Source organism: Ensifer sp. LC11 (assembly GCF_001695835.1).
GTDB lineage: Bacteria > Pseudomonadota > Alphaproteobacteria > Rhizobiales > Rhizobiaceae > Ensifer.
Genome location: NZ_MBSO01000029.1, coordinates 1 through 56,933 on the forward strand (window position 1 = coordinate 1; position 56,933 = coordinate 56,933).

Here is a 56,933-nt window from a genome sequence, read left to right on the forward strand (position 1 = left end):
AGATCATTCGAAAGGGCTCGTGTCATCAGAAGCTGGCCTCCGCCCAGCCAGCATCTTGAATCACAAAACCGACCGGCCGGGAATCCCCCCAGATTCAGACAAGCAATGAAACGCTCTAGGTGTTCAGCACCACCGGCAGGCCCTCCAGCAGCACGTTGATTGCCGCATCGACGACGGGTGTGCGGCGATCTCTTGCGTAGAGACCGTACTGGACCGGAAGCGGCTTCGGTACGCCAGCCGAAGCCTTCAGCACGCACATGGTGCCGGATCGCACGGATTCCGGCGGCAGCAATCCGATACCCAGGCCGTTTTCGATCGCCGCCTGCAGGGCGGTAACGCTCTGGCTGGAGAAGGTGATCCTGTGCTCGCGCCCGGCCGTGGCCAGTGTCTCGATCATGCGCCGCCGCCAGAGGCAGGGGGCAGCGAAGGCAACCAGATCGAGAGGCCCGTCCGCGTCCGGAACATAGTCCAGCCCGCAAACCCATTGCAGTTCGACATTCCAGGTGGTCACGGCATCGGCAACGACGGCGGATGTCGGGACGATCATGATGTCGAGTTCGTCTTCCTGCCAGAGCCGGCCGAGAGCAAGGCTCTGTTCGACCACGACGTCGAGGCGGATTTCGGAATAGCCGCGATGCAGTCGCCCGAGCGCTGTCGGCAGCGCCGTCGTTGCCACTTCCTCGGCGAGACCGACCCGTACGCCACCGCTTAGGTCCGCTTGCCGCAGGCGCGCAGCTGCCTCGTCGCCGAGTGCGAGCATGCGGGTCGCGTATCCGAGAAACACCTCTCCCTCGGGCGTCGGGACAACGCCGCGGCCGGTGCGCTGGAACAGTTGGCGGCCGAGCAGGTTTTCAAGCCGGCGCATCTGCATGCTCAGCGCCGATTGGGTGCGCCCGGTCTGGACGGCGACACGATTGAGGCTGCCCTGGCGGCAGACGGCGACATAGGTGCGCAGCAGGTCGATGCCGATCTGATCAGATATCATAATCTTTGAAGTCTGTTGTCATCGATATCAGTCTACAACGGTAACCTCGGCATGGCTATCTATCAGATGTGACAAGAAAGGAGCGCCAGGCGCCATCTGCGTGAGAAGCAAGTCAGCATCGTCCATGGACGAGCCGATGCCCACCATTGGGCTTCGTTGCCAGCCATCCCAATCCAAGGAACAGACCCATGAAAGCAATCCGCGTGCATCAGCACGGCGGGCCGGATGTGCTCGCCTATGAAAATGTCGAACTCGACGCGCCCGGACCCGGTGAGGTTCGTGTGCGCAACCGGGCGATCGGCGTCAACTTCGTCGACGTCTACCTGCGCTCCGGCTCGTACCCGCCACCGCAATTGCCGTTCATTCCCGGCAAGGAGGGGGCGGGTGAGGTGATCTCCGTCGGGGCCGGTGTCCAGGGCTTCAGCCCCGGCGACCGGGTGGCCTATGCCGAGGCGCTCGGGGCTTATGCCGAAGAACACAACGTGCCGGCCCATTTCCTCGTGCATCTACCCGACGATCTCGATTTCGAGACCGGCGCCGCGATGATGCTGAAGGGCCTGACGGCGCAATACCTCCTGCGCCGCACTTTCCGCGTCGAGGCGGGACATCGGATCCTCGTCCATGCGGCGGCCGGCGGCGTCGGCCTCATCCTGACGCAATGGGCAAAGCACCTCGGCGCAACCGTGATCGGCACGGTCGGTTCGTCCGGAAAAGCCGAGCTCGCGCTCGCCAATGGCGCAGACCATGTCATCGACTGCGGCAAGGAGAACTTTGCCGCCCGGGTGCGGGAGATCACCGGGGGCGAGGGTGTGGACGTCGTTTATGACGGCATCGGCAAGGCGACCTTCGACGGCTCGCTCGACAGCCTGCGCCCCTTCGGCCATTTCGTCAGCTTCGGCGCTGCCTCTGGCCCGATCGCGCCATTCGACATCACGACGCTGGCGCGTAAGGGCTCGCTCTACGCCACCTGGCCGCTGTTGCCGACGCATCTGGCGCGGCGCGAAGACGTGGTCGCCCTGAGCAAGGATCTTTTCGACGTCGTCGCAAGCGGCGCGGTCAAGATCCCGGTTCACGCGCGTCTGCCGCTTGCGCAGGCGGCCGAGGCGCATCGTCGGCTCGAAGGTCGCCAGACGACGGGCGCGATGGTGCTGTTGCCATAGCGCTTCCGGAGCGCTCCCGCTCTCATGTGGAAGCAGTCAGCGCCTGTTGCCCATGTCCTTGTTGCTCATGCCATTGTCGGTGGCGTCCAGCCTGTTTTCGGCCCGCGTCACCGCCAGGCTGTCGGTCGGGCTTCCTGAGGGCTCGCCGTCGCCGAAAACATCCATGGTGCAGGTGTGCAGGATGGTGGTGGGCTCGCCGGTATGGTTCCACATCGTATGAACGCGGAGCGATGGGAAGTGGGCGGAGTCGCCAGCCTCGAGAACCATCGGCTCGCCGTCCACCTCCAGTGTCAACGCGCCCTTGAGGATGAAGAAGATCTCCTCGCCCTCATGCGACATCGGCTCGCTGCGATGGCCCGGCGGCTCGTGGATAATCGTGCTTCTGAGCACGTTTCCGGGAAAGGAGGCGGACAGCCGTTCATAGGAGACGGCGTTGCCGCCCTGCTGGCCGAGACCGTAGATCGGGCGATGTTCGCGACGGGTAAAGGGGGTCGCCACCTTCGGGGGATTGAGGAAACTGCCGGCCTCCACCTTCAGGGTCCGACAGACTGCGATCAGCGAGGTCAGGGAAGGGACCGTGATGCCGCGCTCGATCTGTGAAATGAAGCCAACGGAAAAGCCCGCCTCATCGGCGACCTCCTGCAGCGTCATCTTCAGCGCCTTGCGCCGTTGGCGCAGGCGATCGCCCAGCGGCGGCGCTTCCGCTCCGCGGGCAATCACGTTGCTGGCATTTTCCGTCATCCGTTGTCATTCCCTCTCGTCTCTCCTCAAGCTAGGGGGCAGCCTAATTTGCTGTCAACGGATTTTAGCTGACCTAAAAAATCGTCCGCATCACCGGATAGCAATGCGGGCGAAGTTGACGTGGCAGCGCGCTCAAGGCCGCAGCAGCGGTGCTGCCGCAAGGGCGTCACCGGCTGCTGCCCGGCTGTTCGACGGTTGCCGCAACGATCCGCCGCACGAGCGGCAGGACCAGAAGCAGGCTCGGAAAGGCGACGATCCAGGAGAACACCCAGGCCTTGAGCCAAAGTGAAAAGATCCCGGGCTGGAGGCCGGTGCCGCTGGCCGTCGAGACGAAAGACACGATGGCGGACATCAGCACGGACAGGACCAGTGGCATGACGATTGCCTGGTATCGCTGGGGAAGCTTCTTTGGCATGCGGTCAACTCCGGAATTTGTGGGGATGGGTGTGCTGGTCAGTGGAACGTTTTCGTGCGGTCCTGGTCGCTCGGCAGCGCCAATTCGCGGATGAAGCTAAGGAGGCTGCGGGGTTCGCGCTGGAGAGCTGCTCGAAGCGTGAGGCTGTTGCCGCCGAGGCCCACATCGGCGTAGTGGGCGTGGACTTTTGCCAGCAGTTCGAGCTGGTGGTCGGTGTATTTGGCGCGGATGGGTTTTGCCCATTCGTGAAAATCGATGGTTCCCGCGGCGATCGGCCGGCTTAGGGCCTCGCTCATCATTCCGGCAATCTCTTCACGATTGTGTCGCCCTTCGGAGCAGAGCTCGAGCGTCGCATAGGCAAGGCGATCCTCGGTGAGCGCGATCGCCGCCACCTCGGCGACATCTCTATAGTCGACGCGAGCGATGCGCGCCGTCTTCGGAAAAGGCTCGGCGAAGGTTCCAGTGGCAAGAACGCCCGGCCAGGCGGCGTGAAGGTTCTGCATGAAGTTTGCCGGATGCAGGATGGTGTACTCGATGGGCGAAGAGTAGAGCGCGTCCTCGACCGGGATCTTCGCTGCATGATTTTTCAGGCGCGTGTTGGTCGGCTGGATGACGGAGGAGAATACGAATTTTCTGACGCCAGCGCGCACGGCCGCTTCGACCATCGACATACCCATAGCGGCCTCGTCGGGTGCGAAGGCCGGCCCAATGTGAAAGACGCCGTCGGTCCCTTCAAGTGCGCGGTCGAGGCTTGCGCGTCTGCGCAGGTCACCGATCGCGAGCTCGGACGCGCCGAGGGATTTGGCAAGCGCGCCATGCGCCTCGTCGCGGATCAGGGCGCGGACCCTTGCGCCACGCCGCACCAGTTCCGGAACGCAGAGGCCGGCAAAACGCCCGGTGGCGCCGACGACAAGGATCGTGTTCGAGCGCTGGTTCATGTGCTTCTGCCTTTCGTGCAATCGAACGATGACTTCAAGCTAACGATCCGAAACAATGCGGACAATCGCCGCGAATTATGATTTATTATCCTGCAAAGCGGGATTGTCGCATGAGCCGCATCGAAGACCTCGAAACCTTTTTGGCGATCGTCGAACAAGGCAGCCTGACGGGCGCAGCCAAGCGGCTGGGACGGCCGCTACAGACCGTCAGCCGATCGCTCGCTACGCTTGAAACCGACATCGGTGTCGAACTGGTGCATCGGACGACCCGACGCTCCGTCCCGAGCGAAGCGGGCGGGAGCTTCTACCAGCGGATCAAGCCGGCAGTGGAGGAAATAAAGGAGGCGCGCGAGGAAGCGGCGCAGCGCCGGTCCGAGCCGTCCGGCGTGCTGCGCCTCGGGGCGCCCAATCTGTTTGCGCCGCGGTTCCTTATGCCTGTCGTCGCCGAGTACATGAGGAGGTACCCACAGGTCGAAGTGGATCTCGATCTCTCGGATGCCTTCGTTGACCTCACCGCCAGCGGGCTCGACATGGTGATCCGGATCGGCGATCTCGCGGATTCCGGGCTGACCGGCAAGCGTCTTGGCGCGCTTCGCCGCGTCGTCTTCGGCGCGCCGTCCTATTTTGCGCGCTGCGGTCGGCCTTCGCACCCGCTGGAGCTGGCGGAGCATAGCTGTGTTACCAGAACGGTGGATGAGCGGCCGGGCGGCTGGATGTTCACGATCGACGGCCGGGCTCGCGCGGTCAAAGTGCGTGGGGCGTTCCGGACCAATTCGATGAACGCGATCTACGCTGCGGTGGAGCAGGGGCTCGGTCTCGGCTACTCGCCGCTCTGGCAGATCAAACACCTGATCGACGCTGGCAGGGTCGAGACTATCCTCGAGCCGTTCGAACCGGCCCCGGTGCCGATCCATGCGCTGTGGCTCGAAGGGCGGTCCCCCAATGCAAAGATCCGCTGTTTCCTCGATCTGCTTGGCGAGCGTTTGAAGCTCGACCGCCTTTGACGAGCGATGGGGATTGCGGGCGGCTGGCCGCCCCGCAATCCCTTTGGCCTGGGAGGCATCTACTTCGCGAACTTCTTGGCTCCGGCGACGCAGAGCACGATCGCGCCCGTGGTCGCGAGCATGCTCCAGCTTACCGGTTCGCCGAGCAGCGTTGCCGCAAGTGCCAGTCCGAAGAAGGGCTGCAGCAATTGCAATTGTCCGACACCGGCGACGCCGCCGAGCGCGAGGCCGCGGTACCAGAAGACGAAGCCGATCAGCATGCTGAAGATCGAGACATAGGCAAGGCCGGTCCAGGCGGCGTGATCGATGGTCGCGAAGGACGGGGGCATGGTGAAAAGCGTAAGCGCCAGCATCACGGGCAGCGACAGAACCAGGGCCCAGCAGATCACCTGCCAGCCGCCAAGCTTGCGCGAAAGGCTGGCGCCTTCGGCGTAGCCGAGGCCACAGACGATGATGGCGCCGAGCATCAAAAGGTCCCCGACGGGAGAGGCAGCAAAGCCCTGCACCAGCGCGAAGCCGACGACGGCGGCACTTCCAAGGCAGGAGAAAAGCCAGAAGGCCGGACGCGGGCGCTCGCCGGCGCGCAGCACGCCGAAGATGGCAGTCGCCAGCGGCAGCAGGCCGACAAAGACGATGAGATGCGCCGAGGTGACATGCTGCAAGGCCAGAGCGGTGAGCAGCGGAAAGCCGAGCACGACACCGAAGGCGACGATTGCCAGAGAAACGAGGTCGGACCGCGCCGGGCGGCGTTGGCGGAAGATCAAAAGCAGGCAGAGACCGAGCAGGCCGGCGATCGCTGCGCGCGCCACCGTCAGAAACACCGGATCGAAATCCATCACCGCAACGCGTGTCGCAGGCAGTGACCCGCTGAAGATCAGCACCCCGAGAAAACCGCTCACCCAACCGTCTGCCGTCTTGTCCATGATAGGCTCCTTTTTCGCCTGTATCGGCCAGGTGATCTGTTCTTGCCAGAGACAATGCGGTACAGTTCTTCAAAACTGTAATGGATGTTTTGGCGGTACAGATGACGATGCAGGAGCTCGAAATAGGCAGTGAAACGCTGCTCGAAGGCGTGATGGCCACCATCCGGCAGCGGATTGCCGGGCGGATCCTCACGCCCGGCGCGAAGTTGCCCTCGATCCGCGCTTTCGCCAAGACCATGCGCGTCTCGAAATCCACCGTCGTTGAGGCCTACGAGCGGCTTGTGGCCGAAGGCGTCATCCGCTCGCGGCCGGGCGCCGGTTTTTTCGTCTCGGCACCGTTGGCGCCCTTGTCGCTGGCCGAGATCGGGCCGCGGCTTGACCGGGCTGTTGATCCGCTCTGGGTGTCGCGCCAGGCGCTGGAAACCGGCGAAGGCGTGTTGAAGCCGGGCTGCGGCTGGTTGCCGCCGGGCTGGATGCCGGAGGCCGCAATTCGCCGCGCGCTCAAGTCTTCGGCGCGGCTGGAAGCAAGCGGGTTGACGGACTACGGAACGCCGCTTGGGCATCGGCTCCTGCGCCAGCTTTTGGCGCGACGTCTCGGCGAGCATGGCGTCGAGGCGTCACCCGAACAGATCATTTTGACGGAGTCTGGAACGCAGGCGATCGATCTCATCTGTCGTTTCCTGCTGGAACCCGGCGACACGGTCGTGGTCGACGATCCCTGCTACTTTAATTTCCATGCGCTGTTGCGCGCGCACCGGGTGCAGGTGGTAAGCGTCCCCTACACCCCTTCGGGGCCGGATCTCGAGCGATTTGCCGAGGCGCTGGCCGAGCATCGTCCGCGGCTCTACATCACCAATTCCGCCGTCCACAACCCGACGAGTGCCACGCTCTCTCCCGTCGTCGCCCATCGCCTGCTGAAGCTCGCAGAACAGGCCGGCTTGACGATCGTCGAGGATGATATCTTCGCCGATTTCGAGCATGCGCCGGCTCCACGGCTGGCCGCTTTCGACGGGCTTGATCGTGTCGTTCAGATCGGCAGCTTCTCGAAGACACTTTCTGCCTCGATGCGCTGCGGTTTCATCGCCGCGCCGCGCGATTGGATCGAGGGGCTCATCGACTTGAAGATCGCCACGACCTTCGGCGGGCCAAGCCTTTCGGCAGAGCTGGTTTTTGCCATGCTCAAGGACGGCAGCTATCGCAAGCATATGGAGGCGCTGCGCCAGCGTCTGGCACGGGCGATGAGCGAAACGGCGGCGCGGCTGGGCGACATGGGCATCAAACCATGGATCGAGCCGCAGGCGGGCATGTTCCTCTGGTGCCGTCTGCCTGATGGTATCGACGCGGCCGAAGTGGCGCAGAAGGCGCTGCAGCAGGAGATCGTTTTGGCGCCCGGCAACGTCTTCAGTCATGCGGGCACCTCCAACAATTTCATGCGCTTCAATGTTTCGCAATGCGATGACGAGCGGCTTTTCAAGATTTTGCCCACGATCATGCGCCAATGCGGTGTTGCCCGGGCGGGCTGAGCAGAGCGGCGTGCTGATGGCAGTTGCACGTTTTGGAGGCAGTCAACGGCGATCGCTGGGGAAAAGCCGTTGAAATCGGCTTTGCTACTTCCTTTGCCGCGGAGTCAGGCACATTTTGCCTATTTTTTGCGCAATACGCTTGTTCCTTGCGCTGCCGTGCCGGGTCGCCGGTGTCCATACCTGCCGGCAAACGCAATTTTTCTCTGGATTCCAGGGGTGGATCCGAGTTGGCACGATTAATGCTTCTTAACAGGCATCGGTCGTCGGGCAACTGATCTGGATTGCCCAGCCGCTTCGGAACCAAGCCATTCCTGGCGTCATGTGAGAGAACGAAATGACAAAGTTTAAGCTCGAATACATCTGGCTCGACGGTTATAAGCCCACCCCGAACCTGCGCGGCAAGACCCTGATCAAGGAATTCGACGCTTTCCCGACGCTTGAACAGCTGCCGTTCTGGGGCTTTGACGGTTCCTCGACGATGCAGGCCGAAGGCAGCAGCTCGGACTGCGTGCTGAAGCCGGTTGCCGTCTATCCGGATCCCGAGCGCAAGAACGGCGTTCTGGTTCTCTGCGAAGTCATGATGCCCGATGCCAAGACGCCGCATCCGTCCAACACCCGCGCGTCGATCCTCGACGACGACGGCGCCTGGTTCGGCTTCGAGCAGGAATACTTCTTCTATCAGAACGGCCGCCCGCTCGGCTTCCCGGATGCCGGCTACCCTGCGCCGCAGGGCCCCTATTACTGCGGCGTCGGCTTCAGCAACGTCGGCGACGTTGCCCGCAAGATCGTCGAAGAGCACCTCGACATCTGCCTGGCTGCCGGCATCAACCATGAAGGCATCAATGCCGAAGTCGCCAAGGGTCAGTGGGAATTCCAGGTGTTCGGCAAGGGCTCGCGCAAGGCGGCCGACGAAATCTGGCTCGCCCGCTACCTGCTGCAGCGTCTGACCGAAAAGTACGGCATTGATGTCGAATACCACTGCAAGCCGCTCGGCGACACCGACTGGAACGGCTCGGGCATGCATGCCAACTTCTCGACCGCCTATATGCGCGAAGTCGGCGGCAAGGAGTACTTCGAAAGCCTGATGGAGGCCTTTGCCGAAGCCCGCGCCGATCACATCGCCGTCTACGGTCCTGACAACCACATGCGCCTGACCGGCAAGCACGAAACCGCCTCGATCCACCAGTTCAGCTACGGCGTGGCTGACCGCGGTGCTTCGATCCGCGTTCCGCACAGCTTCGTCAACAACGACTACAAGGGTTACCTGGAAGACCGCCGCCCGAACTCCATGGGCGACCCCTACCAGATCGCTTCGCAGATCCTGAAGACGATCTCCACCGTCCCGACCGACGTCGAAAAGCGCGAAGCCGCCTGATTTTTCAGGCCCGGTGTTCACGAGGGCGCCGGGCCGAAATCGACGGGGTTGCGCTTTTCGCGACCAAACAAAAACGCCCCGCGATCCGCGGGGCGTTTTTGTTTGGTCCTATCGGCAACGGTTCAGGCCGCGCGCACGAAGTGATCGGGCTCCACTTCGCGGATCGTCTCCTGGGTCGCCGCCGAGCGTCGACGGGTTTCGTTCGCTTCCGAGGCGCTGACTTGCGCATTCGGGTCGTCGAAGCGGATGTCCGGATCCGGCACGGCCGAAAGCAGCAGCTTCGTATAGGGATGCGCCGGATTGTCGATGACCTTGCCGGTATTGCCCCATTCGACGATCTGGCCGGCATACATCACCGCGATATCTTCGGCGACGTAGCGGGCGGTCGCGATGTCGTGGGTGATGTAGAGCAGGCCGAGGTTCATCTCGCGCTTCATTTCGCTCAAGAGATTGAGCACACCGAGCCGGACCGAGACGTCGAGCATCGAGGTCGGCTCGTCGGCGACGATGACCTCGGGCTTTGCCGCCAGTGCCCGGGCGATGTTGACGCGCTGGCGCTGGCCGCCGGAGAGCTCGTGCGGGTATTTCGGCGCGACGATTTCAGGATCGAGCTTCACCTGCCGGAGCAGCGCCTTGATCTCCTCGTTGATGGACGCCCCCTTGATGTCAGGGCGATGCAGCATCAGCGGGCGCTTCAGATGGTAGGCAATCGTGTGGGCCGGATTGAGCGAGGCGAAAGGATCCTGGAAGATCATCTGCACCGAGCGGCGATAGTCGGTGATCTCCTTCGCTCCTGCCGCATCGACGGGCTTGCCCTTGAAGAGCAGCCGCCCTTCGCTCGGCTCATATTCACGCATGGCGATGCGAGCACAGGTGGTCTTGCCGCTGCCGGATTCACCGACGACGGCGAGCGCCCGCCCGGCGTGGAGCGAAAAGGTGATCGACCGCGCGGCGCGCACGGCGCCCGGACCATGGCCGAAGGTCTTGCTGACCTTTTCCAAGGTCAGGATGGGGGCCAGCGTCCGAATGGGTGCGGATGTGCCGGTCATCGAAGAACGCCTCCGTGCAGCGAGGGGAAGGAGGCCCAGAGCTTCTTGGTATAGTCGTGCTCCGGTGTCCGGTAGATGGCATCGGCCGTGCCCTGCTCGACCAGCTTGCCGCCGAGCATGATGCCGATGCGGTCGCAGAACTGCACCATCAGCCCGAGGTCGTGGGTGATGAAGAGCACGGCAAAGCCGAGCTTGCGGCGGAGCTCGTTGATCCGCTGCAGGATCTCGCGCTGCACGACGACATCAAGCGCCGTCGTCGGTTCGTCCATGACGATCAACCGCGGATTGAGCGCCAGGCAGATGGCAATGACGATGCGCTGGCGCATGCCGCCGGAAAACTGATGCGGGTAGTCGCGCATCCGGTCCGGCGAGATGTCGACGAGCCTGAGCATCTCGGCGGTGCGATCGCGCGCGGCGGCCCGGCTTATGCGCTTATGCGTCTTCAGCACGTCGTAGAACTGCTGCTCGATGCGCAAGACGGGGTTCAGCGAGTTCATCGCGCTCTGGAACACCATCGCCACTTCGCGCCAGCGGAAGTCGGCAAGGTCCTTCTGGTCGAGATCGAGCACGTTTCTGCTGTCAAGCAGGATGGCGCTTTGCTTGCGGATCAGCGCCGGCGGCTTGTGCAGCCGGCTGATGGCAAAGGCGATGGTGCTCTTGCCGCAGCCGGATTCGCCGGCAAGGCCGAAGACTTCGCCGGGAGCGACGTCGAAGCTGACGTCGTCAACGGCGCGGAAATCGTTGGTCTCGCCGATGTAGTCAATGGTGAGGTTCTTGACGGAAAGCAGAGGCGTGGTCACAGGCGGCCCTCCCCGGAGCGGATAAGGGCCTGCCAGCGGCCGAGCCGGTTGCCGGTGCGCAGCCGCGGATTGGCGATCTCGTCGACGGCGAAGTTGAGGAGCGACAGGCCGATGCCGAGGAAGGCGAGTGCGAAGCAGGGCGTCAGGATATCCCACCAGGCGCCGACCGAAAGCGCCGAGGCCTTCTGCGCGGCATAGAGCATGGTGCCCCAGGAAACGACCTTGGGATCGCCCAAACCCAGGAACTCCAACGTCGCCTGGGTGATGATCGCAAAGATCACGCTGCCGATGAAGTTGATGCCGACGATCGAGATCAGGTTGGGGAAGATCTCGAAGGTCATGATCCGCCAGCGCGGCTCACCCATCATCTCGGCGGATTTGACGTAGTCTTTCTGCTTGACCGACAGCGTCTCGGCGCGGGTGACGCGTGCGCCCCAGGCCCAGGATGTGCCGCCGAGGATGAGCGCGATGACCCAGGGGCTCGCCTGGCCGATAAAGGCGGCAAGCACGAGGAGCAGCGGCAGGTTCGGCACGACGAGCACCATGTTGGTGAAGAAGCTGATGACTTCGTCCACCTTGCCGCCGCGATAGCCGGCGATGATGCCGAGTGCCGTGCCGACGGCGGTGATCAAAAGACCGGCGCCGAAGCCGACGGCGAGTGACGTGCGGGCGCCATAGACGAGGCGCGCGAAGACGTCCTGGCCGATGCGGGTGGTGCCGAGCCAATGCTGAAGCGATGGCGCCTGGTGCGGCCGGCCGACGCGGGCGCTCGGATCATAGGAGGTCAGCAAGGGTGCGGCGATCGCGATGAGCAGGATGAAGGCGACGATCAGAGCGCCGACCATGGCCTTGCGATTGTGGATGAGCGGGAAGGAGGAGGTCTTCATATCAGGCCCTCTTCAGTCGCGGGTCGAGCAGCACGTAACTGACGTCGACGACAAAGTTGGCGACGAGCATGGTGGCGGTCATGATCAGAAGCTGTCCCTGGATGACGGGATAATCGCGGGCGAGGATCGCCTGGTAGAGAATGTTGCCAAGGCCCGGATAGTTGAACACGACCTCGGTCACCAGCGAGCCGCCGAGCACGGTGCCGATGGCGATTGCGAGGCTTGAAACGGTCGGCAGCAGCGCGTTGCGAGCGGCATACCAGAGCATCACGCGGGTGTCGGAAAGCCCCTTGGCGCGAGCCATGACGATGTAGTCCTCGCCGAGCAGGTTGATCATGTTGTTGCGCATGGTCACGGCGAATCCGCCGGTCAGAACGGCACAGAGCGTGATCATCGGCAGGATGCCGTGATAAAGGACGCTGCCGAGATATTCGAGCGTGAAGGCCGGATCGAGGGCCGGGTCGGCGGCATAGCCGGTCGGAAACCAGCCGAGCGTGAAGCCGAAGGTGAAGACCACGATCAGCGAGGTGACGACAGCCGGAACCGAGGTCGCGAAGATCGCGCCGACGGAGACGATGACGTCGAACAGGCTGCCGCGCCGCCAGGCCGCGAGAATGCCGAGGAAGGTGCCGAGCGCGAAGCTCACCAGCGTCGCGGTGCCCATCAGGCCGACGGTCCAGACCAGCGCATTGCCGAGCACCGTGGTCACCGGCAGCGGGAAATACTTGATCGAGCGGCCGAGATCGCCGCTGAAGATGCTGCCGAGATAGGTGAGATACTGCTGCCAGAGCGGCCCGTCGACGAAGCCGAAAGTCAGCTTCAAGGCCTGCAGGCTTTCGGGCGGCAACTCGGCGCCGGCGCTCGAAAACATGATCTGCACCGGATCGCCCGGCATCAGCCGCGGCAGAAAGAAGTTGATCGTCGCGGCTGCAACGAAGGCCGCCAGATAAAAGCACAGGCGGCGTAGCAGAAAGGCCATCGGGAACTCCATCGACTGCGGCCGCCGCGGGAGGCGTCAGGCGGCAGGGCTGTCTTCTTGTCGGGCCGCGCGGCTGGCAAGAGCCGGGACGGTCGCGTGGCAGGCGAAGGCCGCCTGCCAGTGATCGGGAATTACGGCGCCCTCACGGAACGTCGTCCGAAAGAGCGCCGTATCTGCGATCGGGTTACTTCACCGGTTCAAGCGCCAAAAGGTGCAGGAGACGCGCCGGGTTGTTGCGGGTGATCGACGGGTTGACGAAGGGGTTTTCCGCCGTTGCCCAGCCCTTGAAGCGCTTGGTGTTGTACTGGTACCAGTTCGGGTTGTTGAACACCGGCATCAGGGGCATGTTCTCGGCGACGATGCGCTGGGCCTTGTTCATCGCTTCCTTCTGCTTGGCGGGGTCGGCGGTCTGGGTGAACTTCGTCAGCTGAGCCTCGACGTCCGGATTGAACCAGCGTTGCGAGGTGAAGCGGGTCTTACCCTTGTCGCTCGAGCTGAAGGCGCGCTTGTGGGGATAGTAGGGCGAGGCGGACGCCGGCAGGCTGTTGATCGCCGCGTCGAAGGTGCCGTTGATCAGGTTGCCGGTCCAGACGGCTTCCTCCGGCGTCTCGATCTTGGCGTCGAGGCCGACAGCCTGCAGGCCTTCGACGGCGATGGTCACGGTGTCGATCCAGTCGGTCCAGGAACTCGGCACGATGATCGAAAACGCGATCTTGGTGCCATCCGGATTGTCTCGGAAGCCGTCGCCGTCCTTGTCGGCATAACCGGCCTCGTCGAGCAGCGCCTTGGCGGCATCGGCATCATACTTGCCGTATTTGCCGAAATCGGCCGCGACCGACGGATCGGCCCAACTCTTGTAGAGCTCGCCCATGCCGGCCGGGTCTTCGTTGAGCGTCGGATAGCCGTAGCCGGCGACGTCGACCATGGTGCCGCGGTCGAGCGCCATCGAGGCGGCGCGGCGGAACTTCACGTCGTTGAAGGCCTTGCGGTTGTTTTCGTTGGCGGTTTCCTGGTTGAACAGGAAGGCGACCATGCTGCTTGGCGAATACCAGAAGTGAAAATGCTCCGGGTCCTTGGCGACATAGACGTTCTCGATATCCGGGATGAAGGATACGCCCCAGTCGAGCGTGCCCGACGCGGTCGCCGTCAGGATCTGGTTGTTGTCGGCAAGCTGCGGGAAGCGCACGCAGTCGATCTTCAAGGTCGCGGCATCCCAGTAATGCGGGTTGCGGCACTGGTCGTAGGTCTGGCCGGTGAAGCGCGGGATTTCCGTCAGCGGGCCGCTACCGACAGGCGTTTCGTTGGCGAAGGTCACCGGCTCGGCGATGTCCTTCCAGACGTGCTCGGGAACGATCGGCAGCTGCGCCAGCTGTTCGGCGGCAAGAGAGCTCGGGTTGGCGAGCGTGAAGCGCACGGTCTCTCCATCGACGGCTTCGACACCGGTGATGAAGGTCCAGATGCTGACGAAGTCGAGCGCCGGGTACTTCTTCAGATAGTCATAAGTGAACTTGACGTCGGCAGCCGTTAGCGGCTTGCCGTCCGACCATTTCAGGTTCGGGCGGAGCTTGAACTCGATCGACTTCAGGTCGTCGGAAAGCTTGAAGCTTTCGGCGAGACGAAAGACCGGTTTGTTGCCGTCAAAGCGGTTGAAGACGACGAGCGGCTCGTAGATGAAGTCGAGTGTGCTCTGGCGCGCCGAGGTCTGGTTGAACGGGTTGAAGTTGCGCACCCAGGTCGTCGCCGGCTCGATATTGGCCGTCAGCACGGTCTGGGCCGCCGCCGGGCCCGCGATGAGGGCGAGCGCGGTCGCTGCGCCGAGAAGCGATTTTTTCACGGTAGTTCCCCTTTTTAGATCTTAAGGATTTCTTGTTTCGATCAGGCTACGAGGACGCTTTGGAACATGTCCTCGACTTCCGCATGCACCGCGCGCACATCGACCTTCAGCGTGCCGAGGCGGGCCTTGCCGGCATCGATGCGCTTCTGGGCGGCTGCGGTCAGCGGGCTTGCAACCTTGGCCGCCGCTTCGCTTTCGGCGAGCGTGCCGTGGCTGTGCAGCGCAATGTCGAAACCGGCGTCGAGCACTTGGCGGACGCGTTCCGGCAAGGTGCCGCGCAGCGATTCCATGAAGATGCAGTCGGAGACGAGCACGCCGTCATAACCCATGTTGTTTCGGATGACGTCGTGCATGACCGGCGAGATCGACGCCGGCAGTTCCTTGTCGAAGGCGGAATAGACGACATGGGCGACCATGGCCCAGGGCGTGTCGCGCAGCGCGACGAAGGGCTTGAAGTCGGTGGATGTCAGCAATTCGCGCGAGGCGTCGACGACCGGGCGCTCCTTGTGCGAATCGAGCGTGGCGCGGCCGTGGCCGGGGATGTGTTTCATCACAGGCATGTTGCCGGTCTCAAGCAGGCCATCGACCACTTCGCGGCCAAGGGCTGCGATGAAGTCCGGATCGGCGCCAAAGGAACGGGCACCAATGACCGAGCTGGTAGCTGCGAACACGAGGTCGAGCACCGGCGAGCAGCCGCTCGTCAGACCAAGCTCGCTCATCATCGTGCCCATGGCCTGGCTCGACAGGCGCAGCGCCTTCTTGCCGAGGGCAAAATCGTGGCGGGCGAGTTCGGCGAATTCGCCGAAAGATCGGAAGAGCGGCCAGGGGCCGGCGTCCAGATGCTGGACGCGGCCGCCCTCCTGGTCGGTGAAGACGGGCGCGTCGTCGCGGCCGACGGCCTCGCGGAAGCGCTCGATCAGCGCCTTGGCCTGGTTGGGGTCACGCAGATTGCGACGGCCGACGAAAAGGCCGAGCGGGTTGGTCTCGCGGAAGAGCGCGAATTCGTCAGCGGAAAGCGTCGGGTTCGGAAGGCCGACAAAGAGGGCAAGCGGGGTCGAGGACATCGGGGGGCTCCGGGTCGTCTGAGGGTTACTTGGATGGGCGGCGCAACATGCCCTGATAGATCCCCTTGTCGGGCGCGGGGATGGGCACGGCGCCGATGGTCTTGGCGTAGAAATCGACAGGGCCGGCATCGCCGACGAAGGCGTAAGCATGCCCAAGGGTCTTCATGGTATCGAGACAGCTGGAAAGCAGGGCAACGCCGATGCCCTTGCCACGGCAAGCGCTGTCGACGCCCGTCGGGCCGAAGAAGCCCGGCGCGGTCGTGTCGTAGCAGGCAAAACCGACGAGCTTGCCATCATCGATGGCGACCAGGCAGGCAATCGGCCGGCGAGCGAAGGCGACGGTTACCTCGCTCGCCCAGTTTTCGCTGAAATTCTCTCGCACCCAGTCGACGATCAGGCGCATTTCCGGCGGCAAGGCGGGACGGATCGTCACCTTGCAGCTCTCGGTTCTCCGCTTGAGTTCGACGAGTGTCGACGAATACAAGCTCACCAGCATGTCAGGCATGTGCTCCTCCACATATTCCTTTATTAAGGAATTGCTGCCTTTGTAATGCAATAGATGGAGCTATCCCTATCGGCTTGTCAATCGGCAATCATCAGATTTGGGGGTGCTGTCCGCTTTTCCTGGGGGAGGGCATCCACTGATGAAACGTTCCAGCAACCGCTGCGCTGCGTTTTAACTCCGCGCTCATGTTTGAGAGAGCGGCTGCAATCGCGGTTGGGCCAGGGATCGCCTTGAAGGCGCGAAAAACTGCGCTCTGCGACAAATTGCGCGTTTGTACAGCTTTGTTCTTGAGTTGTTCGAAATATATCTTGTTTTACAATAACACTAAGTATTGATGTTCGCGCTCTCAAAAAGTGTGTGCTGAAGCAATGCTCGACCTTGTCGGGCATAACTCAAGTATTTCTTGAGGAAAAGTGTATCGTTTTGTTTGCGGCTCCGACACTCGGTTCCGTTGCCGATCTGCCTGCGACGCTATTCCGCCGGGCGCGTCAGGATGAACAGCGCGGGGAGCGCCATCGCCGCTGCAACAATTGCGGCGAGGGGCAGGCTCGGGTTGCCGAAGAAGCAGAAGAGACCGAAGCTTGTGGCCATCAGGCTCACCGCACCCGTCTTGGCTCCCCTGGAAATCGCACCCTTTTCACGCCAGAGCCTGAGCGACCCGCCAAATATGCGATGATTGAGCAGCCATTGCTCGAGCCGGGGCGACGCGCGGGCAAAAAGCCCAGCTGCCAAAAGCAGAAAGGGTGTCGTCGGCATGATGGGAAGGAAGGCGCCGACAATGCCGAGACCGACCATCAGCCAACCGAGACCGAGATAAAGGAGGCGAAGTGCGGGGTTCATATGGAACTTCCCTAGAGTATCATGCTTCGGACGTCTCGACGGCCGGCGCCGGGCTGGCGTCGCCGGGTGGCCAACGGCGAAGCGCTTCGGCGCCCTGTTCCGTCAGGGCGTAGACGCCCCGGTCTACGCGCTCGAACCAGCCATAAACATTACTCAGCAGGATTTTGGCGGCGTCCGGCGCAACGGCGCGAAGGTCGCGTGGACGCCGTTCGCCGTCCTGCAGGGCCGCCGCACAGGCAAGTGCCTGTTGCCGATAGGCGGTCATGATCGGCGAACGCGTAGCGCCGCCCGCCGTCGGGTCCCCCTTGCGGCGTCGGTGCTCGCGGATCAGCCGCGATCGCTTTTTGTTGTTTTTGCGTGGCATCACCGCAGACGCGGCGAGAATGACATCGACCGCGCTGTTGTCGGCAACCGAAAGCATGCCAAACCCAAGCCTGCGGCAAAGATCGCGGAACCGGCGGTCGCTTTCCCGGCCCTTGCCCTTGGCCGAGACGCGGGCGGCAATCCAGACTTCGTCACCGGCCGTGGCGCGGTCGACGGCCTGCAGGATGAGTTCGAGATTGAAGCTCAGCTTCAGCTCGCAGATGACGACCAGCGGCGGCTCGTCGTCGCTGAGCGCAACGAGGTCGCAACCGCCGATCTCGCCCTTGACGCTGTAGCCACGGGTTTCGAGAAAGGTCTTGATCGGTTGGTAGAGGGTCGTCTCCAAACCCGGAAATCCTCTTCTGGTCGAAATCATGGAGGTGCCGGAAGCATTGCCTCAAGTCGGCATCAGGGCGTTGCGCCGAGCGTGAACTAGCAGATAGCCGCAATTCTCCAGTCTGTCATTACGCCTGATGGCCGCGGGTGCGCTTTGCTTCGTCCTAACCTTGTGTTGTGCTATCATGGCGAGGTGAACACCTTTTTGAGGGTGTTGCGCATGCGAGGTTTTGACGACGGATGTTGCGAATCCTCACTCTGTTGCTCGTTCTGATCTCACCATTTTCGTTTCCAGCTGCGTTGCGAGCCGAAAGCGATCGGGTCGCCTTGGTTCTGCACGTCAACGGCGCCATCGGCCCGGCGACGGCCGAATATGTGGTGCGCGGCCTGGAGCGGGCGGCCGAGCGGCGGCTTCCCCTGGTTGTGCTGCAAATCGATACGCCCGGAGGTCTCGACAGCTCGATGCGCGACATCATCCGCGCGATCCTGGCCTCACCGGCGCCGGTGGCGAGCTTCGTCGCGCCGGGCGGTGCGCGTGCTGCAAGCGCCGGCACCTACATCCTCTACGCCAGCCACGTCGCCGCCATGGCGCCAGGAACGAATCTCGGGGCTGCGACGCCGATTGCCATCGGCGGCGACATGTTCGGCCAGGGCAAGGACGGAGACAGCGGCAAGGACGGCGATCAGTCCGGCGGCAAGCAAGGGGGGCCGCAAAGCGCCGCCGAAGCGAAGCTCGTCAACGACGCTGTCGCCTATATTCGCGGTCTGGCCGAACTGCGCGGTCGCAATGCCGACTGGGCGGAGCGGGCAGTGCGCGAGGCCGCAAGCCTCTCGGCCGAGGCAGCCGTGCGGGAAAAGGTCGTCGACCTCGCGGCCACGAGCGTGGACGACCTTCTGAAGCAGGCAAACGGCCGAACGGTGCGCGTGGGACAGCAGGACGTGGTGCTCGACACCTCCGGTCTTGCGATCGAGGACTTCGTGCCGGACTGGCGCACGCGGCTGCTTTCGGTCATCACCGATCCCAACATCGCGGTTATCCTCCTGATGATCGGCATCTATGGTTTGTTTTTCGAATTTCTGTCACCGGGATCGGTCGCGCCGGGCACGATCGGCGGCATCAGCCTGTTGCTCGGCCTCTACGCGCTTGCGCTGCTGCCGGTCAGTTTCGCGGGCATCGGGCTTATTCTGCTTGGGATCGGCCTGATGGTAGCCGAGGCACATTCGCCAACTTTCGGTATCCTCGGTGCCGGAGGCAGCATAGCGATCGTGCTCGGTGCCGCCATCCTGTTCGACACCGATACGCCGGGCCTGCAGGTCTCTTGGTCTGTGCTTGCCGTGCTTGCCGCCGCAAGTCTGGGCTTCAGTCTGCTTGTTGCGCGGCTCGCGTTCCGTACTCGCCGCCACGCGGTCGTCACGGGAGCCGAGCAGATGATCGGCATTGGCGGCAAGGTCGAAAGCTGGGCGGGTGCGGGCGGCTACGTCGTCACCCATGGCGAGCGCTGGCAGGCCGTGAGCAATCAAACGCTATCCAGGGGCGAGGACGTGACGGTCGTCGGGCGCAACGGTTTGACGCTCGAGGTGGCCCGCAGTGAGCAGAAAAGCCAGGGCGCTCCCGCCTCGACGGGAGCACAGGCCGAAACGGAGGAATGATCATGGACATGTTCGGGAGCCTTTTCGGGAGCCTTGCTCCCTTCGCCGCCCTACTGGTGCTCATCATTCTCGTCATCGCCTATGCGATCCGGATCCTGCGTGAATACGAGCGCGGCGTGATCTTCACGCTCGGCCGCTTCACCGGCGTCAAGGGGCCGGGCCTGATCCTGCTGGTTCCCTATGTCCAGCAGATGGTGCGGGTCGATCTTCGGACCCGGGTCCTGGACGTGCCGAGCCAGGATGTCATTTCCCATGATAACGTTTCGGTGCGGGTCAGCGCCGTCATCTATTTCCGGGTCATCGATGCGGAGAGGTCGACGATCCAGGTCGAGGATTTCATGATGGCGACGAGCCAGCTGGCGCAGACCACCCTGCGCTCGGTGCTCGGCAAACACGATCTCGACGAGATGCTGGCAGAGCGCGACCGTTTGAACGAGGACATCCAGAAGATCCTCGACAGCCAGACCGACGCCTGGGGTATCAAGGTGGCGACCGTCGAGATCAAGCATGTCGATATCAACGAGAGCATGATCCGCGCGATCGCCCGCCAGGCGGAAGCCGAGCGGGAGCGGCGCGCCAAGGTGATCAATGCCGAGGGCGAGCAGCAGGCGGCTACCAAGCTGCTTGAGGCTGCCGAGATCCTCTCCCGCCAGCCTCAGGCGATGCAGCTGCGTTACTTGAGCACATTGAATGTCATAGCCGGCGAGAAGAACTCGACGATCGTCTTCCCGTTCCCGATGGAGATCGGCGGGCTGTTCGGGCTCAAGACCGACAAGCCCACCGGCCAGACGTGAGCGCTGAGAGGGCGGTCAGGCTGCCGCCCGTTCCAGATTGGCGACCTTGAGCAGATCGTCGACCGCGCCGGGCGCAGCCGCCAGGACCGGTGCCCAATGCGTCAGCGCCTCACCGCGCGCCGGGAAGGGCAAGGTCCAGCCGCCAGCCTCGGACACAAGGCAATAGCCGCCCAGGCAATCCCAGGCATGCATGTAGGGTTCGTAGTACCCGACGAGCCGGCCGGCCGCGACATAGGCGATCATCAGCGCGCCGGAACCGTTGCGCATGAAGTTGCCGCCGTCCGCAAGCAGGCGCTCAACGATGGCGCCCATCTCTCCGGGTTTTACCTGGTCATTGGCGCCAAGTCCGGTGACGGCGTTGCGGATCGTGCGGGTGCCATCGAGACGAAGCGTCTTGCCGTTCAGCGTTGCGCCACGGCCTGTCGCGGCTGCGTAAAGCTCCTGATGGCAGGGCGACTGGATGACGCCGATGACCGGCCTTTCGTCATGCACGACGGCGATGGAAACACACCAGTTCGGCATGCCGTTGACAAACGGCGTGGTGCCGTCAATCGGGTCGAGCACCCAGGTGAAGCCGGAGGAACCCTCCAGAAGCCCATGCTCTTCGCCGAGCACGCCGTCATCGGGAAAGGCAGCCGCGATCCTCTCGCGGATCAGGGTTTCGACGTTGCGGTCGGCGATCGAGACGACGTCGTGAGCGTCGCGCTTGGTCTCGATGACGAGCGTTTCCCGCTTCAGGAAGTAGTCATAGGCGAGCTGTCCGGCCTCCTCGGCCATGGACTTGGCAAGGGCGAACCGGGCATCGAGGCCGGTTATCTCGGAAGTCATGCGGCTGTCCTTCTCGTATCCAGTTTGAATATTCAGGCGTCAATCAAAGCAAGGCCGCGGCTGCGGAAACCGATGGCGACCTCGGTTGCAGGAGATAGCATTTCCTCAACCGCCTGATCGACAACAAACAGCAGGCCTGTCGATGTTTCGACCTCGTATTCGACGTGGCCACCGAGATAGGCCGCGCTGCTGATCGTGCCCGAGAGGGCAGCGCCCTTGGCCGGCGTCAAGGTGACCGCATTGGGGCGGACCGCGAGTTTCGACGGACCGGGGCGGGCGTTTCGCGACGGCAGGCGATGTTCGAGGCCGCCGATGCGGATCGTCGCCAGACCGGCATCCGCCGCGGTGACCTCGCAGGGCAGCACATTGGCTTCGCCCATGAAGTCGGCGATGAAGGTCGAGGCAGGCGCCTCGTAGAGGTCTCGCGGCGCGCCTTCCTGTGCGATCACCCCATCCTTCATGACGATGATGCGGTCGGAAACGGCAAGCGCCTCGTCCTGGTCGTGGGTGACATAGACGGCGGTAAAGCCGAGCCGTTGCTGCAATTCGCGGATTTCCGTGCGGACCTTGCGGCGCAGCCGCGCGTCGAGGTTGGAAAGCGGCTCGTCGAGCAGCAGAACCTGCGGTTCGAGAACGAGGGCGCGGGCGACGGCCACGCGCTGCTGCTGCCCGCCGGAGAGCTCTGCCGGCAACCTTTGGCCGAGGCCTCCCAGACCGACAAGCTGCAGGCCTTCCTCTGCACGCTCACGCGCTTCCTTCTTCTTGATGCCCGACGATTCGAGGCCATAGGCGACGTTGTCGAGCGCCGACATGTGCGGAAACAGCGCATAGGACTGAAAGACCATCGACACGTCGCGCTCATTGGCCGGCAGCATGGTGACGTCCTTGCCGCCGATCAGGATCTTGCCGGCGGACGGATGTTCGAGCCCGGCAAGCATGCGCAACGTCGTGGTCTTGCCGCAGCCGGAGGGGCCAAGCAGGGTGACGAGCGTGCCGGGCTCGATGGTAAGCGACAGATCGTGAATGGCGGTGAAGGCGCCGAACTGCTTGCGCACGTTCTGGAAAACGACCGAGCCGGTGCGCGGGGAGTTCATCTGGGTGCTCATGCGGTTTTCTCCTGGGAAATGGTGGTGGCGGCCGGGCGGGCCGGAGCGGCACTGAGGACGCGGTTCTCGCGCCTCAGCTTGCGTTCGCCGACGAGGAGTTGCAGACCGATGATGACGGTGATCATCACCAGGATAAGGGCCGAGGAATAGGCGATAGCCACCCCGAACTCGCCGTTCTCAACAAGGCCGACGATGTAGGCGGTCGCCATGTTGTATTCGGCGCTGACGAGGAAGACGACGGCGCTGATTGAGGTGATTGCCCGGACGAAAGAATAGACGAGGGCCGCGACGATAGCGGGCCGGAGCAGCGGCAGGATGACCTTGCGCAATGTCCGGAAACTCGTTGCCCGAAGCGTCAGCGACGCCTCGTCGAGACTCTTGTCGAGCTGGCTCATTGCCGCAATGCCGCCGCGCACGCCGACCGGCATGTTGCGGAAGACGAAGCAGGCAATCAGGATCAGCGCCGTGCCGGTCATTTCGAGCGGCGGCAGGTTGAAGGCGATGATGTAGCTGATGCCGATGACGGTGCCGGGAATGGCGAAGCTCAGCATCAACGCGAACTCGAAGACATCGCGACCGGCAAAGCGCTGGCGCACGATGAGATAGGCCGTCAGCAGTCCGACAACAGCGGTGAGCGGAGCTGCGAGCAGCGAAATCTCCATGGTCGTCCAGAAGGAGTTCCAGGCAACGCCGGTCCAGGCGATCGCGCCGTCCACGACGGAGATCGAGAACGCCTTGGCGTAGTGGTCGAGGGTCAGCGAATGGTCGAGGCCCCAGGTCTTCACGAAGCCACCGAAGAGGATCATGCCGTAGACGACGACGGTGAAGATCATCCAGGGAATGACGACGGCATGAACGCCGATCGACACCGAGCGTGGCAGAGCGCTGTGTGCGCCGGAGTCGCCCTTGCCGGTGACCGTCGAATAGTTCTTTCCCGCGAGCCAGTAGCGCTGGGCGAGGAAGGCCGAGAGCGTGAAGCAGAGCAGGATGATCGCGAGCACGGCTGCGCGTGACGGATCGTTCTGCGCACCGACGACGGCGAAAAAGATCTCGGTCGAAAGCACGCCGTGGCTGCCGCCAAGCACAAGCGGGTTGCCGAAATCGGCCATGCTTTCGATGAAGCCGATCAGGAAAGCGTTGGCAAGGCCCGGCTTCATCAGCGGTAGCGAGACGGTCCAGAAGGTGCGCCAGCGATCGGCCCTGAGTGTTTGAGATGCCTCTTCCATCGACGGGCTGACGCCTTCGACGACGCCGATCAGCACGAGGAAGGAGATCGGCGTGAAGGAGAGGACCTGGGCGATCCAGATGCCGGTGAGGCCATAGAGCCAGCGACCGGGTTCGATGCCGAAGACATCGGAAAGAAATTCGGTGACGACGCCGGCGCGGCCGAAGAGCAGGGTCAGCGCCAGGCCGATGACGAAGGGCGGCGTGATGATCGGCAGCACCGTCAGGAGCCGCATGCCCTTCTTGAAGGGAAAGCGCGTGCGGGTGGCCATAAGTGCGAAGGCAAGGCCGAGAAGCGTCGAACCCGAAGCGGTCATCAGCGCCAGCCAGAGGGTTCGCCAGGCGACGCCACAGCGGCCCTCGCCGATGATGCAGCTCAAGCTCCAGATCGAGCCGTCCCGGACGTTGCGGATGAAGCCGTCAGGCTTGAACGAGCCGTCGAAATCCTGGACGGAAGCGGCGAACATGCTGCCGACCGGATAAAAGACGAAGACGATGACGAGGCAGACGAGCAGCGAAATCGACGCGACGAGGAAGGCGTCGCCCTTGAGCACGCCGCGTTCCGCAAGCCCGAAGGCGAACAGGAGCACAAAGGCAAGCGCTGCAAGCACGGCGCCGGCGCCCATCGACGGCTGTCCGTCGGACATAGGTCCGAACAAGGTCTCGCTGATCGTCCAGGTCCAGCCGGTGAAACCGATCGCCAGACCCTGCAGGGCCAGAAAGACGACACCCGTGGCACCGGCAATTGCGAGCATCATGCCGCGTCGGTCCGGGTCGCGAACAAAGCGTGCTGCAACTGAGATGCCGAAGAGTAGCAGCGCCACGCCAAGCCATGTGCGGCCATGGGCGAAGATCTGCGCCAGGCCGGGGGCGACGGCCGGGTCGGATGGGAAGCCGGTGAGCCAGCCAAGGCCGAAGAAGCCACCTTCGACGCGATACCAGGGGACAGCCAAGAATGCGGCCAGTCCGAGCCCGAGTGTCAGGTCGAGCCTGCAGTTGCGATGTTCCATGACGGTCCTCGCGAGATTTGAAATGAAAACGATGTGACGTCGCGCCGCTCCGGCGGCTGGGCCGGAGGCGGCGATCGAGCGTCGATGCCGGGTGCTGCCGGCCGGATCAGTCATCCGGCCAGCACATTCCAGCGACGATCAGTTGGCGGCGGCGCCAACTTCGCGGTCCCAGCGCTCGAGCAGCTGCTTGCGCTTCTCGGCGTCACCGAAGGTGGCGAAGTCGTAGTCGATCAGCTTGATGTCCTCGAACCGCGGCGCCTCCTTCGGCACTTCGGCTGATTTGTTGGAGGGGAGCTGGAAGGACTTGGCATCTTTCATGCGCGACTGTACCTCGGGCTTCAGGGCCCAGTCGTACCAGGCCTTGGCGCTGTCCAGGTTCTTGGCGCCGCGGATGATCGACATGGAACCGATCTCGTAGCCGGTGCCTTCGCAAGGGGCGATCGCCTTGATCGGGAAGCCTTCCGCCGTCTGCGACACCGCGTCATGCATGAAGACGATGCCGAGGCCGGTCTCGCCGCGTGCGGCCGCCTTTACCGGTGCCGAACCCGACTTGGTGTATTGCGCGATATTGCCGTTGAGCTTCTTCAGATAGTCGAAGGCCTGGTCTTCGCCCATGATCTGCACCAGCGAGGCGAGCGCCGTATAGGCGGTGCCCGACGAGTTCGGATTGGCCATCTGGACCTCGCCCTTCAGTGAAGTGTCGAGCAGGTCGGCCCAGCACTTCGGCTCCTTCAGGCCCTTCTTCGAGAAGATCTCGGTGTTGTAGCCCCAGCCGAGCGCGCCAGCATAGACGCCAACCGTGCGGTAACCCGAGCCTTCGGCCTGCTTCTTTGCCCAATCCTGGAGTTGGTCGAGCATAGGGGACTTGTATTCGAGCGTCAGGCCGTCGGAAGCTGCCTGAAGGTGCGGGTCGCCGGTGCCGGCCCACCAAATGTCGGTCTTCGGGTTGCGCGCCTCTGCGCGCACCTTGGCATAGGTTTCGCCCGAGGACAGGCGCACCATGTTGACCTTGATGCCGGTCTCCTTCTGGAAATCGCCAGTCATCTGTTCGCAGATCACGACGTCTGCCGAGCAGATGAGATTGAGGCTGCCGGCGGCCTGCGCCGGCAGGGCAGCGAGCGCCGTTCCGGCGAAGAGCACGAGGGAAAGGGTTTTCGTTTTCATGGGTGGCATCCTCCTGTTGCCGTGGTTTATTCAGGCGCGAGCGAGACACGGCGCGGCCATCGGCCTGCCCGCCGGGCAGCACGTTCGCGATTTCGGATTTTCGGCATTGCTGGATCGGACTGATGAAAATAGGTGCGGTTATTCGCCCGCATCCTGCTCCAGCTTATTGCAAGCGATCAGTTCGTCGCGGCGATCTCCGCGTCGAACCTTTCGAGCAGTCGACTTCGTTCTTCCGGCGAACCGAAGGTGGCGAAGTCGAAGTCAACCATTTTGATCAGCGAGATATCGGGTGCGCCAGGCGGCAGGCCGGCGCGGGCATTGGACGGTACCTGGTTCTGGCCGGAGGCCGCACCGGTTGCCTGGCCTTCCGGGCTGAGCGCAAAATCGACGAAGCTTCGGGCGGCTTCCAGGTGGCGTGCGCCCTTGACGATGCTGACGGCGCCGATTTCGTAACCGGTGCCCTCGCAAGGCGCGACAATCACGAGCGGCCAACCTGCCTGCTTCTGCGTAACCGCGTCATGCATGAAGGAGATGCCGATGAGCGTTTCACCGCGCGCCGCCGCCTTGACCGGCGCCGAACCGGCGGTGGTGTATTGATCGATGTTGCGGTTGAGGGCGGCCAGGAAACGGAAGGCTTCATCCTCCCCGAAGAGCTGAACCAGGGTCGCAAGCGTGGTGAAGGCGGTGCCGGATGAATTCGGATTGCCGCTGCGGATGTGGCCGCGATAGGCACTGTCGGCGAGGTCCTTCCAGCAGGTCGGCGCCGGCAGCTTCAGCTTGGCCAGAAGTTCCGCATTGTAGGCAAAACCAAGCGCTCCGGCATAGATACCGGCCGATCGGCCCCCGGAAATCGCAAAGAAATTCTGCGCCCACGGCAGCATGTCGCGCTCATGCGCCGGCTGGTAGCGTTCGAGCAGATTTTCAGAGCCTGCCTGCAGATGGGTGTCGCCGGTGCCACCCCACCAGACATCAACGGTCGGCGCGGCTTTCTCCTCGCGGAGCTGGGCGAAGATATCGCCGTTGCTCTTGCGGGTGACCGCGATCTCAAGGCCCGACTTTGCCTCGAACGCCGTCTTCATCGCGGTGCACCATGCTTCGTCGACACCGCACAGGACGGTGAGCGACGGCGCTGCCGAGCCCGTTGCGGCGGTGCACAGCCACAGGGCCACGCCCGCACAGATAGCGGTGATGCCTTTCACGATGTCCTCCCATTTGGAGCGCATGCGCCCCAATCTCCACACTCAGGATGTCCACATTCCCGGCTGGCCGCAACCCGCAGAATGGTTACCGTTCTTACAGCACGGCAGGGCCTGGCTGTTTCAAGATTACAAAGATTACAAATATGACAACGGGCATAACGCGAGCCGCTTTGAACATTGTGACAGCGCCGCCTATGATGGGGCGGGAGGAATAGCATGCTGAGTGAGAGGATACGGATTCTGATCGTCGAAGACGATCCGGACATGGCGGAGCTTGTCTCCGACCTGGTGGAGGCTGAAGGCTGGGTCCCGCTGACGGCGCCGTCGGCGGAAGTGGCCGCCGGCGTCCTGGAGCGGGAGACCGTGCATCTCGTGCTCGTCGACCACAATCTGCCGGGCGCGTCCGGGCGCACCTTCGCGCAGCGGCTTCGCGCAAGGACCAACATCGGCATCGTCATGGTGACCGCCGCTGGCAGCGCTGCCGACCGGGTGCTTGGCCTGGAAACCGCGGCAGATGACTATGTCGTCAAGCCGTTCGAGCCGATCGAGCTGACGGCGCGGATCAAGGCCGTTCTCCGCCGGACCTATCCGTCTCTGAAGCCGGAGCGGGAGGCAGAGCGCGAGCCCGAGCCTGCATCATTGAAGCTGGGCGATTGGTCGATCGACCTTAAGAGCCGTCGTGCCGTCTGCCTTGCCGATCCGGCAAGGTCGCTCACCAGCGCCGAATTTGCTCTTCTCGAAATCCTCGCCGAGACGCCGAACACGCCTGTCAGCCGCGCCCATATTCTCGACCGTCTGGGCGCCGAAAGCGACCGCTACATCGACCGTAACGTCGACGTGCTGGTGCTCAGGCTCAGGCGCAAGATCGAGCGCAATCCCGATCTTCCGCGCCATATCAAGACGAGGCGCGGCAAAGGCTATGTGCTGGACACGGATGATGGCGAGTTCAGGCCGTGATCAATCGTCCTTTTCTCTCCTCGATCGCCTTCCGTCTGCCCTTTGCGATCGCCTTCATCTGCGTCCTTGTCTTCGGACTGGCGACGGTTGCTGTCTTCGGCCTGCAGCGGGCGCGCGACGAGATGGCCGCTTACGGTTTGCAGGCCTTTTCCAGCCTTGCCAAGGCCTCCCTCGTCTCGCGCCAGGTCTCCGATCTTGTGTCCAGTGCGCCCTTCCTGATGAATGCGACATCGCCCTACCGGGTGTCGAGCGAAAGCCGCTCGGTCGTCGCGCAGGTCGATGCGTTGCTGCGCGCCATGGAGCCGGACAGCGGCAAGGCGGCGGTCAAGGGGTTTGCCAGCGGCCACATCGTGGAACTGCTGGAGGCGATCCGCACCCAGACCATGACGCTTGCCGGCGATGCGGAGTCGGCCCAGCAGCACAAGGCGGAGGCGGCAGCAGCGCTCGGCGAGATCGCGACCGGTAGCGGTGTCACTGACGCCGACGTCCGCCGCAGTCTCAATGCAATCGTGCAATCGGCATCCAATTCCGACAGCCTGTTCCAGCTTGGCGAGTTGCGGCGTCGCTACGTTGCCGAAACGACGCCGCGCCTGGAGCACGCCGGACCGGATGTTCGGGTTTCTGTCGCCGAACTGACGCCCTATGAGCGGGTCTTTCAGGCGCAGACGCACTACCTCTTGGAAATGTTCGCAATCCGCGCCGCAGTGGCACGGCTGCACACGGTTTCGCGTGACCTGTCGCATGCGACGGAAACGCAGAGCGAGGCGGTCGCCCGCGGCCTCAACGAAGATCTGGTCTCAACCTCCGATGCGCTGAGCCGCCTGCTCGTCATCGTCGCAGTCGCCTCGCTGCTCGTGCTTGTCATGGCCATCTTCTCCATCCGCTCGGTCATGCGGGTTTCGCGCGGTATCGTGTCGCTGTCGAACGGAATGAATGCGCTTGCGCAGGGCCGCCGAGACGTCGACGCGCCGACTTACCAGGGGACCGAGACCGAGCTCGTCCGGCTGCTGGAAGCCTTCAGCGCCTTTCGCGAGAGCGTCGCGCGCGTGTCGCGGCTCCGGCGCACGGCCGAAGCTGCCGCCCGGACCATCCGCTCGACGTTCCGCAACATGAACGAGGGCATCGCGCTCTTTGACCCGAGGGGCAAGCCGATCACCATGAACCGGCGCGTCATGGAGCTGGTCGGCTGGCCAGGCTCGGCCCGAAAGCTGCCGCTGCGCGCTTTCGTCGGCCCCATGCCGGAAATTGATCCGGCCCTGTTGCCCGCCGATGCCGATGCCGGAACGCTCGATGACCGCCTCGTGCTGCGTCATCGATCCGGGATCGGCCGGGTGACGGAGGTCTCGCTCTCACGCCAGCCAGACCGCGGTATCGTGCTGCTTGCCCGAGATGTGACGGACATCGATCGGCAGGAAGCGGAAGCCGTCAAGGCGCAGCGCCTGGACGGCATCATGCGCATGACCCATCAGGTGAGCCATGAAGTCGGCAACATGATCGGTATCATTACCGGCAGCCTTGGGCTCCTGGAGCGCGAAACGGGTTTCAACGATCGGCAGAAGCGACACATCGCCCGCATTCGCAAAGCGGCCGATCGGGGGCGGTCGCTTGCCAGCAGCATGCTGTCCGTCGGCAGCCAGCACCCGCTCCAACCGGGGGCGCTGGAGATCGGCGCGGTCCTGCGTGGCATGGCCGATGTGCTGGAAATCGCCGTTGGCGAGAAATGCCGTCTCGTCTTTGAAATCGCCGACGGTCTGCCAAACGTGCATCTCGATGCCGCTCTCTTCGAACAGGCGATCCTCAATCTCTGCCTCAATGCCGCCGCTGCGATGCCGCGCGGCGGGGCTATCCTGATCCGAGCCGCAAGCGGCGAGGCCGGGGTCGTCGTCTGCGTGTCCGACGAGGGGGTGGGCATGTCGCCGGAAGCGGTGGACAAGGCGTTCGAACCCTATTTCACCACGCGTGATGAAGAAGGCGGCGCCGGTCTCGGGCTTGCGGTCGTCTACGGCTTCGTTCGGCAAAGCGGCGGCGACGCCCGTATCATTTCCCAACCGGGCCTCGGAACAAGCGTGGAGTTGATCTTTCCGAGTTGAGGCGGGCGCCGATTGACGGTGACCTACGGACTGCCCCGGCGCGCGCACCGCAGAACGGCAGCATCGATGCGTTCGCCATTGTCGGAAAAGACCGACCACAACCACGCCATCAGCCAGAGCATCAACAGCCAGGCGAGCACGACGTCTGACAGGAAGTGCGCGCCGAAGACGATCCGGTTGAGCGAAAAGGCGAGGATCAGGGGGATGAGCGCCACGATCGCCGCACGGCGCCACTGAGCGGGCAGAAGCAGTGCGAGCGCCACGAGCGCGATCGCGGTCGCGGATTCGCCGGAGGCGAAGGAACAACTGCGGTTGCAGGCGCCCGAGACTTGCCAAGCGGGCGTGAACGGCAGAATTCCGCCGAACTCCAAGATCTCATAGGGCCGCGCCCGGCCGATCAGTCGCTTCAGCGCCTGGATGAGCAATCCCGGTCCGAGTGCATAGAAAGTGAGGAAAAACAGCGCCTTGTGCGGGCGCAGCAGCCGCGGTCCCGGCGCGATCATTTGCGCGACGAGCAGCGCCAGAACGCAAGGCAGAATGAAAACCGGCAGCATGCGGTTGAAGTCGCGTAGCGCCCTCAGCATCGGCTCTCGGGAAAGCGGAAAATCGCCGCCTGACGAGGCGGCCCAGCGCGAGACGGCAAGGTCGATGCCGGGGAAGGCCATGAAGATGAAAGCCGCGGAAATGGTCAGAGCACCGGCAGCGGTGACCGGCTGATGCTGAGCCCGGGCCCGTGCTTGTCCTGCCCATCGGCGTGGGCTGGCACGCCACCATCGGATGTTGCCTGAAGATGGTGCTGTGGAATGGAAGAGGCTGGACATGCCGGTCGCTCGCAGGTTGTCGAAGTGTGCGGGCCGGACACTTGCCTTGCTCTGTCAAGGCCGAATGGAGGGACAAGGGGCGCTTGATGCGCAAAAGAGGATGACCACATGCCGTTTGGTGCGTGCAGACGAAACGCCGCCGGGTCTGGCTCTTTAAATGGCCACCGAGCGCCTCACGTATCGATTGGCCCGGCGGACGGCGCCATTTGTCAAGAAACAGCGGAGATTTGTCGGGGGCTCTATCCGGAGGGCGGGTGGGGGCGCGCTGGCGCTGCTGGGATCAATTGCAAGCCTGATTTTTTCGTCCCATAAGCTGCGGATCACAACATCGGACCAGGGAGTTTGTTTTATGGTCGATAAGGGTCTCATCCTTCTGGCGGAGGACGAGCCGGAAATTGCGCAGATCCTCGATGCCTATCTCGTGCGCGACGGCTTCAGGACGGTCAGAGCCGCCGATGGCGAAACGGCGCTGACGCATCACGCCGTGCTGTCGCCCGATCTCGTTCTGCTCGACGTCCGCATGCCGAAGCTCGATGGCTTCGAAGTGCTGGCGCGCCTTCGGCGCGAGGGCAACACGCCGGTCATCATGGTCACGGCGCTGGCGGAGGACCTCGACCGCTTGACCGGGCTGCGGCTCGGTGCCGACGACTACGTGATCAAGCCGTTCAATCCGCAGGAGGTGGTGGCGCGCGTCAACGCCGTGCTCCGCCGTACCCGCAACGGCGCTGGCGCGACCGTGCTTCGCTTCGAGAATGTCGAGGTCGATCTCGACGCCCATGTCGCCTTTGTCGAAAAATCCGGCAAGAGGCAATCGGTGCCGCTGACACTCAGCGAGTTCCGCATTCTGGCGCATATGATCCGCCGCCCGACGCATGCCTTCGATCGCGCCGATATCCTCGATGCCTGCCTGCCGGACAGCGATGCGCTCGCCCGCACCGTCGACACCCACATCGCCAATCTCAGGCGCAAGCTGGAGGATCTCGGTGCCTGTGGTTTCTTCAGTGCGGTGCGTGGGGTCGGTTATCGTTTCGTGGAGCCGAGATGAAAATCAGCCTCTCGCGCCTGCCACTTGGCATTCTCACCGCGCTCGTGACGATCGTCCTGCTGATCATCAGCGTGTTCATCATCTATGCCGGCGTCGACTACATGGAGCCACGGCTGGAAGCGAAGATGCTTCAGCGGATGCCGCCGGAAGCGGCCCAGGCCTATACCGATTTCAATGCGGGTAAGCTGCCGAGCCAGGAATCGCTGCAGAAACTGCTCTCGACCATGCCGGAACTCGAGGAGTGGGCAAACTGGGAGGTGGACAAGATCATCCTCGGTTTCGGAATGACGGCGGTCACCTTCTGCGGGCTCGTCGGTTACTGGCTGGCCCGCAAGATCAGCCGGCCGCTCGAGGTGCTGGCCCAGGCGACGCAGGACCTCAGGGCGGGTGACTTCGCGGTGCGCGTCGGATCGATCCGCAAGGGTGCCAAGGAGGTGGCAACGCTCGTGAAGACCTTCGATGAGTTGGCGGCCGAGCTCGAGAATATGGAGAACCGGCTGCGTTTCAATACGATGGCGGTGGCGCACGAACTTCGCACGCCGCTGACGATCCTTCAGGGCAACCTTCAGGGCATGGCCGACGGCGTCTTCCCTCTCGAGCAGGAGAGGGTCCGGCAACTGCTGCTACAGGTGGAGGGGCTTTCCGCCCTGGTGGAGGATCTGCGCACCCTGTCGCTTGCCGCAGGCCAGAAACTGGTGACGCAGCGCCAGAGCGTCGATCTCGCCGCGGAGGCAGCCCAGGTTCTTGGGGCGTCGCGCACGCTGCTCGGGTCGGTGGGCATGTCCGTGGAGCTGTCGCTTCAGCCGGCCCAAGTCTCCGGCGACTCGCAGCGCCTGCGTCAGGCACTCCTGGCGCTGATCGAGAATGCCACACGCTACGCCGCGGATGGTGGTGTCCTGCGATGCGAGACGGGAAGGCGTGGTGCCGACGAGGCCTTCATCCGGCTGCTGGACCGCGGTCCGGGGCTGCCGGACGACGTTTCGACCCATTCGATCGACCTTTTCTGGCGCGGCGACGCCTCGCGATCACGGGCAACCGGCGGCACCGGCCTTGGCCTCTCCGTCGTTCAGGCGATCGCCAAAGCGCATGGCGGGCGGCTGGAATTCGCCTCGCGTGCCGGTGGCGGCGCAGTGATCACCATCGTCCTGCCGCGCGACAGCGCGGTCTGAACCCTCGGCCCGACGATCGCGGGCCGCATCACCAGTCGCTGAAGCGGGCTATAGGGCCCGGCGCCTTGTGAGATGCGCAATGGCTGCCGCAACACTTTGAACGCCGACCAGCAACCTGAGATAGGCGACGGTTCAGGGATGTCCGCTTTCGGGCCTATCCGACAGCTGGTCGCGTCCTGCCAGCGCAGGCGCTCAATTGTCGACGGCTTCTCCGCAATTCCTTGACAGTAACCGGGCAAACCCAGGCTGCCGGATATCCCGGCCGGCAGAGTTTGCTCTCAAGGATTGCACAATGTCCCTGGAATTCAGGCAGGAATACAGCGCGGATCTGCGGTTGCCCGCTCAAGGCGGCAAGACGTTCGGCGGGGAGCCACCCGCGTCTCCGCGACGGTCGGCCCCTGGACCGTTTGCCAGCGAGCGGTCGCCGGCCAAGGCATCGATCCTGGGTCATGTTCTGAAGCTCGGTCTCAGGGTGAGCCTGAAACGCGCCGTCGTCTTTTCGATGCGGTTTGCGCGCCACCCCTTGCTCACGGTGCGCTGGATCACGTTCCTCAGTGAATTCGGCGAACAATACCGATTGGGTCTGCCGCATGATGATCTCGTGCGCAAATCGATCCCGACCTTCTTCCTGCACGGCGCATCCTCCGGGGCGCGGCTCGACCTGCTGCGCGATCATTTCGACGTTGCAAGCGAAGTGCTTTCGCGCCGCTCTTTGATGGCGCTCTGGCGCGGAAGCACCCTGGAGATGGGAACAGTTTCCGGTCGCAGCGAAAACTACCGCATCCAGTTGCAGCTGGCCGACCATTGTGGCGCGCGCCACGAAGGGGCGTTCGCGATCCGGCTTCGCCGCCAGAGCGACGACTTTGCGCTGTGCACGGTCGGCTTCGTTTTCGTGCGCTGCGGCGACGAGGCTTACAGTCTTGCGATCGGCGGCATGCAGGGGCCGAAAGGCGAGGATGCCAAACGGTCGCTGATCACGGCCACGCGCGACCTTGGGGGCCTGCGCCCGAAGGATGCGGCATTGCTCGTCCTTCAGGGGCTGGTGTCCGAAGGGCACGCCGCCTGCCTCTACGCGGTTTCGAACGAGAACCATGTCATCAACCGTCGCCGGCTCAAGCGACGGAAGATGATGCTGGCCGACCTCGATGCCTATTGGTTTGACCGAGGCGGCGAGCCGGCCGGGCCTTTCGGCTTCAGCCTTCCGCTGACCGACGGTAGGGGTGTTCCTGAGGGCAATCGCCGCGAGCAAAGCAAGCGGGCTTTTCGCGATGTCGGCGCCTGGTTCTACTGAGCGGCGGCGCCTGGCACGTGAAGCCGCGGCATTTCGTCGGCGAGCGATGGCGAGTCTGTGGGCTGTCCGGCTATCGAGGCCGCTGGCGCAAGACGGTGTTCTACCGCGGCTATGGTCGCCGCCAAATTAGCCGGCGATTGGGTGTCGTCCTGGGCCGTGGCCGGGGCCGTGACGCAGCCGCCGAAGATCAGGGTCAATATCACCAAAATCATACGCATGGATGGCCAAACGCAGTGTCATTGCCGAGCTACCCCAAACCGCTCGTTGCAAGTTATGCTACGGCCGATTCGAAGCCGCAACTGGAGGTAATGCGTGGCCGTGGCCAGGAAGCTCAAGCCTCACACGGGTGGATGCCTGTGTGGATCAATCCGTTTTGAGGCGCAGGGAAAGGCGGGAAAGCCGCATACGTGTTCGTGCAAGATGTGCCAGCGTCATTCGGGAGCGCTGACGCTGTCCTGGGTTGAATTTCCCAGGGATGCCGTGGCCTGGACCGGTCCGGGCGGTGCTTCGTCGGTCTATCGTTCCTCGGACTATTCCAGCCGCGCCTTCTGCCCCACATGCGGCAGCAGCCTCGGTGCGATCGATGATGCGCCGGTCGTGGCCCTGCTCATCGGTGTTTTCGACAAGACCAGTTCTGCCGATCTGATCCCGACCAGCCACAGCTTCCGCTCCACGCGACCCAAGTGGTGGCACGTGGAGGCGGTGAAACCCGCGACCGAGAAAGACAGGTGAAAAGTGGTCGACGCAGCCGAAGGCTGCGTCGACAGGTCTTAGAGCAGCCCCTTTGCCGCGGCGCCGATGGCAATGATGCCGAAGGCGATCAGAACGAGACCCGAAACGCGCGATACCCAGACGACGAAGCTGTCGGGAAGCCGCGTCCTGGCGATCGCCACGCCACCGCTCAAGAAAAACCACCAGCCGAGCGACCCCAGAAAGACGCCCACGACGACGATGGCGGCGCTCAGTGCGTCGCCCGCTTCCGCGAGACCGAGGCCGGCGAAGATCGCGGCGAAGGAGAGGATCGTCGCCGGATTGGTCATCGTCAGCAGAAATGTGGCGATGGTCGTGCGGACGAGATCGCGTCCGCCGACATCGGCAGCTGCCGTCACCGCCTTCGGCCGCAGCCCGCGCCAGCCGAGCCAGATCATGAACAGCCCGCCGGCGAGACTGAGCGGCGTTGCGATCATCGCGAGGACCGCTGCGAAGGCAGCAAAACCGATCGCCGCAAGCGCGGCATAGGTGGCATCCGCGGCCGCCGTACCCAGCCCGCCGGCGACGCCTGCCCAGAAACCACGCTCCAGCGTGCGGTTGATGCAGAGCGCGCCGATGGGGCCGAGCGGTGCGGCGATCGCAAGACCGAGCAGGAGGCTTTTTCCAAACAGCAACGTAGACATAGGCGTAGGGCTCCGGCCGCGGCATGGCTCGACCCATCCGCTTCAAGGATGGCGCATGCCCGGCAAATCAAAAATGTTGCAGCAGACTTACAGCGCCGCGCGTCTTAAAAGACGCGCTAAGGTCGCTGTGACACGTCAAGGCGCTGCATATTTGCCCTCACATCGATGTCGACTTCAGGACATGTGCAGCAGCGCGGCCGTCAGGCGCGCGGCGCGGTCGTTGCCAGGCTCTCCCGGACGGTCGACAGCGCGATCACCGTTTCGCTTCGCGCCAGGAAGCGCCGTTGCTTCAGTTCGGCGAGGAACGGCTCGAGATCGCCGAGCGACGGCATCCGGACCTTGACGCAATAGGACCAGCCGCCGGTAACGTGATGGCATTCGGCCACGGCAGGGTGGTCAGCCATGAAGGCGCGGAACGCCGCCTCGTCCGCATCCGGCGCCAGGCCGACCCAGACGAAGGCAAGAACGTCGAGGCCGAGAGCGCGATGATCGACCTCGACGGTGAAATTTCGGATCACGCCATTGGCGACGAGCCGGCGGATGCGCTCATTGACCGCGGAGGGCGAAAGTTCGACAGCCGTACCGATGTCAGTCAGCGACCGCCGCGCGTCTTCAGCGAGAATTTCGATGATTTTTCTGTCTACGGCGTCCATGAATAACAAATACGTGGAAAAATGACTAATGTACAGAGGTTTTTTCGTTTTGTGAGGTGTTCGACCAAGGAAACGTTGGTGGAGCCGGTTATTCGATGTCCTTCAACGCATCGAGCGGGCCGGTCAGCGCCGTTCGCGGCTGCACCAGTTCCGGCTGGATGAGGTGAATGCGCGGCTGGGGGCGGGCTTCCTCGATGACCTCGAAGGCCTTGCTGATCATGCCCTCGACGTCCTGGCGGATCATGATGACCGGGAAGGGCAGAAAGGACGCGAAGGGGTCGTAGTCGTAGCAGCCGACGACGAGATCGGTGAAGTTCTCGTGCGGGTGCCCGGCCATGAAGCGCAGCAGGCCTTCGAAATTGATCGACGAGTTGACGAAGAGGCCGCGCGGCAGCTTGCCATGTTTCCCGTAAAAGGCCTCGAAGGCGAGCCTGGCATTGTTCGGTGCGTAACCCGTCGGCTGGATGCATTCGTCCGGATCGGCGCCGAGGAGCTCGTTTTTGACGGCACGGAACCCACGGATACGCTCGCGGCTGGCATGGTCGTCGCGGCCGCCGAAAAGGTAGAGCTCGTGCGGCTCGAGCGGGCCCGACGCCTGGAAGCGGCGGATGATCGCTTCGGTCAGCATCCGCCCGCCTTCGTAGTTGTCGCTGATGACAGAGGGCACCTTGGTGCCAGGCAAATCGATGTTGATGTGCTTGAGACCGGCCGCTTCGCAGACCTCGTGCACGCCATCGGGATCCGTGGCGCCACAGATGAACAACTCGTCGATCGAATAGGAGATCAGCGTCTCGGCGGTCTTGCGCTCCTCTTTCGGATCGCGGCTGGCGCTGACGACGATCGGGCACTGCCCTTTGCTGCGTACGTGCGCCTCGAAGGTTTGGGCCATCGACGAAAAATAGCGGTTGTCATGGATCGGCAGCAACAGGCCGATCAGGCCCGAGCGCGAGCTGCGCAGGCCGCGCGCTTGGCGGTTGGCCGTGTACTGGTGCGTCTCGGCAAGGCTGCGGATCAGCTCCGCCGTGCTTTCCTTGATCCGCCGCTTCTGCCAGGTGCCGTTCAGGACAGCACTTACGGTTGATGGCGAGCTGCCGGATAGCACCGACAGGTCGTAGATCGTCGCTTTCTTTTTGCCGCTGCTGGCCATCGCTTTCTCCTCTGATCGTTTTAGTGCCGATTTCCCCTTGACGAAAGATTAAGTCTGCACAATAGTTCTTGCACCATCGATTGTGCAAACAAGAAATATCGATTGTGCAATTTGTGGTGCCGTCTGAGGAGGCGGCGATCAGGGAGGCGAGGACAGCTTCGCCAGTGATGGTTGGAAACTGGAGGCCGGCGCTTGAATAGCGACCGGACGCGTTCCCTTTGCGGGAACGAGTGGAGGAGAGATATGATCAGGAAAATTCTCGTCGCCGCCCTGGCGACATCGCTGGCGCTTGCAAGCTCTGCGGCCGCCTTTGCGCAAGAGGCCGGCAAGGTCGGCGTCGTCGTCAAGATCGGCGGCATTCCATGGTTCAACGCCATGGAGGCGGGGATCAAGGAGCGCGGTCAGAAACTCGGCATTGACGCCTTCATGGTCGGCCCGACCAGCGCCGACCCGGCGCTGCAGGTGCGCGCGATCGAGGACCTCATCGCGCAAGGGGTGAAGGTGATCGGCGTGGTGCCGAACGACGCCAAGGTGCTCGAGCCGGTTCTCACCAAAGCCAAGGAAAAGGGCATCATCGTCATCACCCATGAATCGCCGAGCCAGAAAGGTGCCGACTGGGATTTCGAACTCGCGTCCTCGACCGGTTTCGGTGAAGCGCATGGCAAGCTGCTTGCCGAGAAGATGGGCGGCAAGGGCGAATACGCCGTGTTTGTCGGCTCGCTCACCGTGCCGCTGCACAACGCCTGGGCCGATGCGGCAATCGCCTACATCAAGAAGAACTATCCTGACATGGCGCTCGTTGGTGACCGCTACGGCGTCGCCGAAGACGTCGACAAGAGCCGCTCGACGGCACTCGACCTGATCTCCGCCCATCCGAACCTGAAAGGCTTCCTCGCCTTCGGCAGCCAGGGTCCGATCGGCGCCGGTCGTGCCGTCGAAGAACGCCGCAAGATCGGCGAGATCTTCGTGCTCGGTCCCTTCTCTCCCGGTCAGGGCCAGAAGCTGGTGAAGTCCGACGCGATCTCCGGCGGCTTCATGTGGAATCCGAAGCAGGCCGGCGAAGTCTTCGTCACCCTTGCCGACAAGCTGATGAAGGGCGAGGAGGTCAAGGACGGTGATGAAATCGAGGGTCTCGGCAGGGTCAAGCCTGACTTCGATAACCGCAACATCATCGTCGACCAGCTCGTGCCGATCAACAAGGACACCGTTGCCGACCTCGCGGCAATGGGCCTCTGACGTCCAGAGTTTAAGAGTTCTCCCGGCTGCTGGGCCGGCTCCGGCCGGCCTGGCAAGTCCCCCTCAGCTGTAAGGGAGCGGGATGAGGAAAAGTGTTTGCGGCTTTCCGCCCGCATTCCGCTCCAACCTGACGATTTAGGGGCACATGTTCATGCACCAGCTTGCGACCGCGGGAGGAAGCGAAAAGCCGCTTCTGTCCCTGCGCGACATCAACATGACCTTCGGTGGCGTCAGAGCGCTCAAGAATGTGAGCTTCGACGTTCGCCCGGGCGAGGTCCATTGCCTCGCCGGTGAAAACGGCTGCGGCAAGAGCACGCTGATCAAGATCATCACCGGCGTCTACCGCCCCGCCGACGGCGCGTCGATCGAGTATGACGGCGAAACCTATTCCCACATGTCACCGGTGACCGCGCAGGATCGGGGTATCCAGGTGATCTGGCAGGATCTGGCGCTGTTTCCCGAAATGAGCGTTGCCGAGAACATCGCCTTCCAGACAGTGCTCGGCCGGTGGCCGAAGCTTGTCGACTACGGCCGCATGCGTCAGATCGCCAAGGACGCGCTTGCCCGCCTCGGCGTGACGCTCGACGTCGATCTGCCACTGAAGGAATACGCCATCGCCCAACGCCAGATCGTGGCCATCGCCCGGGCGCTCGTCGGTGAAGCGAGACTCGTCTTCATGGATGAGCCGACGGCCTCCCTGACCCAGTCGGAAACCGACCATCTGCTCGACATCGTGCGCGGCCTGTCCGCCTCCGGCGTCGCCGTCGTCTTCGTCAGCCATCGGCTGGCAGAGGTGCTGGAGATTTCAAGCCGCATCACGGTGCTGCGCGACGGCGCGCTGGTCGGCGTCTATCCCGCCTCGGGCATGACCCAGTCGCGCATCACCGAACTGATGACCGGCAAGACCTTCGATCAGCGGGTGCGGGCGAAGTCTCGCGATGATCAACCGATTGTCCTCGAGGTCAAAGGTCTCTCCCGTCCTGGTCAGTTCGAGGATGTTTCGCTCACGGTTCGGCGCGGCGAGACGCTCGGCATAACAGGCCTGCTCGGCGCGGGGCGTACAGAGCTGGCGCTGACCCTCTTCGGCATGCTGAAGCCCACTTCCGGCACCATTGCGCTTGAAGGCCGGCAGGTTCGCTTTTCCTCCAACCGCGATGCGATCAGGGCCGGCGTCGCCTATCTTTCGGAGGACCGGCTGTCGCTCGGCCTCATCCAGCCGCAATCGATCGCCGACAATCTGGTGATCAGTTCGCTCGACAAGATCCTTGCAGGCGGTCTGCTTTCGGACGAGCGCAAGGGTGGCCTCGTCGGTCGCTGGATCGCCGATCTCGGTGTCAAGATCGGACTGCAGCAGGATGCGATCTCGACCCTTTCGGGCGGCAACCAGCAGCGCGTGGCGATCGCCAAGTGGCTGGCGACCGACCCGAAGCTCCTGATCCTTGACGCGCCCACTGTCGGCGTCGATGTCGGTGCCCGCGCCGGCATCTTCGACATCGTCGCCCGGCTTGCCGAAAGCGGGCTTGCGATCATCCTGATCTCCGACGAGGTGCCGGAAGTCTATTTCAACGCCGACCGCGTGCTGCACATGGCGCAGGGCCGCATCGTCGGCAGCTATGATCCGCGCGCATCGTCGCTCGCCGAGATCGAGGGAGCTGTCTATGCGTAGCTTCGCCCGCACCCATGCGACGGAAGTGTCGCTGCTCGCCGTCATCATCGCGATCAGCGCGGTGCTTTCGGTCTCGACCGCCAACTTCTTCTCGCTCGGCAACGCCTTCGACCTTTTGAACATCAGCTCGGTCAATATCATCTTCGCCGTCGGGCTGCTCGTGGTGCTGATCGCCGGCGGCATCGACATCTCCTTCGCCGTTGCCGCCTCCGTCGTCCAATACGGCACGGCGATCGCGCTCGGCTGGATCGGCGGCGGCGGCTGGATCTCGGGGCTCCTGATTGCCGGATCGATCGGCATCCTGCTCGGCGCCATCAACGCCTTCCTGATCCATCGGTTCAAGGTGATCTCGATCGTGGCGACGATCTCCACCTTCAATATCTACTTCGGCCTCCTGATGTTCTTCACCAAGGGTGTGTCGATCTACGACCTGCCGGATTGGCTGACGGACCGCGTCATCCTGTTCGAACATGAGATGCCGGATGGAACCTGGATCGAGATCACCCTGCCTGTCCTGGTGATGGTCATCTGCGTCATCGCCACCTGGGTCTTGATCACCCGCACCACCACCGGCCGCCAGCTCTACGCTTTCGGCGACAATCCGGAGGGTGCGCGCCGTTTCGGCATCAACATCGGCGCGATGCAATTCATCGCCTTCGGCTGGCTTGGCCTGATGGCCGGCATTGGTGGCCTTATCCAGGCCCACTACGCCCAGGAGGTGGTACCGAACGCGCTTTACGGCCGCGAACTCGACGTACTTGCGGCCGTGGTTCTCGGCGGCGCGCGGCTTGGCGGTGGCAGGGGCTCGGTGCTTGGCTGCGTGCTCGGCGTGCTGCTGATCTCGATCACCCAGAACGGCCTCAACCTGATGGGTGTCTCGCCCTTCGCCTTCAAGATGATCATCGGCGCCATCATTCTTGCAGCAATCACGCTCTCCAACACCAACATCGAGCGGCTGCTGCCCTTCATCGCTCAGAAAGGCGCCGGACGATGAGCACGATCGTTGAACGCGTAAAGACTCTGTTCGGGCCGGAAATGGCCGGGCCGGGGCTGGCTTTCCTCGCCGTGGTGCTCACCTTCGGCATTGCCTCGCCGCAGTTCCTGAGTGTGGCCACCTTCGGCTCGGTTGCCTTCCAGCTGCCGGAACTCGGGCTTCTGACACTTGCTATGCTGCTGCCGATCCTGACCGGCGGCCTCAATCTGGCGATCACCTTCACGGCCAACATCGCCGGGCTGACGCTTGCCTGGGTTCTGCAGGCAAACGGCGGTGTGGATGCGGGCCCCGGCGCCTTTGTGCTCGGCTCGGTTCTGGCGCTTCTGGTCGGTGCGGCGAGCGGCGTGATCATGGGGCTGGTGATCGCCTTTACCCGCGCCCATCCCATTCTCGTGTCGCTGTCGATGATGATCTTCCTGCGCGGTCTCGGTGAGTTCCTGACGCGCGGCGGTGACGTCTCCGGTTTTCCGGCTTTCCTCGGCCCGCTCGGTCATGGCTCGCTTCTCGGCGTGCCGATCCCGCTCATCGTCTTCATCGCCTGTGTGTTCGCCTGGAACCTGCTGCTTTCGCGCAGCAAGCTCGGCTTCAACACCTATATGATCGGCTCCAACCTCGATGCGACGCGCTATTCCGGCATCAACACCCGCAAGGTCATCGTGCTCGTCTACGCGCGCTCGGGTGCGATGTGTGCGATTGCCGGCATCATCATGCTGGCGCGCTTCAATTCCGTGCGCATCGGCCACGGGGAAAGCTATCTGCTGATCACGGTGCTTGCCTGCTTCCTGGGCGGCGTCAATCCGTTCGGCGGCTTCGGCCGGGTCATTCCCGTCTTCGTCGCGCTGGTGGTGCTCCAGCTTCTCTCGTCCGGGCTCAACCTTGTCGGTGCCAACCAGCATCTGGCGACCGCCGTCTGGGGACTGCTGCTTGCCGGCGTCATGGTGCTGCGCTTCGTCGCCACCAAGTTCAAGATTTCGTTTGTCAGAAAGGAAACATGACCATGCAGGGTTTTGGCGTCCATACGAGCATGTGGACCATGAATTGGGATCGCCCCGGTGCCGAGCGCGCCGTCGCCGCCGCGGTGAAATACGGCGTGGATTTCATCGAGATCCCGATGCTCAACCCGCCGGCGGTCGACACCGCCCACACCCGGGCGCTGCTTGAGAAGAACAAGCTGCGCGCGGTCTGCTCGCTCGGCCTGCCGGAACGTGCCTGGGCGTCCGTTCGCCCTGATGCGGCGATCGAGCATCTGAAGGTGGCGATCGACAAGACGGCCGATCTCGGCGGCGAGGCGCTGTCCGGTGTCATCTATGGCGGCATCGGCGAGCGCACCGGCGTGCCGCCGACAGAGGCCGAATACGACAACATCGCCCGCGTCCTGCAGGCAGCCGCCAAGCATGCCAAATCGCGTGGCATCGAACTCGGCGTCGAGGCGGTCAACCGCTACGAGAACCACCTGATCAACACCGGCTGGCAGGCGGTCGACATGATCAGGCGGGTCGGCGCCGACAATGTCTTCGTCCATCTCGACACCTACCACATGAACATCGAGGAGAAGGGCATCGGCACCGGCATTCTCGATGCGCGAGAACATATCAAATACATCCACCTTTCCGAGAGCGATCGCGGCACGCCCGGCTACGGCAACGTCGCCTGGGACGAGATCTTCGCGACGCTGGCCGCGATCGGCTTCAAGGGCGGTCTGGCGATGGAGAGCTTCATCAACATGCCGCCCGAGGTCGCCTATGGTCTCGCCGTCTGGCGTCCCGTGGCCAAGGACGAAGAGGAAGTCATGGGCAATGGCCTGCCGTTCCTGCGGAACAAGGCGAAGCAATACGGATTGATCTAGGCGGGCGCGCGTTCAGCGCCGCCCGGATCAGGACGGGAGGGTTGCGTCATGCCAGTTGCAGCGGACGAAGATGCCGGTACGGTCGCCGTGCTCGATGTCGGCAAGACCAACGTGAAGCTGAATGCGGTCACGACGGACGGTGTCGTCCTGGAAACGCTGAGCGTTGCCAATCCGGTGTTGCCGGGACCGCCCTGGCGACATCACGACCTCGATGGGCTCGGCGAATGGATCTTCTCCCGTCTGGCAGACCTCGGCCGCCGCCACCCGTTACGGACCTTCGTCGCCGCCGGCCACGGGTCCGGAGGCGTGCTTGTCGGCGATGATCCGGATGCGGCTGCCGGTGTGGCTCTGCCGATGATCGACTACGAACAGCCGCTGCCGGACGAGATCCGGCGTGGCTATGCGCCGCTTGCCGGCTCCTTCTTCGACCGGGGCAGCGCGACGATGCACAGCGCCACTCACCAGGCGCGCCAGCTCTACTGGATGGAGGAGCACGCGCCGGACGCGGTGAGAGGGGCACGCTGGTATCTTGGATTGCCGCAATATTGGGCGTGGCGGTTGTCGGGTGTCGCCGTCTCCGAGGCGAGCTTGCTCGGTGCCCAGTCGCATCTCTGGAATGTCGCAGAACGCCGCTTCGCACCGATCGTCGACGCCCGCGGATGGCGGCGGCTGATGCCGGACTTTGCCGATGCCTGGCAGGTTCTGGGATGCGTGCGGCCGGAACTTGTTCGCCGCTTTGGACTGCCGGAGGGTCTCAATGTGCTGGCCGGAGGCCACGACAGCAGCCTGAACCACTATCGCTATCATGCGGCCGGTCTCGGCGATTTCATCGTCGTTTCCACCGGAACATGGATCGTCGGCTTTTGCGGCCAGACGGCGCTCGATCGGCTCGATGAGCATCGTGGGATGACGCTCAACAGCGACGTCTTCGGTCGCCCGCTCGCTGGTGTGCTCACCATGGGCGGCCGGGAGTTTTCGCATGTCGCGGGTCACGAGCCGCCGGAGGCGCTGGTGTCTGACGACGTGGTCCTCGGTCTGATCGCGAAACGGACCATGGCGCTGCCGTCCTTTGGCGACGACGGCGGCCTTTTTCCGGGGAGTGCCGGGCGCGGTCGCATCAGCGGACCGCCACCGGAGACGCCGATCGAGCGCAAGGCGCTGGCGCTTCTCTATTGCGCGCTGCTGACGGCCGAATGTGTCGAGGCGCTCGGGCCCGGGCGGCTGGTCGTGCTCGATGGAAGTTTCTTGCGCGACCCCCTCTATGCCCGCCTCGTCGCAGCAGTGCTGCCGAACCGGCGGGTCCGCTTCAACATGGACGCCCACGGTGTGGCATCCGGGGCCGCGCTGCTTGCAAGGGAAGGCCGTCGTTCAAGGCCGCCTGCGCTCTCGCTCGCCGATCCGTGCGACGTCTCGCACCTTTCGCCGGCCGTTGCCGTCTACGCGTCGCAATGGCGGGCGCGCGTCCGCGCCGGGCAAAACAATGATTTCAGTCGCGACTTCGAAAGGACATATCGATGACCAAGACCGACATTCTGTCGCTGCGCCGCGAGATGGTGAGCATCTGCTGCCGGATGAATTCGAGCGGCATCAACCAGGGCACTGCCGGCAACATTTCGGTGCGCACCAACAACGGCTTCCTGATCACGCCATCGTCGCTCGCTTATGAGACGATGCAGCCCGAAGACTTGGTCGAAATGGATTTCGACGGCACCTATGCCGGTCTTCGCCCATCGTCTGAATGGCGCTTTCACCGCGACATCCTGAGGGAGCGCCCGGATATCAACGTCGTGCTGCATTGCCATTCGATTTATGCAACCACGCTTGCCTGCCATCACAAGACCATTCCGAGCTTCCACTACATGACCGGCATTGCCGGCGGAACGACGATCCGCTGCGCTGAATATGCGACCTTCGGCACCCAGGCGCTGTCCGACAACGCGCTCGTCGCGCTCAAGGACCGCACGGCCTGCCTGCTCGGACAGCACGGCCAGATCTCGCTCGGCAAGACGCTCGAGTCGGCCCTGTGGCTCGCAATCGAGGTCGAGACCCTCTCGCGCATGTATGTGCAGGCACTGACGCTCGGCGAGCCGCCCATTCTGCCTGATGATGAAATGGAGCGGGTCATCGCCCAGATGCGCCGCATGAGCTACGGCCAGGCGCCCGATGGCGAGGGCGTCAACGATGTCGCCCGCCCCCGGGCGGCTGTCTGAACGTGTCGTTCGACGTGACCTTGTCCGACATCGTCCTTCGTCCCGCTGGCGCTGCGGTATCAGCGAGTGCACGTGCGTCAAATGCGTGCCGACGCTCGTGGTGCCTCGCGTCCCTATTCTTCCCGGGTTTGCGAAATGGGGTGAATCAACTAATGCTCGGCCATGATGCAACGATACCTGAGTCGGAGAAACGGCACGTCGAACGAGAGGCGGCGCCTCTCTAGGAGCGGTCGCGCACCCATGATGGTCGCGGCGTCGCTGGTAGCGGCTGCGGCGATGTCGGGTTGCGCGACACGCCAGGACGTCGGCACGCCGACCGGCAGCGCCATGGTTCCCTCGGAAAACGCTCTGATCCTGCCTCCGCCCGGTGGCCCGGCGGTCTTGAACGTCGTCGAACGGCGTCGCACGAACGCCATCGAGCAGGATATCTATTTGTACACGTCGGCGGCAACGCCCGGCCAGAACGTCCTGCAGGCCAAGTTCTTCGGGCCGATGGACGCCAAATTCGATCAACAGAAGAGCAGTGGCTACGCCGGTATTCAGGACAACAGGATGATGGCAGAGGCGCGCCGGGCGTTGCCCGGTGTTTCCCTGGCGCTCAATCCCTATTTCCTCCAGAACAACTACGGCCCCTTCGGCTATGCCTTCGGACGAGGCCGGGCGAACGACGCCTGCATCTTTGCCTGGCAACAGATCCGCCAGCAGGAAAACCATCGTTCTCCGCTCAAGGGCTACGGCACCATTCAGATCAAGCTCCGCTACTGCGTGATCGGCGCGAATGAGGCGGAACTCCTGGCGCCGGTCTATGGCTATACGATCACCGGTACCTTCGGCGATCCCGCCTGGAACCCCTATGGCGCGCCGCCGCCGCTGGAAGCGGGGCTCGGCCGGACCGGCAGTCCGATCTATGCAAGGGAACAGGCGCCGACGGAGAGTGTCCCCGTCGCGGTCACGAGACGCCAGCCGCAGCCGGTCATGCGGCGAGAAGTTCGCAGTGTCCCATCGACACAGACCAAACAGCTGGTTGTCACGCCGACGGCGGCGTCATCGATTCCGGTTCCTCAACCGGACGGGACTATGACGCTGCCGCAGCCGGATGGTCGGGCGCAAACGGTGCCGACCGTGATCGTGCCGGTGCCAACATGCGATGCGCAGCAGGCTGGCACAGCATGCCCTTAATCGACTGCTAACCATCCTTTGTTATGGGCTGGTGTCGGTTCAGGGACTCGGTCGAACATAGATCGAGCAATACCAGTGGCATGATGCCGAACGCTGGAAGGCAAATGTATGAGCAAGGTCGGATCGGTTGCCGCTTGGGCTTTTTTCTCGCTTTGCGTCATTGCCGTCATCACGTTGCCGGTCAACCTCCAGACACAGCTGATCGTCAGCGTCCTGATCGTCACCTTCATGGCCGTTCTGAAGCTCGTCAATGCCGGCGGGCGCTGGCGCTTGATCGCGCTTGCCTTCGGCACGGCCGTCGTTCTGCGCTATGTCTACTGGCGCACGACGAGCACTTTGCCGCCGCTCAACCAGCTTGAAAATTTCATTCCGGGCTTCCTGCTCTATCTCGCTGAAATGTATAGCGTGATGATGCTGTCTTTGAGCTTGTTCGTGGTGGCGATGCCGCTACCGCCGCGCAAGGCGAGCTCCATCTCGCCCGGCAAGTTTCCGAAGGTCGATGTCTTCGTTCCCTCCTACAACGAGGATGCGGGTCTGCTCGCCAATACGCTCGCCGCCGCAAAGGCGATGGACTATCCGGCGGACAAGTTGACGGTCTGGCTTCTCGACGATGGCGGCACCCAGCAGAAGCGCATGTCGGCGAACCTCATCGAGGCACAGCGCGCCTCGGCCCGCCATGTCGAGCTGCAGGCGCTTTGCGATGATCTCGGCGTGCGCTACCTCACGCGCGAGCGCAACGAGCACGCCAAGGCGGGCAACCTCAACAATGGCATGCTGCATTCCGATGGCGAGCTGATCGCCGTCTTCGACGCCGACCATGCGCCGGCGCGCGACTTCCTGCTGGAAACCGTTGGCTATTTTGAGCAGGATCCGAAGTTGTTTCTGGTGCAGACGCCGCACTTCTTCCTTAACCCGGACCCGCTCGAGCGCAACTTGCGCACCTTCGAAAAGATGCCGAGCGAGAATGAAATGTTCTACGGCATCATTCAGCGCGGCCTCGACAAATGGAATGCCGCCTTCTTTTGTGGTTCGGCCGCCGTTCTCAGGCGCAAGGCGCTGGAAGATGCCGATGGCTTCAGCGGCATGAGCATCACCGAGGATTGCGAGACGGCACTTGCCCTTCATGGGCGGGGCTGGAACAGCATCTATGTCGACCGCCCGCTGATCGCAGGTTTGCAGCCGGCGACCTTCGCAAGCTTCATCGGCCAGCGCAGCCGCTGGGCGCAGGGCATGATGCAGATTCTTCTCTTCCGCTTCCCGTTGTTCAAGGGCGGCCTGTCGATCCCGCAGCGGCTTTGCTACATGTCATCGACGCTCTTCTGGTTGTTCCCGATCCCGCGGACGATCTTCCTTTTCGCCCCGCTCTTCTACCTGTTCTTCGACCTCGAGATTTTCACGGCGTCGGGCGGCGAGTTTCTCGCCTATACGCTTGCCTACATGCTCGTGAACCTCATGATGCAGAATTATCTCTATGGCTCGTTCCGCTGGCCATGGATCTCCGAACTCTACGAGTTTGCGCAGACGGTGCATCTCCTGCCGGCCGTCATTTCGGTGTTACTGAGGCCGAGCCGGCCGACCTTCAAGGTGACGGCAAAGGACGAATCGATCCAGGAAAGCCGCCTGTCCGAGATCGGCCGGCCGTTCTTCGTCATCTTCGCGGTGCTCTTCGTTGCGCTGCTGATAACCGTCTACCGGGTCTACACCGAGCCATACAAGGCTGACGTGACGCTGGTCGTCGGCGGCTGGAACCTCCTGAACCTGATCATGGCCGGTTGCCTGCTCGGCGTTGTTTCCGAGCGCGGCGAACGGGCCGCCTCGCGCCGCGTCAAGGTCAGCCGTCGTTGCGAGTTCGGCGTTGCCGAGCAATGGTATCCGGCAACGATCGAAGACGTTTCCGCGCATGGAGCACGCGTGCAGGTCTATGGCATCGACCCGACGGCGCTGCCGACCGACACGGAAGGGGCGATCCGCTTCGAGCCCTATAGCGGCAGCGGCATACCGGAGACGCTGCCGGTCTCGATCAGGAACAAGGAGGTCGCCGGCGATATCACCGTCATCGGCTGCCGCTATCTGCCCCAGGTCGCGCGCCATCACAGCCTGGTCGCCGATCTGATTTTTGCCAATTCGCGGCAATGGAGCGAATTCCAGAGCGCCCGGCGCGGCAACCCCGGCCTGCTGCGCGGCACGCTCTGGTTCCTCTGGCTGGCGCTTTACCAGACCAGCCGGGGCCTGATCTACTTCCTGCGCAGTCTGCGCACTTCCGAAGCGCAGAAGGAGGGAACCTGATGATCAGAGGCATCCTCCTCGCTGCCCTGTTGACCGTCACGACACAGGCGGCTGCCCAGCCCGCGCCTTTCGACATGTCCGGCGAGCGCCCGGCGGATGTGCCGCTACGGCAACGGCCGGCAGAGGCCGGCGGAAAGAGCGGTCTGCCGGCCGAGCGGCCGATCGCCGCCAAGCTGCCGGATGACTTCAAGCGCTTCATCATTCCGTTCAGTGCCTTGTCGCTGACGGGGGAGGTCGATGAGCGCACCTGGTCTGTCTATCTGACGCCGGCGCAGGCGCAGTCTTCGGCGACGCTTAATTTTTCCTACCAGAACGCGATTGTCGTCGCCCCGGAAGCGTCGACGCTTTCGGTTTTCGTCAACGGCGAACTCGCCGGTGAAGGTCCGGTCGGTGCAGCGGAGACGGCGGCTCAGCTGAGCTACGATCTGAAGCCCGGCCTGCTGCATGCCGGTACCAATGACATTCGCTTCAGGGTCCGCCAGCGTCACCGCACGGATTGCACGGTCGAATCGACCTATGAGCTGTGGACCGAGATCGCTCCGGACACCGCCTTCATCCGCTTTTCTTCCGGCGAAAGCGCTTCGCTTTCCAGCCTCGACGACGTGCGCGCGGTCGGTCTCGACGAGCGCGGCAGGACGCAGTTCAACCTGGTCGTTCCCGGTCTGCAGCAACCGAGCCGAACGGCAGCGCTGATGCGCCTTGCGCAGGGGTTGGCGCTGCGCGGCCAGATGCCCGCCCAGCAATTCGCGCTTAGCGAAACCATGCCCGAACTCGGGAAGCCGGGCCAGATCACCGCACTCGTCGGCACCGCCGAAGAAGTGGCGCCGCTGATCGAGCGGCTGCCCGACGGGGCCTCCAGCGGGCCAGTTGCCATGTTCGTGCGCGACAGCAAGACCAAGGCTTCGGTGCTGGTCATCAGCGGCCCGGACTGGTCTGCAGTTCAGGAGGCGATCGAAGGCGTCACCCAGCCGATGGACCGACCGAGCAACGTGCCGCGCGACGTCATCGGCACCGGGCGCTGGCTTCTGCCGGAGACGCCATTGGTCGTTTCCAACGCGCGCCTGCGGTTCTCCGAGCTCGGGGTGGAGACCAGCGAGTTCACCGGCCGGCGCTTTCGCGCGCGCTTTTCGGTTGCCGTGCCGTCGGATTTCTATGCGGATGCCTATGGCGATGCGACGCTGCTGCTCGACGCTGCCTATACCGAGGCCGTTCTTCCCGGCAGCCACATCGACATCTACGTCAACGGCAACATCGCCTCGACCATTCCGTTAAATTCGGTGACGGGCGATATTCTGCGACATCTGCCGATCAATGTGACGATGCGCCACTTCAAGCCCGGCCCCAACCTGATCGAGATCGAGGCGGTGCTGCTTGCCGAGCCGGACAAGGCTTGTGCGCCGGGGACGCCGGCTGCAAGCGATCCGCGTTTCGCGCTCTTCGACACTTCGGAGCTGCGCATGCCGGACTTTGCACGGATCGGCCGGCGGCCGAACCTCGCGGCAATTTCCGGGGCTGGAGCACCCTACCGCAACGACGCTGCCGCCGTTCCGCTCTTTCTCGACCGTGCCGATGAGGACACATTGTCGGCAGCCGCGACATTTCTTGGCCGGCTCGCCGTTGCCGGTGGCAGGCCAATCCTCGTGGAGATGATCACGTCGCCACTTGCGGCCGGCAGCCGCAACGCGCTTTTCGTCGGCGCCATGCCACAGTTACCGAAGACGGTGCTGACGCAAGTCGGGATCGATTCGACGCGGCAGATGTCCTGGGGCAATGCCACGGATACGGGGCAAAGAGATGAGACGCAAAGGGCCATCGACGAATGGCGCACCCGTCTGAGCGGCGGCGCGTGGCGAAATCAGCTGACAGGCTTTCAGACCTGGGTAAAGCAGGAGTTCGATATTTCGCTGAGCTCCTTGCGCATCATGCCCGAAGCGCAGGCCGAGTTCGCTCCGCCGGAAAGCGCAAGCCTGGTGCTTGCTCAGGGCGCCAATCCGACAGACGATGCGACCTGGACGCTGCTGACGGCGCCGACAGCCAAGCGCTTGCGCGAGGGGACTTCAGCGATCGTAGATGTCACGCGCTGGCAGCAACTCGCCGGTCGGGTCTCGGTTTATGAGCCGGCGACTGACAATATCGACGTCACGCCGGTCGCCGGGTTCGATTTCGTTCAGACGCAACCGCCGTCTCTTACCAATTATCGCCTGATCCTGGCGAACTGGCTGTCCAGCAACATCATGTTCTACGCGCTGCTGTTGATCGTGCTGTCCGTGCTCCTGGGGCTGGTGACATCCTCGATGCTGACACGGCTTGGGCGCCGCCAATGAGGTGGCGAACCGCTCTCTTTGCCGGGCTGCTTGCCCTCATGATCCCGGTCGCAGCCGGTGGGGCTGAAGAGGGCGGCTCGGTGAGTGCAAGGGACTGGGAACAATACAAGGCCCGCTTTCTCGATGCGGGCGGGCGCATCATCGACGACGGCAACGGCAATGTCAGCCACAGCGAAGGACAGGGCTATGGCCTGCTTTTGGCCGTGCTGGCGGAAAACCCGGCCGATTTTGCGCTGATCTGGTCGTTCACCCGTCGCGAGTTGCTGTTGAGAGATGACGGCTTGGCGGCCTGGAAATGGAGCCCGACCGAAACGCCCCACGTCGTCGACATCAACAATGCCACCGATGGCGACATTTTGATCGCCTATGCACTGGTCTTGGCCGGCGAGCGCTGGCAGCGGGAGGACTATCTGCAAGCGGCGGCGCGGATTGCGAAAGCTGTCCTCGACCGTGCCGTGCTCGACCATGGCGGTCAGACGCTGCTCATGCCGGGCGTCTCGGGTTTCGGAACGGCCGACCGGCCGGATGGCCCCGTGGTCAATCCGTCCTACTGGATCTTCGAGGCGTTCCCAGCGCTCGACCGGGTGGCGCCGTCGCCGCGCTGGAAGGAGCTTTCCGACACCGGCCTATGGCTTCTCGGTGCCGCGCAGATGGGCTCGCGAAAATTGCCGGCCGACTGGGTCAGCCTTCGAACGACACCCAAGCCTGCTCAGGGCTTTCCGGCCGAATTCGGTTACAATGCTCTGCGCGTACCGCTTTACCTGGTGCGCGCTGATATGGGCGATCGGGATCTGATGGCGCGGTTGCGAAAGGGGATTGCCGGCAGCGACGACGCGCTGATCCTCAGCGACGCGGCCGGTGCCGTGCAGACGAGCCTGATGGACCCCGGTTATCGTTTTGTTAACCATATTCTGGCCTGTGTCTTGGACCGGGTCCCGATACCCGACAGCGTCAAGGTGTTCAGCCCGACGCTATACTATCCTTCCACGCTGCACCTGTTGGGGCTGTCTTACGTGAAGGAGAAGCGTCCGGAGTGTCTATGAAGTCCTCAATCGTTGCCATTGCCGCTGTTATGACCACGGCGATCGGGGTTGCCGGACTGACCGATGGCGGATTTCTGCGCCAAGATGACAAGAAATTCAATAGTTTGTCCGCAGCCAATCAGGAGGCCTCTGTCGCCGTCGGCAGTGTCGCGGACAAAGGCGGACGAAGCTCTGCTGCGCATTTTACCGAGGTTGCACAGGCGGAAAAGCCTTCGGAAGAAGGCGCCAGTCAGGCCAAACCGGAGCCTGTCGTCGACGAATCGGCACTTCGCTATTTCGCGGCCAAGGGGGATACGGCCCGTCTGCAGGCCGAGATCTCGCGCCTGCGCTCGCTTTATCCCGATTGGGTCCCGCCCGCCGATCCGCTGGCGGTGCCGCGCAACACCGATGTCGCGCTTGAAACCATGTGGCGGCTCTATTCGGAAGGCCGCTACGCCGAAGTCCGCAAGGCGATCGCCGAGCGTCAGGCGAAGGAGGCCGCCTGGCAGCCGCCGTCGGACCTCCTGGAGCGCCTCAATGTCGCCGAGGCGCGGGCCCGGCTGGTGAACGCCTCCGAACTCAAGCAGTATGAAACCGTGATTTCGATCGCCGCGAGCACGCCGAGCCTTCTCACCTGCTCGGAGGTGGATGTGCTGTGGCACGTCGCCAATGCCTTTGCTCAAACCAAGCGGCCGGAGCGCGCCCGCGATGCCTATCTCTATGTACTGAAGAGTTGCGAAAACGCTCCCGAACGGCTCGCGACCGTGCAGAAGGCTGCGGCGGTGCTGCCCTACGCGACACTGCAGGACTTGCTTGCGCTTGAGCGCACCACGCCTGAGGGCGTGCCGGAATTCGAGAGCATCCGCGACGATCTGGCCCGTCGCTTCGTCGCAGAAGGTGATGAAGACAAGGCGCTCGCCGTCGATCCCAGATATGTGCAGCGTGTCGAGACGCTGGCCGAGACCGGTGGGGCGGCAAGCGACGCGCTGCTGCTCGGCTGGTATCAGTTGCGCCGAGACAATATGAGCGCGGCCGAACAATGGTTCCGGCGCGCCCACGACAAGGAAGATTCCGCCTCCGCCTCGCAAGGTCTGGCCCTCACGCTGATTGCGCGGAACGCGCCGGCCGAAGCCGAAGCGGTTCTCTATCCGTGGCGCGCGAGCTCACCCGACGCGCTGGCGACCTATTTTGCCGCCACTGCCAACCTTCTGGCGATCGATCCGCCGGTGGCGCTGGATGCGGCAGTGCTGGCCCGGATTGCCCAGGAGACAACGAAGGGCCGCGATGCGGCGACGGCACAGCAGTTCGGCTGGTACGCCCGTGCCCTCAACCAGCCGGCAACAGCGGCGCTGTGGTTTGCGACGGCGCTGCGCTGGAAGCCGGACGACGAGCCGTCGGCCTATGGGCTTGCGCTCAGCCGCGATCAGCTGGGTGACAAAGACGGCGTTGTCGAAATCCAGCGTTTGTGGTCGGGGCGCTCAGAGCGTATCGCTCGTCTTGGCGAGGTCAAGGATAAGCTCGAGGAAGTCAACCGGACGCAGGTCCCGACGGCCGAGGCGCAGGCGTACACCCCGCCCCAGTCGTCCACCCGCGCGACGGCGGTGGCGGAGGTCGTTGAGCAGCCCGTCACCCGGAGGCCGCGCACGGGCGGCACTGCCCAAAAGGCGGTGCGAAGCGGGGCCGGTTGCCGGACGACCATTAATCCCGCCGGCTTGGCGCCGCAGGCGGCGCTGGCCCGTGGCTGGTGCCTCATGGACCTCAATCGACCTCTGGAGGCGGCTGAAGCTTTCGAGGTCGCGCTCCAGGCTGCTGCATCGCAGATCCGCGAAGACGCAGCCTATGGCCAGAGCCTTGCCTACTTGCGCGCCGGCCTGACCAACAAGGCGGCGGTTTCCGCAACCAAGTCGACGCAGACAAGGGGGCGGGTGGACGAGCTGCAGACGGCAATCCTCGCTGACCGGGCTATTGCAGCTTTCGATGCCAAGCGCTACCGCGAGGCAATCCTGTTTCTCGATCAACTCGGGCAGATTTCGACCCGCCGCCAGGATCTGATGGTGCTGCGCGGGTATTCCTACATGAACCTCAAGTACTACGCCGAGGCGCGGCGGATCTTCGAAGCGCTTGCCGCCACCGGCAATCGCGACGCGATGCAGGGGCTTGCCGCCGTCGAGGCCAGCCAGGAAATCTGGCCAAACAAGAACTGAACGGTGATCGCCCTTGGCGTCACCGTAATCCTGCTGTTGTAAGGACGCTGAGATGCGAACGGTCCCGGGCCGGGCGCCCGCCGGCCCGCTCGCGCACAAGATGCAATCGACCGGCGGCTGCGGATTTGCATATCATGCTTGGCTTTGCCCCTCTTTGGAAGGAAATTAGCGAAACGCGGTGCTATCGTCCGGGCACTTCGCGGCGTTGATATCATTGCATTCGTCGCGATCCGCGTAGAGGATGGAACGCATTTCGTCCGGCCGCTGTGGGAGGAGACCGCGCGGCCCGGAACGAGGGGAGGACAGAACATGTTTCAGGGCGGATTGACCTTCGCGCTCGGTGACGACATCGAGGCATTGCGCGAGACCGTGCGCCGTTTTGCGGCCGAGCGCATCGCGCCGCTGGCGGATGAGACCGATCGCAACAATGCGTTTCCGATGCCGCTCTGGCGCGAAATGGGTGAACTTGGCCTGCTCGGCATCACCGCGGGAGAGACCTATGGTGGCGCCGCCATGGGCTATCTCGCCCATTGCGTGGCGATGGAAGAGATTAGCCGTGCGTCGGCCTCGATCGGCCTCAGCTACGGCGCGCATTCCAACCTCTGCGTTAACCAGATCAATCGCAACGGCACGGAGGCGCAAAAGACGCGCTACCTGCCGAAGCTGATATCCGGCGAACATGTCGGCGCGCTGGCGATGTCCGAACCCGGCGCCGGTTCCGACGTCGTGTCGATGACGCTCAAGGCCGACAAGCGCGGCGACCGTTATGTGCTTAACGGCAACAAGATGTGGATCACCAATGGTCCGGATGCCGACGTGCTCGTCGTCTACGCCAAGACCGACGCCACGGCCGGCCCACGCGGCATTACTGCGTTTCTCGTCGAGAAGGACTATGCCGGATTTTCCACCGGCCAGAAGCTCGACAAGCTCGGCATGCGCGGCTCCAACACCTGCGAGCTGATCTTCAATGACTGCGAAGTGCCGGAAGAAAACGTACTCGGCACGGTCGGTGGCGGCGTGCGCGTGCTGATGTCCGGGCTCGACTACGAGCGCGTGGTGCTTTCCGCCGGGCCGCTTGGCATCATGGCCGCTTGTCTCGATGTCGTCGTCCCCTATCTGCACGAACGCAAGCAGTTCGGCCAGGCGATCGGCGAATTCCAGCTGATGCAGGGTAAGCTCGCAGACATGTATGTGACGGCGAATGCGGCGCGCGCCTATGTCTATGCGGTGGCGTCGGCCTGCGACCGCGGCGAGACGACGCGCAAGGACGCTGCCGGCTGCATCCTTTATGCCGCGGAGAAGGCAACGGCGCTCGCGCTGGAAGCGATCCAGGCCCTTGGCGGCAACGGCTATACCAACGATTACCCGGCCGGCCGGTTGCTGCGTGACGCCAAGCTCTACGAGATCGGCGCCGGCACCAGCGAGATCCGCCGCATGCTGATCGGGCGCGAACTGTTCACCGAGACGCGCTAGAGGCATCCTGCCCCCAGGTGGAAGCACTTGAGGCAGAAAGATGCTCTAGGATCAAAGTGCCAGAGCGTCCATTGTGCGTTCATATGAGCGCACGGCGCTCTAGGCGGGGTGCGGACGCAATGCGCACTCCCGGTTTGCCCCGGCGCCAGAAGGCAGTGGCCGAACTCGATCGAATGAGGACTTGATGACCGTTCTGAAATCTCACATCCAGCCGTCCTCCGATACGTTCAAGGCGAACCAGGCCGCTATGGCCGAGGCGATCGCGACGGTTGAGGATGCCGTGAAGCTGGCGGCTGCCGGCGGTGGCGATGCGGCGCGCGAACGCCATGTCAGCCGCGGCAAGCTTCTGCCGCGCGACCGTGTGGCCCACCTGATCGATCCCGCAACGCCATTCCTCGAAGTGGGCATGACGGCGGCGCACGGCATGTATAATGGCGATGCGCCGGCGGCCGGGTTGATAACCGGCGTCGGCCGCGTTGCGGGCCGTGAGTGCATGATCGTCTGCAACGACCCGACGGTCAAAGGCGGAACCTACTATCCGCTGACGGTGAAGAAGCATCTCAGGGCGCAGGAGATCGCGGCGGAGAACCATCTGCCGTGCATCTACCTCGTCGATTCCGGCGGCGCCAACCTGCCGAACCAGGACGAGGTGTTTCCGGACCGCGATCACTTCGGCCGGATCTTCTACAACCAGGCCAACATGTCGGCGGCCGGTATTCCGCAGATCGCCGTCGTCATGGGATCGTGCACGGCAGGGGGTGCCTATGTGCCGGCCATGTCGGACGAGACGATCATCGTTGAGGGACAGGGCACGATCTTTCTCGCCGGACCACCGCTCGTCAGGGCCGCGACCGGCGAGGTGGTCTCGGCGGAGGACCTCGGCGGCGCCGACGTGCATACGCGCCTTTCGGGTGTCGCCGACCATCTGGCGCGTGATGACGCCCATGCGCTGGCGCTCGCCCGCCGGGCCGTCGCCGCGCTCAATAGGCACAAGCCGCTTTCGGTCGAGCTGGCGGCACCCGAGCCGCCGCTCTACGACCCACAGGAAATCGCCGGCATCGTGCCGTCGGATCTGCGCACGCCCTACGATATCCGCGAGGTGATCGCCCGCGTCGTAGACGGGTCGCGCTTCGACGAGTTTAAGGCACGCTACGGCACGACGCTCGTCTGCGGCTTCGCGCACGTGCATGGCATTCCGGTTGGCATCATCGCCAACAACGGCGTGCTGTT

General features: G+C 63.5%; 49 protein-coding genes (1 of these 49 running past the window's edge). 26 read left to right on the forward strand and 23 right to left on the reverse strand.

Going from position 1 to position 56,933, the window contains the following annotated elements:
- Positions 1-115: 115 nt before the first annotated feature.
- Positions 116-985, reverse strand: coding sequence for a LysR family transcriptional regulator (locus tag BBX50_RS19985; RefSeq protein ID WP_065777076.1), 870 nt, complete (start codon positions 983-985; stop codon positions 116-118).
- A gap of 188 nt (positions 986-1,173) precedes the next feature.
- Here BBX50_RS19985 and BBX50_RS19990 point away from each other — a divergent pair, with 188 nt between their 5' ends.
- On the forward strand, positions 1,174-2,145 hold the full coding sequence (locus tag BBX50_RS19990; RefSeq protein WP_065777077.1) for a quinone oxidoreductase: 972 nt from the start codon (positions 1,174-1,176) through the stop codon (positions 2,143-2,145).
- Between the two features lie 36 nt (positions 2,146-2,181).
- On the opposite strand, the gene BBX50_RS19995 is transcribed toward BBX50_RS19990, so the two are convergent.
- The 3 genes from BBX50_RS19995 to BBX50_RS20005 form a co-directional block, all read right to left on the reverse strand.
- Positions 2,182-2,886 carry an XRE family transcriptional regulator gene (locus tag BBX50_RS19995; protein ID WP_065777078.1) on the reverse strand — a complete coding sequence of 235 codons (705 nt, stop codon included), beginning with the start codon at positions 2,884-2,886 and terminating at the stop codon, positions 2,182-2,184.
- A gap of 166 nt (positions 2,887-3,052) precedes the next feature.
- Complete coding sequence (locus BBX50_RS20000) at positions 3,053-3,301, reverse strand: DUF2798 domain-containing protein (protein WP_065777079.1); 249 nt, start codon at positions 3,299-3,301, stop codon at positions 3,053-3,055.
- A gap of 38 nt (positions 3,302-3,339) precedes the next feature.
- Positions 3,340-4,239: an NmrA/HSCARG family protein gene (locus BBX50_RS20005; RefSeq protein ID WP_065777080.1), complete on the reverse strand. Its 900-nt coding sequence runs from the start codon at positions 4,237-4,239 to the stop codon at positions 3,340-3,342.
- 110 nt (positions 4,240-4,349) lie between these two features.
- On the opposite strand from BBX50_RS20005, the gene BBX50_RS20010 reads away from it, so the two are divergent.
- Positions 4,350-5,243 (forward strand): LysR family transcriptional regulator, encoded by an 894-nt coding sequence (locus BBX50_RS20010; protein WP_065777081.1) that lies wholly within the window; start codon positions 4,350-4,352, stop codon positions 5,241-5,243.
- A gap of 59 nt (positions 5,244-5,302) precedes the next feature.
- On the opposite strand, the gene BBX50_RS20015 is transcribed toward BBX50_RS20010, so the two are convergent.
- Positions 5,303-6,166: a DMT family transporter gene (locus BBX50_RS20015; RefSeq protein WP_065777082.1), complete on the reverse strand. Its 864-nt coding sequence runs from the start codon at positions 6,164-6,166 to the stop codon at positions 5,303-5,305.
- Between the two features lie 101 nt (positions 6,167-6,267).
- On the opposite strand from BBX50_RS20015, the gene BBX50_RS20020 reads away from it, so the two are divergent.
- Entirely contained in the window at positions 6,268-7,689 is a 1,422-nt protein-coding gene (locus tag BBX50_RS20020) for a PLP-dependent aminotransferase family protein (protein ID WP_065777083.1), read from the forward strand.
- A 334-nt stretch (positions 7,690-8,023) separates the two neighbouring features.
- Positions 8,024-9,064, forward strand: a complete 1,041-nt coding sequence (locus tag BBX50_RS20025; protein WP_065777084.1) for a glutamine synthetase beta-grasp domain-containing protein — start codon at positions 8,024-8,026, stop codon at positions 9,062-9,064.
- A 122-nt stretch (positions 9,065-9,186) separates the two neighbouring features.
- Here BBX50_RS20025 and BBX50_RS20030 read toward each other — a convergent pair whose 3' ends face one another.
- From BBX50_RS20030 to BBX50_RS20070, 9 genes are all read right to left on the reverse strand, one after another.
- Positions 9,187-10,113: an ATP-binding cassette domain-containing protein gene (locus tag BBX50_RS20030; RefSeq protein ID WP_065777085.1), complete on the reverse strand. Its 927-nt coding sequence runs from the start codon at positions 10,111-10,113 to the stop codon at positions 9,187-9,189.
- Positions 10,110-10,913: an ABC transporter ATP-binding protein gene (locus tag BBX50_RS20035; protein ID WP_065777086.1), complete on the reverse strand. Its 804-nt coding sequence runs from the start codon at positions 10,911-10,913 to the stop codon at positions 10,110-10,112. Before BBX50_RS20035 ends, BBX50_RS20030 begins: the two co-directional genes overlap by 4 nt.
- The gene (locus BBX50_RS20040; protein WP_065777087.1) at positions 10,910-11,800 is read right to left on the reverse strand and encodes an ABC transporter permease; all 891 of its coding nucleotides are present in this window, start codon (positions 11,798-11,800) and stop codon (positions 10,910-10,912) included. The genes BBX50_RS20035 and BBX50_RS20040 overlap by 4 nt, the downstream gene beginning before the upstream one ends.
- Before the next feature lies 1 nt (position 11,801).
- Positions 11,802-12,779, reverse strand: a complete 978-nt coding sequence (locus tag BBX50_RS20045; protein WP_065777088.1) for an ABC transporter permease — start codon at positions 12,777-12,779, stop codon at positions 11,802-11,804.
- A 184-nt stretch (positions 12,780-12,963) separates the two neighbouring features.
- Positions 12,964-14,613, reverse strand: a complete 1,650-nt coding sequence (locus BBX50_RS20050; RefSeq protein WP_065777089.1) for an ABC transporter substrate-binding protein — start codon at positions 14,611-14,613, stop codon at positions 12,964-12,966.
- 41 nt (positions 14,614-14,654) lie between these two features.
- Entirely contained in the window at positions 14,655-15,677 is a 1,023-nt protein-coding gene (locus BBX50_RS20055; protein WP_065777090.1) for a glycoside hydrolase family 3 N-terminal domain-containing protein, read from the reverse strand.
- A 25-nt stretch (positions 15,678-15,702) separates the two neighbouring features.
- Entirely contained in the window at positions 15,703-16,182 is a 480-nt protein-coding gene (locus tag BBX50_RS20060) for a GNAT family N-acetyltransferase (RefSeq protein WP_065777091.1), read from the reverse strand.
- Between the two features lie 471 nt (positions 16,183-16,653).
- Entirely contained in the window at positions 16,654-17,022 is a 369-nt protein-coding gene (locus BBX50_RS20065; RefSeq protein ID WP_065777092.1) for a YbaN family protein, read from the reverse strand.
- Positions 17,023-17,041: 19 nt separating this feature from the next.
- Complete coding sequence (locus BBX50_RS20070; protein WP_065777093.1) at positions 17,042-17,731, reverse strand: DUF2161 family putative PD-(D/E)XK-type phosphodiesterase; 690 nt, start codon at positions 17,729-17,731, stop codon at positions 17,042-17,044.
- A 230-nt stretch (positions 17,732-17,961) separates the two neighbouring features.
- Between BBX50_RS20070 and BBX50_RS20075 the strand changes: the two genes are divergently transcribed.
- Positions 17,962-19,371 (forward strand): nodulation protein NfeD, encoded by a 1,410-nt coding sequence (locus tag BBX50_RS20075; protein WP_065777094.1) that lies wholly within the window; start codon positions 17,962-17,964, stop codon positions 19,369-19,371.
- Positions 19,372-19,373: 2 nt separating this feature from the next.
- On the forward strand, positions 19,374-20,165 hold the full coding sequence (locus BBX50_RS20080) for a slipin family protein (protein ID WP_065777095.1): 792 nt from the start codon (positions 19,374-19,376) through the stop codon (positions 20,163-20,165).
- Between the two features lie 15 nt (positions 20,166-20,180).
- On the opposite strand, the gene BBX50_RS20085 is transcribed toward BBX50_RS20080, so the two are convergent.
- The 5 genes from BBX50_RS20085 to BBX50_RS20105 form a co-directional block, all read right to left on the reverse strand.
- Complete coding sequence (locus BBX50_RS20085) at positions 20,181-20,993, reverse strand: inositol monophosphatase family protein (protein WP_065777096.1); 813 nt, start codon at positions 20,991-20,993, stop codon at positions 20,181-20,183.
- A 32-nt stretch (positions 20,994-21,025) separates the two neighbouring features.
- Complete coding sequence (locus BBX50_RS20090) at positions 21,026-22,087, reverse strand: ABC transporter ATP-binding protein (RefSeq protein WP_065777123.1); 1,062 nt, start codon at positions 22,085-22,087, stop codon at positions 21,026-21,028.
- An 8-nt stretch (positions 22,088-22,095) separates the two neighbouring features.
- Positions 22,096-24,333 (reverse strand): iron ABC transporter permease, encoded by a 2,238-nt coding sequence (locus BBX50_RS20095; protein ID WP_065777124.1) that lies wholly within the window; start codon positions 24,331-24,333, stop codon positions 22,096-22,098.
- A 138-nt stretch (positions 24,334-24,471) separates the two neighbouring features.
- The gene (locus tag BBX50_RS20100; RefSeq protein ID WP_065777097.1) at positions 24,472-25,497 is read right to left on the reverse strand and encodes an ABC transporter substrate-binding protein; all 1,026 of its coding nucleotides are present in this window, start codon (positions 25,495-25,497) and stop codon (positions 24,472-24,474) included.
- A gap of 176 nt (positions 25,498-25,673) precedes the next feature.
- Complete coding sequence (locus BBX50_RS20105; RefSeq protein ID WP_244513205.1) at positions 25,674-26,720, reverse strand: ABC transporter substrate-binding protein; 1,047 nt, start codon at positions 26,718-26,720, stop codon at positions 25,674-25,676.
- A 192-nt stretch (positions 26,721-26,912) separates the two neighbouring features.
- Between BBX50_RS20105 and BBX50_RS20110 the strand changes: the two genes are divergently transcribed.
- On the forward strand, positions 26,913-27,653 hold the full coding sequence (locus BBX50_RS20110) for a response regulator transcription factor (protein WP_065777098.1): 741 nt from the start codon (positions 26,913-26,915) through the stop codon (positions 27,651-27,653).
- Positions 27,650-29,743, forward strand: coding sequence for an ATP-binding protein (locus tag BBX50_RS20115; RefSeq protein WP_065777099.1), 2,094 nt, complete (start codon positions 27,650-27,652; stop codon positions 29,741-29,743). Before BBX50_RS20110 ends, BBX50_RS20115 begins: the two co-directional genes overlap by 4 nt.
- A gap of 23 nt (positions 29,744-29,766) precedes the next feature.
- Here BBX50_RS20115 and BBX50_RS20120 read toward each other — a convergent pair whose 3' ends face one another.
- Positions 29,767-30,408 (reverse strand): phosphatase PAP2 family protein, encoded by a 642-nt coding sequence (locus tag BBX50_RS20120; protein WP_065777100.1) that lies wholly within the window; start codon positions 30,406-30,408, stop codon positions 29,767-29,769.
- 505 nt (positions 30,409-30,913) lie between these two features.
- Here BBX50_RS20120 and BBX50_RS20125 point away from each other — a divergent pair.
- From BBX50_RS20125 to BBX50_RS20145, 4 genes are all read left to right on the forward strand, one after another.
- Entirely contained in the window at positions 30,914-31,609 is a 696-nt protein-coding gene (locus BBX50_RS20125; protein WP_065777101.1) for a response regulator, read from the forward strand.
- Positions 31,606-32,778, forward strand: a complete 1,173-nt coding sequence (locus BBX50_RS20130; RefSeq protein ID WP_065777102.1) for an ATP-binding protein — start codon at positions 31,606-31,608, stop codon at positions 32,776-32,778. The genes BBX50_RS20125 and BBX50_RS20130 overlap by 4 nt, the downstream gene beginning before the upstream one ends.
- A 292-nt stretch (positions 32,779-33,070) precedes the next feature.
- The gene (locus tag BBX50_RS20135; protein ID WP_083213745.1) at positions 33,071-34,069 is read left to right on the forward strand and encodes a DUF535 family protein; all 999 of its coding nucleotides are present in this window, start codon (positions 33,071-33,073) and stop codon (positions 34,067-34,069) included.
- A 318-nt stretch (positions 34,070-34,387) separates the two neighbouring features.
- Entirely contained in the window at positions 34,388-34,801 is a 414-nt protein-coding gene (locus tag BBX50_RS20145) for a GFA family protein (RefSeq protein WP_065777127.1), read from the forward strand.
- A 38-nt stretch (positions 34,802-34,839) separates the two neighbouring features.
- Here BBX50_RS20145 and BBX50_RS20150 read toward each other — a convergent pair whose 3' ends face one another.
- From BBX50_RS20150 to BBX50_RS20160, 3 genes are all read right to left on the reverse strand, one after another.
- Entirely contained in the window at positions 34,840-35,463 is a 624-nt protein-coding gene (locus BBX50_RS20150; protein WP_065777104.1) for a LysE family transporter, read from the reverse strand.
- 200 nt (positions 35,464-35,663) lie between these two features.
- Positions 35,664-36,116, reverse strand: a complete 453-nt coding sequence (locus tag BBX50_RS20155) for an Lrp/AsnC family transcriptional regulator (protein ID WP_065777128.1) — start codon at positions 36,114-36,116, stop codon at positions 35,664-35,666.
- A gap of 88 nt (positions 36,117-36,204) precedes the next feature.
- On the reverse strand, positions 36,205-37,263 hold the full coding sequence (locus BBX50_RS20160) for a LacI family DNA-binding transcriptional regulator (RefSeq protein ID WP_065777105.1): 1,059 nt from the start codon (positions 37,261-37,263) through the stop codon (positions 36,205-36,207).
- A gap of 243 nt (positions 37,264-37,506) precedes the next feature.
- Here BBX50_RS20160 and BBX50_RS20165 point away from each other — a divergent pair, with 243 nt between their 5' ends.
- The 14 genes from BBX50_RS20165 to BBX50_RS20230 all read left to right on the forward strand — a co-directional run.
- Positions 37,507-38,499 carry an autoinducer 2 ABC transporter substrate-binding protein gene (locus BBX50_RS20165; RefSeq protein ID WP_139108295.1) on the forward strand — a complete coding sequence of 331 codons (993 nt, stop codon included), beginning with the start codon at positions 37,507-37,509 and terminating at the stop codon, positions 38,497-38,499.
- A gap of 151 nt (positions 38,500-38,650) precedes the next feature.
- On the forward strand, positions 38,651-40,165 hold the full coding sequence (locus tag BBX50_RS20170; RefSeq protein WP_065777130.1) for a sugar ABC transporter ATP-binding protein: 1,515 nt from the start codon (positions 38,651-38,653) through the stop codon (positions 40,163-40,165).
- Entirely contained in the window at positions 40,158-41,159 is a 1,002-nt protein-coding gene (locus tag BBX50_RS20175) for an ABC transporter permease (protein WP_065777106.1), read from the forward strand. The genes BBX50_RS20170 and BBX50_RS20175 overlap by 8 nt, the downstream gene beginning before the upstream one ends.
- Complete coding sequence (locus BBX50_RS20180; RefSeq protein ID WP_065777107.1) at positions 41,156-42,154, forward strand: ABC transporter permease; 999 nt, start codon at positions 41,156-41,158, stop codon at positions 42,152-42,154. Before BBX50_RS20175 ends, BBX50_RS20180 begins: the two co-directional genes overlap by 4 nt.
- 2 nt (positions 42,155-42,156) lie before the next feature.
- The gene (locus BBX50_RS20185; protein ID WP_065777108.1) at positions 42,157-43,005 is read left to right on the forward strand and encodes a sugar phosphate isomerase/epimerase; all 849 of its coding nucleotides are present in this window, start codon (positions 42,157-42,159) and stop codon (positions 43,003-43,005) included.
- A 48-nt stretch (positions 43,006-43,053) separates the two neighbouring features.
- Complete coding sequence (locus tag BBX50_RS20190) at positions 43,054-44,523, forward strand: FGGY family carbohydrate kinase (RefSeq protein WP_065777109.1); 1,470 nt, start codon at positions 43,054-43,056, stop codon at positions 44,521-44,523.
- On the forward strand, positions 44,520-45,215 hold the full coding sequence (locus tag BBX50_RS20195; protein WP_065777110.1) for a class II aldolase/adducin family protein: 696 nt from the start codon (positions 44,520-44,522) through the stop codon (positions 45,213-45,215). Before BBX50_RS20190 ends, BBX50_RS20195 begins: the two co-directional genes overlap by 4 nt.
- A 240-nt stretch (positions 45,216-45,455) precedes the next feature.
- Positions 45,456-46,394: a cellulose biosynthesis protein BcsN gene (gene bcsN, locus BBX50_RS20200; protein ID WP_139108297.1), complete on the forward strand. Its 939-nt coding sequence runs from the start codon at positions 45,456-45,458 to the stop codon at positions 46,392-46,394.
- 108 nt (positions 46,395-46,502) lie between these two features.
- Positions 46,503-48,680 carry a UDP-forming cellulose synthase catalytic subunit gene (bcsA, locus tag BBX50_RS20205; protein ID WP_065777111.1) on the forward strand — a complete coding sequence of 726 codons (2,178 nt, stop codon included), beginning with the start codon at positions 46,503-46,505 and terminating at the stop codon, positions 48,678-48,680.
- A complete protein-coding gene (locus BBX50_RS20210; protein ID WP_139108298.1) occupies positions 48,680-51,004 on the forward strand; it encodes a cellulose biosynthesis cyclic di-GMP-binding regulatory protein BcsB in 2,325 nt (774 codons plus the stop codon). Before bcsA ends, BBX50_RS20210 begins: the two co-directional genes overlap by 1 nt.
- A gap of 38 nt (positions 51,005-51,042) precedes the next feature.
- Positions 51,043-52,047, forward strand: a complete 1,005-nt coding sequence (locus BBX50_RS20215; RefSeq protein ID WP_244513206.1) for a glycosyl hydrolase family 8 — start codon at positions 51,043-51,045, stop codon at positions 52,045-52,047.
- Positions 52,044-54,230, forward strand: a complete 2,187-nt coding sequence (locus BBX50_RS20220) for a cellulose synthase (protein ID WP_065777113.1) — start codon at positions 52,044-52,046, stop codon at positions 54,228-54,230. The genes BBX50_RS20215 and BBX50_RS20220 overlap by 4 nt, the downstream gene beginning before the upstream one ends.
- Positions 54,231-54,539: 309 nt before the next feature.
- Positions 54,540-55,703, forward strand: a complete 1,164-nt coding sequence (locus tag BBX50_RS20225; protein WP_065777114.1) for an isovaleryl-CoA dehydrogenase — start codon at positions 54,540-54,542, stop codon at positions 55,701-55,703.
- A gap of 184 nt (positions 55,704-55,887) precedes the next feature.
- Positions 55,888-56,933 carry the 5' portion of a carboxyl transferase domain-containing protein gene (locus tag BBX50_RS20230; protein WP_065777115.1) on the forward strand. The gene runs 562 nt beyond the window's last position, so the window shows 1,046 of its 1,608 coding nt (coding positions 1-1,046); its start codon is at positions 55,888-55,890; its stop codon lies beyond the right edge, outside the window.

Excerpts from the sequence above, each read along its gene's own strand:
- BBX50_RS20055 (WP_065777090.1), bottom strand. The coding sequence starts at position 15,677 with ATGTCCTCGACCCCGCTTGCCCTCTTTGTCGGCCTTCCGAACCCGACG.
- BBX50_RS20180 (WP_065777107.1), top strand. The coding sequence starts at position 41,156 with ATGAGCACGATCGTTGAACGCGTAAAGACTCTGTTCGGGCCGGAAATG.
- BBX50_RS20020 (WP_065777083.1), top strand. The coding sequence starts at position 6,268 with ATGACGATGCAGGAGCTCGAAATAGGCAGTGAAACGCTGCTCGAAGGC.
- BBX50_RS20125 (WP_065777101.1), top strand. The coding sequence starts at position 30,914 with ATGGTCGATAAGGGTCTCATCCTTCTGGCGGAGGACGAGCCGGAAATT.
- BBX50_RS20170 (WP_065777130.1), top strand. The coding sequence starts at position 38,651 with ATGCACCAGCTTGCGACCGCGGGAGGAAGCGAAAAGCCGCTTCTGTCC.
- BBX50_RS20040 (WP_065777087.1), bottom strand. The coding sequence starts at position 11,800 with ATGAAGACCTCCTCCTTCCCGCTCATCCACAATCGCAAGGCCATGGTC.
- BBX50_RS20015 (WP_065777082.1), bottom strand. The coding sequence starts at position 6,166 with ATGGACAAGACGGCAGACGGTTGGGTGAGCGGTTTTCTCGGGGTGCTG.
- BBX50_RS20085 (WP_065777096.1), bottom strand. The coding sequence starts at position 20,993 with ATGACTTCCGAGATAACCGGCCTCGATGCCCGGTTCGCCCTTGCCAAG.
- BBX50_RS20100 (WP_065777097.1), bottom strand. The coding sequence starts at position 25,497 with ATGAAAACGAAAACCCTTTCCCTCGTGCTCTTCGCCGGAACGGCGCTC.
- BBX50_RS20075 (WP_065777094.1), top strand. The coding sequence starts at position 17,962 with ATGTTGCGAATCCTCACTCTGTTGCTCGTTCTGATCTCACCATTTTCG.
- BBX50_RS20025 (WP_065777084.1), top strand. The coding sequence starts at position 8,024 with ATGACAAAGTTTAAGCTCGAATACATCTGGCTCGACGGTTATAAGCCC.
- BBX50_RS20110 (WP_065777098.1), top strand. The coding sequence starts at position 26,913 with ATGCTGAGTGAGAGGATACGGATTCTGATCGTCGAAGACGATCCGGAC.
- BBX50_RS20105 (WP_244513205.1), bottom strand. The coding sequence starts at position 26,720 with ATGCGCTCCAAATGGGAGGACATCGTGAAAGGCATCACCGCTATCTGT.
- BBX50_RS20190 (WP_065777109.1), top strand. The coding sequence starts at position 43,054 with ATGCCAGTTGCAGCGGACGAAGATGCCGGTACGGTCGCCGTGCTCGAT.
- BBX50_RS20215 (WP_244513206.1), top strand. The coding sequence starts at position 51,043 with ATGATCCCGGTCGCAGCCGGTGGGGCTGAAGAGGGCGGCTCGGTGAGT.
- BBX50_RS19990 (WP_065777077.1), top strand. The coding sequence starts at position 1,174 with ATGAAAGCAATCCGCGTGCATCAGCACGGCGGGCCGGATGTGCTCGCC.
- BBX50_RS20030 (WP_065777085.1), bottom strand. The coding sequence starts at position 10,113 with ATGACCGGCACATCCGCACCCATTCGGACGCTGGCCCCCATCCTGACC.
- BBX50_RS20175 (WP_065777106.1), top strand. The coding sequence starts at position 40,158 with ATGCGTAGCTTCGCCCGCACCCATGCGACGGAAGTGTCGCTGCTCGCC.
- BBX50_RS20065 (WP_065777092.1), bottom strand. The coding sequence starts at position 17,022 with ATGAACCCCGCACTTCGCCTCCTTTATCTCGGTCTCGGTTGGCTGATG.
- BBX50_RS20225 (WP_065777114.1), top strand. The coding sequence starts at position 54,540 with ATGTTTCAGGGCGGATTGACCTTCGCGCTCGGTGACGACATCGAGGCA.
- BBX50_RS20010 (WP_065777081.1), top strand. The coding sequence starts at position 4,350 with ATGAGCCGCATCGAAGACCTCGAAACCTTTTTGGCGATCGTCGAACAA.
- BBX50_RS20220 (WP_065777113.1), top strand. The coding sequence starts at position 52,044 with ATGAAGTCCTCAATCGTTGCCATTGCCGCTGTTATGACCACGGCGATC.
- BBX50_RS20080 (WP_065777095.1), top strand. The coding sequence starts at position 19,374 with ATGGACATGTTCGGGAGCCTTTTCGGGAGCCTTGCTCCCTTCGCCGCC.
- BBX50_RS20095 (WP_065777124.1), bottom strand. The coding sequence starts at position 24,333 with ATGGAACATCGCAACTGCAGGCTCGACCTGACACTCGGGCTCGGACTG.
- BBX50_RS20005 (WP_065777080.1), bottom strand. The coding sequence starts at position 4,239 with ATGAACCAGCGCTCGAACACGATCCTTGTCGTCGGCGCCACCGGGCGT.
- BBX50_RS20165 (WP_139108295.1), top strand. The coding sequence starts at position 37,507 with ATGATCAGGAAAATTCTCGTCGCCGCCCTGGCGACATCGCTGGCGCTT.
- BBX50_RS20160 (WP_065777105.1), bottom strand. The coding sequence starts at position 37,263 with ATGGCCAGCAGCGGCAAAAAGAAAGCGACGATCTACGACCTGTCGGTG.
- BBX50_RS20130 (WP_065777102.1), top strand. The coding sequence starts at position 31,606 with ATGAAAATCAGCCTCTCGCGCCTGCCACTTGGCATTCTCACCGCGCTC.
- BBX50_RS20135 (WP_083213745.1), top strand. The coding sequence starts at position 33,071 with ATGTCCCTGGAATTCAGGCAGGAATACAGCGCGGATCTGCGGTTGCCC.
- bcsA (WP_065777111.1), top strand. The coding sequence starts at position 46,503 with ATGAGCAAGGTCGGATCGGTTGCCGCTTGGGCTTTTTTCTCGCTTTGC.
- BBX50_RS20195 (WP_065777110.1), top strand. The coding sequence starts at position 44,520 with ATGACCAAGACCGACATTCTGTCGCTGCGCCGCGAGATGGTGAGCATC.
- BBX50_RS20150 (WP_065777104.1), bottom strand. The coding sequence starts at position 35,463 with ATGTCTACGTTGCTGTTTGGAAAAAGCCTCCTGCTCGGTCTTGCGATC.
- BBX50_RS20000 (WP_065777079.1), bottom strand. The coding sequence starts at position 3,301 with ATGCCAAAGAAGCTTCCCCAGCGATACCAGGCAATCGTCATGCCACTG.
- BBX50_RS20185 (WP_065777108.1), top strand. The coding sequence starts at position 42,157 with ATGCAGGGTTTTGGCGTCCATACGAGCATGTGGACCATGAATTGGGAT.
- bcsN (WP_139108297.1), top strand. The coding sequence starts at position 45,456 with ATGATGGTCGCGGCGTCGCTGGTAGCGGCTGCGGCGATGTCGGGTTGC.
- BBX50_RS20155 (WP_065777128.1), bottom strand. The coding sequence starts at position 36,116 with ATGGACGCCGTAGACAGAAAAATCATCGAAATTCTCGCTGAAGACGCG.
- BBX50_RS20210 (WP_139108298.1), top strand. The coding sequence starts at position 48,680 with ATGATCAGAGGCATCCTCCTCGCTGCCCTGTTGACCGTCACGACACAG.
- BBX50_RS20120 (WP_065777100.1), bottom strand. The coding sequence starts at position 30,408 with ATGGCCTTCCCCGGCATCGACCTTGCCGTCTCGCGCTGGGCCGCCTCG.
- BBX50_RS20090 (WP_065777123.1), bottom strand. The coding sequence starts at position 22,087 with ATGAACTCCCCGCGCACCGGCTCGGTCGTTTTCCAGAACGTGCGCAAG.
- BBX50_RS19995 (WP_065777078.1), bottom strand. The coding sequence starts at position 2,886 with ATGACGGAAAATGCCAGCAACGTGATTGCCCGCGGAGCGGAAGCGCCG.
- BBX50_RS19985 (WP_065777076.1), bottom strand. The coding sequence starts at position 985 with ATGATATCTGATCAGATCGGCATCGACCTGCTGCGCACCTATGTCGCC.
- BBX50_RS20060 (WP_065777091.1), bottom strand. The coding sequence starts at position 16,182 with ATGCCTGACATGCTGGTGAGCTTGTATTCGTCGACACTCGTCGAACTC.
- BBX50_RS20045 (WP_065777088.1), bottom strand. The coding sequence starts at position 12,779 with ATGGCCTTTCTGCTACGCCGCCTGTGCTTTTATCTGGCGGCCTTCGTT.